Consider the following 57,671-nt stretch of genomic DNA (forward strand, 5'->3'; position numbering starts at 1 on the left):
TGGTTAAAGCAAGACTACGCCGTTCCAGCGGAAGAGTTGTTACTTGAACGCACGCAGTTGATGGGCTTAACGGCACCGGAGATGACCGTGTTATTAGGCGGAATGCGTATGTTAGGCACCAACCATGGTGGCTCCAAGCACGGTGTGTTTACCGACCGTGAAGGGGTGCTGAGCAATGACTTCTTCGTTAACCTCACCGACATGGCATACCAGTGGCAGCCTAAAGAGAATGGTCTTTATGATATTGTTCAGCGCAGCACAGGCAAAGTGAAGTGGACCGCCACCCGCGTTGATCTGGTGTTTGGCTCAAACTCTATCCTGCGCAGTTATGCTGAGTTTTACGCTCAAGACGATAACAAAGAACGCTTTGTCCACGACTTTATCAAAGCCTGGGTTAAAGTAATGGACGCCGATCGCTTCGACTTGTAAGTGACAAAGGCAGTTAAAGTAAAAAGAGGGCCAAGGCCCTCTTTTTTAATTTTCGCTAAGCGCTTCCTCGTCGGGCGCTTCGCTGGCTTTGGCGCTCAGCTCTATATCGCAGCCATCCACACGCTGTAGACCACGCGGAAGCTTATTGCCTCGGCGTCCGCGCTCTCCATAATAGTGTTCAAGGTCTGCGGGCTTAAGCGTTAGTTTGCGCTTGCCTGCATGCAAGGTCACGCTCGCACCCTCGGGAACTACGGTGAGCAACTTCACATACTCTTCGCGCGCCTGTACCTTGGCACTGGGTATAGAGATAATTTTATTCCCTTTCCCTTTGGCGAGCTTAGGCAAGTCTCGTAACGGGAACAGTAACATGCGACCTTCACTGGAAATAGCCATGCAGTAGTCTTTACTAACATCGTTTACAGCAATGGGCTGGAGCAATAACCCGCCTTTAGGCAAGCTTACCAGTGCCTTACCATTTTTGTTCTTACTGACCAAATCGGCAAATTCAGCAACGAAGCCGTAACCGGCATCACTGGCCATCAGTAACAGTTGCTCATTCTCTGCCATCACCGCGTGTTCAAGTGTGGCACCCGCAGCGATATTAAAGCGCCCCGACATCGGTTCACCCTGGCTGCGCGCTGAGGGCAGACTGTGTGCGTCGGTGGCAAAGGCGCGGCCACTGGAGTCGAGGAATACCGCCGGCTGATTGCTCTTGCCTTTGGCGCTGGCTTTAAACTTATCGCCTGCGCGATAGTTTAAGCCCTCAGCATCCACTTCATGGCCTTTGGCCACCCGCGCCCAGCCTTTTTCGGAAAGCACCACAGTGACCGACTCTGAAGGGATTAGGTCTTTTTCGCTCAGTGCTTTGGCTTCTTCACGTTCCACTACAGGCGAGCGGCGATCATCACCGTATAACTCAGCCGCTTCTTGAATTTCTTTTTTCATTAGCGTCGACATACGGCGCTCTGAACCTAAGATCAGCTGCAGTTTGTCACGCTCTTGTTCCAACTCGTCTTGCTCGCCGCGAATTTTCATTTCTTCAAGCTTAGCAAGGTGGCGAAGTTTCAAATCGAGAATCGCTTCAGCTTGTTTTTCACTGAGGCCATAGCGCTCCATCAATACCGGCTTTGGCTCGTCTTCGCTGCGAATAATAGCAATGACTTCATCAATATTTAGGTAGGCAATCATCAAGCCTTCGAGAATATGCAGTCGTGCGAGCACTTTATCTAGGCGGTACTGCAACCGTCGACGTACCGTATCACGACGGAAAGTCAGCCATTCGCTAAGAATACTGCGTAAATCTTTCACTTGGGGTCGGCCATCAAGGCCGATCATATTGAGGTTAACGCGGTAGTTCTTTTCCAAATCCGTGGTGGCAAATAAATGCGCCATCAGCGGCTCGACTTTTACCCGGTTAGAGCGTGGCACCACTACGATGCGGGTTGGGTTCTCATGATCCGACTCGTCGCGTAAATCGGCCACCATCGGCAGTTTCTTTGCCGTCATTTGGTTGGCGATTTGCTCTAACACCTTGGCGCCTGAACACTGATGTGGCAATGCAGTGATCACCACTTCGCCCTGCTCAATATGGTATTTAGCCCGCATTTTCAGTGAGCCACGGCCACTGGTGTAGAGCTTTTCAATGTCCGCCTTGGGAGTAATGATTTCCGCTTCGGTGGGGTAATCGGGTGCCTTAACCAGCTCCAGTAACTCCGCCAATTCGGTCTTGGGTTTGTCCAATAACAGACAACAGGCATTAGCCAATTCGCGCACATTGTGCGGTGGAATATCGGTTGCCATGCCCACAGCAATACCCGTTACGCCATTAAGTAAAATGTGCGGTAAGCGCGCAGGCAGTACCTCAGGCTCCTTCATGGTGCCATCGAAGTTGGGGATCCAATCAGCGGTGCCCTGGCCTAACTCTTTTAGCAGTACCTCAGAGAATTTTGACAGTCGCGCTTCGGTATAACGCATCGCCGCAAAAGACTTAGGATCGTCGGCGGCCCCCCAGTTACCTTGACCATCAACTAACGGGTAACGATATGAAAAAGGCTGTGCCATCAGTACCATAGCCTCATAGCAAGCACTATCACCATGGGGGTGATACTTACCGAGCACATCACCCACAGTACGGGCGGACTTTTTATATTTCGCCGCTGCAGAGAGCCCCAGCTCACTCATTGCGTAAACAATGCGCCGTTGCACGGGCTTCAGGCCATCACCAATGTGAGGTAGGGCCCGGTCCATGATCACATACATGGAATAATTGAGGTAGGCGTCTTCGGTGAAGCGCCCCATGGTAAGTTGCTCTATGCCTTGTTGTGACAAGGTCGTTGTTTGTGTCATTGATACTTACCCAAACTTACTTCTTGTTGTAGTGCACGCGGTAAATCGCGTTAGCGTAATCATCGGAGACCAGCAAGCTGCCATCGGCCATTTGCACCATGGCAACGGGCCGGCCAAAGGTCTCTTCGTTTTCCATAAAACCGGTAATAAATGGCTCGTAGCCAGTCACTTGGCCATCTTCTACCTTAGCCATCATCACTCGGTAGCCCGCTTTTTTACTGCGGTTCCACGAACCATGCTCAGCCACAAAAAGCTGTTTGTCATAGTCACTTGGAAATTGCTCACCTGTGTAAAAATGAATACCTAGTGGCGCCACGTGAGCACCTAAATTTAGCGCTGGCTGAGTGTAATCGGCAGCGTTTTTGCCTTTGCCGAACTCCGGATCCGGGATTGTACCACCGTGGAAGTATGGAAAGCCAAAATGTTGCCCTACTTCATCGATACGGTTAATTTCACACGGCGGAATATCATCACCCATCATGTCACGGCCGTTATCGCTGAACCACAGTTTGCCACTGTCTGGATGGAAATCGAAACCAACTGAATTACGCACCCCCTCTGCGAGGGTGGTAAGCTCTTTGCTCTCTAAATTCAGGGAGAAAATACGGCCAAATTCAGGGTCTTCTGCGCAGACGTTACAAGGCACACCGACAGGCACAATAAGCTCACCGCTGGGAGCGAAGCGAATAAACTTCCAACCGTGGTGGCGCTTATCGGGAAACTTGTCATACACCACTTCTAGTTTGGCTTTATCAAGCTTGTTGTCGATATCATCAAAGCGAATAATGCGCTCTACCTCAGCAACGTACAGTGCTCCGTCTTTATAGGCTATGCCAGAAGGCATGTTAAGACCTTCAGCAATCAGCACCTGTTTGTCGGCACGGCCGTCTTGGTCTTTATCAATTAAGGCGTAAACATTACCCGCTTTACGCGAACCGGCATAGACCACACCATTATCGGAGATGGCTAGTTGCCGCGCGTTATCAACATTTAGCGCGTACGGCTCGATGGTGAAGCCTGCGGGAACCGACAGTCTGTCGGTGATATCTGTTGCCATCGCACTGCTGGCGAAAGTTAACCCAAGTAATGCACTAACAAGTTTGTTATTCATAAATCACCTTATTTCGACCGCTGTTTTTTGCTTGATAGAGTAGTTTGTCCACGGCGCTGAGCAGCGCTTTGGCAGAGTCATAATCATTACTGCGTTGCAGTACCCCAAAACTCGCCGTTACTCGTAACTCATGATTATTGCTTTTTACTGTATCCGAGCACAAACTATTGCGCAAACGCTCTGCGATCTCAACAGCTTGCTCAAGGTCGGTGTCTGGCAACACCACCAAAAACTCTTCCCCCCCTGTGCGCCCGAGCATATCGCTCTGGCGTACCATGTAGCTAAAACGCTTGGTCACACAGATTAATACATCGTCGCCAACGCTATGCCCAAACTCATCGTTAATACGTTTAAAATGATCAATATCGCAGGCGATCACAGAAAAAGGCTGATTGTCTTGCCACAAGCTATCAACTTTATCCATGATATGGCGACGGTTTGCCACCGCCGTAAGGCTATCGGTGACCGCAAGCGCGCGAAAACGCTGTCGCAAACGATATTGTCGCCAAGAAAAAGCAAGCACGGTGATAAGCACTAAACTACCGAGAAAAATGATTCCTTGCTGTAGCCGGTGCTGTCGCTCGGAAGCATCGAGTTCTAGCTCTTGCAGCGACTGCTGCTGCGCCAAAATACGGTTATTAAGTTCTATTTGCTCGGTATCAAACTGCACTTTATGGCGCGCTTTGGCCACGGCTCCAACACTGTCGTAATGTTGTTCACTGGCCTGTATATACTGCTCTAACAAATCCACCGCTCTTGGGTAATCTTGCTGGCGCTTAGCCAACTGCGCTTTTAATTCCAGCAACTCCAAATTGCGATGGATACTGCCTTGCTCTGCTTGTGATTGCCGCTGTTGTTCGATATTGCGCAATATATGCTGAGCCTCTTCAAGGCGGTTTTGTTGCAAGCGAATACGCGCTTGCAAAAATTGATGGGCACGCTCATTAGCTGCATCTTCAACCACCCAAACCCAGTGCTCACTTTTATCTAATGCTTGGTCTGCTTGTTCGGTTTTCCCCATCTGCGCATAAGCAAGCGCCAACCCAAAGTAGGTAAAGTATTTACCTTGTGGGTCGTCGCGTTTAGCCCCAAGCGGCAACATTGCTTGAAAGTATTCCAACGCTGTTTGGGGGTCATTGAGTTCGATGTAAATAGAACCAATATTAAACAGCGACACCATTTGATCGAAGTACAAACCATGCTCGCTAAAATAATTAAGCGCTTTAGTTTGCATAGCCAATGCTTGGTCGTAATCGAACAAGTACTCATGGGTTTTCGCCATACTTGATTCAAGATACGCGATTTGCAGCTCTGAGCCGTGCTCGAGTAACAACCGATAAGCCCGAGAGAAATAGCCTAATGCTTTTATCTCTTGGTCGTTGTAAACGTAAAAAGTGCCGATGGCGCTGTACACTTCAGCTTGAAGAAGAGGGGCTAGGTCTTGGACTTGCTGCTCGGCTTGGCTGTAGAGTTCGGTAGCAGCGTCTAGCTTGCCTTGGCGGTCAAATAGTTGCGCACGGGCAAGCAACAGGAGTACTTGTTGTGACGGCCTAAGTTCATCTGCTGTGGCGGTGAGCTTATCGGTTAAACGCTGTGCGTCACTGTCTCGCCCTACAAGTAAGTAGTTGCTGACCAGCTCAAGTTCAAACGCTGCGCGTTGCAATGCACTGAGCCCGCTATGGTTATCAAGTAGTTGTTCGGTAAAGTTAACAGCTTCTACAGGGTCTTGAACGCTGTATTCATCCAATTGCTTGAGCTGCTGATTCAGCCACGCGTCGGAATACTGCTCTGGCTCGCTTGCCAGCGCCGAGCCGACAAACACAAGCAATAGTATATGCTGGCAAAGCAGTAATACGCGTTTCATAGCTATCCTTAATTTAATATGGTCTCGTTTAAATAGACCACACCACAAGTAAAGGGAAGGTGAACGGCTAACACTCGGGTGTAATGTTAGCCGTGATAGTGATTCTAGTTACACCTCAACTTGCGCTTTATCGCCGTGATTCTCAAGCCATTGGCGGCGATCGCCAGAGCGTTTTTTCGCCAGCAGCATATCCATCACCTCAACGGTGTGCTCCATCTCTTCAAGGGTAAGCTGCACCAAACGGCGAGTATTCGGATCCATGGTTGTTTCACGCAGTTGCAACGGGTTCATTTCCCCCAGGCCTTTGAATCGTTGCACATTGACCTTGCCGCGTTTCTTCTCCGCTTCGATGCGATCCAAAATACCGGTTTTTTCGCCCTCATCTAGGGCATAGAAAACCTCTTTACCCACATCAATGCGATACAGAGGCGGCATGGCAACATAAACATGACCCTGGCGCACCAAGGTGGGGAAGTGTTTAACAAACAAAGCACATAACAAGGTGGCAATATGCAGTCCATCGGAGTCAGCATCGGCGAGAATACAAATTTTGCCGTACCGCAAGCCACTTAAATCGTCGCTGTCGGGGTCTATACCTAATGCAACGGAGATATCATGCACTTCTTGTGATGCTAAAATTTGTCCGGATTCCACTTCCCAAGTATTCAGAATTTTACCCCGCAGCGGCATAATCGCCTGGAAGTCTCTATCCCGGGCTTGTTTGGCTGAGCCGCCCGCTGAGTCCCCTTCCACTAAAAATAATTCAGTGCGCTCACTTTCGTTACTGCTGCAATCGGTTAACTTACCGGGCAAAGCGGGGCCTTGCGTAACCTTTTTACGCACCACTTTTTTGGCGGCGCGCATACGTTTTTGAGCATTACTAATACATAGCTCAGCAAGGAGCTCGGCAATGTCGGTGTGCTCATTTAGCCACAGACTAAAGGAGTCTTTAACCACCCCAGAGACAAACGCTGAGCACGAACGTGACGACAGCTTTTCTTTAGTTTGTCCGGCGAATTGTGGGTCTTGCATTTTTACCGATAATACATAGGAGCACTTTTCCCAGATATCTTCTGGCGTCAGACGTACTCCACGGGGCAACAAGTTGCGGAATTCGCAGAACTCTCGCATTGCCTCGAGCAAGCCTTGACGCAAGCCATTAACATGGGTGCCGCCTTGTGCGGTAGGAATGAGGTTAACGTAGCTTTCTGTGATCGACTCACCGCCCTCTGGCAGCCACAACAAGGCCCAATCCACTCCTTCCGTGGCACCACTAAACTCACCGGTAAATGGCTGTTTAGGCAGTGCTTCAAAGTCTTTGGTTGCGTCTTTAATGTAATCTTGTAGGCCCGCCTCGTAGTACCACTCCTGGGTTTCTTTATTTTGCTTGTTGATAAAGCGGATACGCAGGCCAGGACACAATACCGCCTTGGCTTTGAGAATGTGGTTGAGTTTAGAAAGCGAAAAATTCGCGGAGTCGAAATACTTTGGATCGGGCCAAAAGCGAACGGACGTACCGGTGTTACGCTTACCCACAGTCCCGGTGACTTCTAAGTCTTTCACCTTATCGCCATCGGCGAAGGCAATCTCATACACTTGCCCGTCGCGACGCACAGTCACTTCAACACGTGTTGACAGCGCATTGACCACTGAAATACCCACGCCGTGCAAACCACCAGAGAACTGGTAGCTTTTGTTAGAGAACTTACCACCGGCGTGAAGCTTAGTTAAAATCAGTTCAACCCCTGGGATCCCCTCTTCAGGGTGAATATCCACCGGCATACCACGACCATCATCAATGACCTCTAACGAGTTGTCCTCATGTAAAATGACATCTACCTTACTGGCATGTCCGGCCAGCGCCTCATCAACACTGTTATCGATCACTTCTTGACTGAGGTGGTTAGGGCGCGTGGTGTCGGTGTACATCCCCGGGCGGCGTTGCACCGGCTCGAGACCATTTAATACTTCAATTGCTTCGGCGTTGTAATTCTGCTGGCTCATATTTTTATTCGTTAACGGCCTTAGTGGTTAGAGAGATATTCAGAAATTGCATTATATGGGTAAAGTAGCGCTCAAACCCAATAAAACTGTGGTTGCCACCCGCTTCTACTTGTTGTTTACAACCTTGATAGTAAGCGACAGCCTGCTCATAGGGTAGCACTTCGTCACCCTCTTGTTGTAACAAAAACAGCAGCTCGGGGGAAGTTAATTGCTGTAAATAAAGCCCCTGCAAGGCCTGCATGTGAGTGTGATTCAGCTCATAACTATAATTTTGATAGGGGTTGTACTGCACCCCGCGATACTCATCGAGCAGCTCAAAAGGGCGTACGGCAGGGTTTATCACCACGCTTGGTAAATGATAACGCTGCGATAAATACGTAGCATAAAAACCACCAAGCGAACTGCCGATTAAGGCGGTGTCTTCATCCACCAACGCGCTCAAGTGGGCGATCGCCTGCTCTGGGTCATGGCTGAGGCGTGGCACAATATACTGCCCCTGCCAAGTACGTAAGTGCTCACCAAGCTGCACTGCTTTGTGGGAGCGCTCGGAACTATTGAAGCCATGAATATAAATTAATTTGCGAGCCATTTGACCTCTGTGATGGGCGCTTTATTGGCCTCAAGACGCACGCGACGATACCCTGGGCCGAGATTTTCTTGCTGCCAACTCGCTGCATTTTTTACAAATTGCACCGAGGTGGCGGGGGTGCCGAACACCTCAACACCTTGGTAATCATGGTAGTAATCATGATGTGTATGGCCATGTAACACGGTTGCGCTGCGACTACGCGTCTCGATGCATTGCAATAACGCATCACCATTTTCGAGAATATGCTTATCTAAATAACCGTGAATCGGTAGGGGGTGGTGATGGGTAATAAACACCTGCTGAGGAGCGGCTGAATCAATGGCATCACCAAGCTCAGCCAAATGATTCTCTGCCACCCACCCTGCCGGTGTATCGCCTTTGCTATTAATCAGTAAAACCTGGCCACAAGCATGCTCAATGCGTTTTTCAGGACGAATTTGCCCCTCTGTCATCGCATTGAGTTGGCTAAGCTCGTCATGGTTTCCCGGTACCCAAAATACCGGGCACTGCAACGCGCTATTGGCCACCAGCTCAGCAAACAGTTGATAAGATTCAGGGCTGTGGTCTTGGGTAAGATCGCCACCGAAAACCACAAAATCAAATGCCTCAGCGGCCATGGCCGCCAGCGTTTGTTGCAAATGCTGCGCTGTACGCACACCAAAGTACTGCTCTTGCGGCTGCGCAAATAAATGCGCATCGGTAAAATGCGCGAAGTTTAGCTCAGTACTCGCAGGGCAAAAATAAGGGGGGTCAAACCAAGCCACTGTTACAATCCCAATCTAAAACCGCTTCGCCATGTGACATACAAAAACTCAGCCAGTCATGCAAAAACGCATTAACTTGGTATTTTTCGTCTTTATGATGCATTTTTGGGTTCGGGTAACCATAAGATGGCTTAATGCGCGTGTGGTAGTTTGGATGCACTACCTCTGCGACCTTGGCATCGTGATAAATACGGACATTCATTGGCGGTGTGAATAGGCCCTCCACCGCTCCTTGCACTTGAGTAATACAAATATCAGTGGTGTATTTAGCAGCCTGCTCAATCACAACCTCATATTGCTCGTTGGCGATAGTGAGTAACTGCGATGCGCCCGTTGTGCCAGCGCTGGGCAAAATGCGCATCACGTTGGCATAGTTGCGCTCACACAAAGTGAGGTATTTAGGCAGGGATTGAATGTATCCTGCTTTTCTTTGTACTGTCACTCAGCGCCCCATTGCTGTTGAATTCGCTGCTCATTGAGTGCTAACCATTGTAGACTAATCACTGTTGCGGCGTTATCAATTTCCCCGTTGTTTAGGCGCGCCATTGCCTCATCAACAGCCATTACATGTACTTTAATATCTTCACCTTCATCATCCAGCCCGTGCACCGTGCCGCCGATTCCTGATAAATCAGTTTGTGCTAAATACAAGTACAACCGCTCTGTTGTCCCGCCGGGGCTCGAAAGGTATGACAGCATGAAGTCCAATTGCTGCAATTCCAAACCCGCTTCTTCTTGCGCTTCTTTACGCACTACCGCCGGGTAATCTTCACTGCCATCAGCCATGCCAGCAATACATTCTAATAGCCAAGGGTTGTCTTTGGTTGCCAACGCGCCTATGCGAATTTGCTCAACGAGTAACACCGAACGCGTTGCTGGATCATAAGGCAACACGGCCACAGCATGACCGCGTTCAAATATTTCACGCTCAATGGTTGCACTGGTGCCACCGGCAAATAATGCGTGTTTGAAACGGTACTTATCGATTTTGAAAAAACCTTTAAACACTTCTTCGGTGCTCTCAATGGTCACATCACCTTTATCGAACTGATTGATTTTATTCATTTTATACTCACCACCCCACTTGGCCAAAAAGTTTATAAGTCAACGGTCGCGTTTACCCTTCCGCGAAAATTATATTCTGTTACACTTAAGCGCAGTCAATTTACGTTTTTGCTTTTCGCAAATAGCGAGAAACACGATAACATGCTCCTAATTCGCTGAATATTCTAAGGACTGTACTGATAATGAAAAAGACACTACTGACCACGCTGATTGCATTGAGCTGCAGCTTTAGCACTTACAGTCATGCTGAAGACCTAATGCAGGTGTACGAAATTGCACTTGAGAACGATCCCGTTGTATTAAAAGCTAAAGCCAATGCCCAGGCACAAGAGCATAACACAGACCGCGCACTGAGCGCGCTGTTGCCCCAACTTGGCTTCAGCATGGGCTATCGCAAATCCGAAAGCGATGGCTTCCAAACGGTGGGCGACCTTAATAACTTGGTTCAGGTGGAGTCAGAAAATGACACCTTTTCCCGCGAAATTAGCCTTAGCCAATCTATTTTCGACCTCAGCGCATGGCGCTCACTAGATATTGCCGAAAAACAAGCACTACAGCAAAAGACCGTTTATGATCAAGCGCAACAAGCTTTAATTATTCGTGTTGCTCAAGGCTACTTTGAGGTACTTGCTGCCATTGACACCCTCGAATTTGTGCAAGCAGAAAAGCGTGCCATTGAGCGTCAACTCGAGCAAACCAAGCAGCGTTTTGCCGTCGGCCTCACCGCCTTTACCGACGTACATGAAGCGCAAGCACAATTTGATAACTCAGTGGCCCGTGAAATCGTCGCTAAGAATGACGTTGAAACAGCACGTGAAAAGCTTCGCGAAATTACCGGTAAGTACCATGCCAAGCTTGAGCAGCTTGATACCGAGACCTTCTCTACTGTTAAGCCGACTAAAGCCAACACCGATTTTGTTGCCTTAGCAAAAGAGAATAACCTTGAATTACAAGTAGCTAAAGCATCGGTTGATATTGCCAAGCAGCAAATCGACTTAGCCCAGAGTGGCCACTACCCTACTTTGCAGCTCAATGCCTCCTACGGCGATTCATTAACCGATACCGAGCTTAACTCTATGGGCTCCACTATCGTGCGTGATGGCACACCTCGTGAAGACCAAACAGCTATCGGCGTAAGCTTTAACCTGCCTATTTACTCAGGTGGTGCAACCCTAGCTTCGACGAAACAAGCTCGAGCATTGTACGTGGCCGCCAGTGAAGATCTCGAAGCGACCCTACGTGCCGTGACGCGCTCAACCATTACCTCTTACAATCAAGTGGTTGCCGATATCGCTACCTATAAAGCACTGGAGCAAGCCGTGGTTTCTGCGGAAAGTGCTTTACAGGCCACCGAAGCCGGGTTTGAAGTGGGCACACGGACCATAGTGGATGTCCTCATCAGTACGCAAAACCTGTATAACGCCAAGCGTAACCTTGCCGATGTGCGTTATCGTTACGTGGTCTCTACCCTAGCCCTTAAACAAGCGGCTGGCACATTGACAGCAGACGACTTAAAAGCCATCAACCAAGGCTTAAAAGCACAAAGCTAAGCTCAAGCAAAGTTCAACAAAGCAAAGCCAGTGCCCAGCACTGGCTTTGTTGTATGAATAACGTATACTGTTGGCCATCTACAACGGTGAACAATAACTACAGTGGTCAACAAAGCAACTTTCCAACTTGCCTTCTTAACCCCCAAGTACTGGCCAAGCTGGCTGTCCATCTTCTTACTTTATACCCTTAGCTGGTTACCACAGTCGTGGCAACTTGCGCTTGGTCGTGCCCTCGGTCGTTTAGTACATCGCTTGGTAAAAAAGCGCCGCAAAATTGCCGAGGTCAATATTGCCCTATGCTACCCAGAATTAAGTGACGCCGAGCGCGCTGAGCTGGTCCTTAAAAACATGGAAAACACCGGCATGGCCATTTTTGAAAGTGCCATGGCATGGTGGTGGCCTGCATGGCGAGTAAAACGAGTGATGGGGTCCATCACCGGATTAGAGCATGTAGATCAAGCCAATAAAGACGGTAAAGGTGTGCTGCTATTGGTGCCGCATATGCTCCACCTTGAGATGGCATCTCGAGTTATGGGCCTAGCACGTCGAGGGGTGGCTTTTTATCGCCCCCATAACAATGCCTTAATGGATTACTTTACCGCCAAGGGACGTTTGCGCTCGAACGAGTATTTAGTTGGAAAGCGTGATGTTAAGTCTTTACTTAAAGCGCTAAAAGATAAAAAGTTTTGCTACTACCTGCCGGACCAAGATTATGGCCGCAATCGCAGTGTTTTTGCGCCTTTTTTTGCCGTCAAAGAGGCAGCAACCACCACAGGTACACTATTATTTGCAAATAGTCGCCATTGCCGAACACTGAGCATTATGACTCGCCGAGACGCACAGGGAAAATACCACCTCGCGGTGCAACCTCCGCTAGAGAACTTCCCCAGTGGCGATGATGTGCATGATGTCACGCAAGTCAACCAGCGTATGGAGCAAGCCATTAATAATGCACCTGAGCAATATATGTGGCTACACCGGCGCTTTAAGACGCGCCCTGACGAGCATGCACCGTCTTATTATCGCTAGTCAATAACAACAATGACCAACTATGCTTAACAATAACAACATCATCAGGAGTAGCTATGTGGTTTTGGATTAAACATTTATCACTGGCTTTTATTCTTATTTTGGCCGCCGCCTATTTTTTACTCGGCGATGGCCCTGTATTTCAAGTAAGGGAAGACAGCAACCCAGCCGCCAAAGGGTTGTCACAATTTTACGCTAACATCAAAAACACCGTGCGCAATGCCACTGAACGTGAAAAGTATGTTATCGAGCTGGGCGAGCCTAAAGACGACATCACGCGCATGCTGGAGCAACGTGTCGGTGTGGTGCAACCCACCGATATTCGCTGGCAAGGGCAAGTTAAAAGTCGTCGCTTTGCCGCTGGGGCTACACTGCGCAAGGTGATGTCTGACTTCGCCAAAGAAGAAGGTATCGCCTTTTACTGGTACTTAAATAAAGACTACGTAGTGAAGCACCCTTTTCGCGTAGACGACACTTTTGTATCAACGCTCTACCAAGTGGGCAAAGCGATTGACAGTGATTTTGAATACGAGGTACAGACCTTCTATTGCCACCGCGAGCGCGCGGCCGTGATCACCGAGCGCCCCTCACCTTATATTCGCGAAAACTGTAAAAAGATGTCTCGCGCTTAATGCCCCTCATTTGGGAGCAGCAAAAAGTTGCTCCCAGATTTGGCTGACCGAGGCGATTTCATCTTGCAGCTCTATTTTGGCAACCATTTTCTCTTGATTGCGTAAACTCAGTACATGATATAAGCCCCGATAGTGGCAATAAGCGTGTATAAGCTGCTGCGTCTGACGTTCGCTGATACAGCCACAGTGCGCCGCCGCTTCCAAAATGCGGATATTATCTGAATACTCGAGTAATGCTGGATGGTGGTGCGCATGGGCCAAAACCAAAAATTGAGTGATGAATTCAATATCGGTCATCCCACCAACACCCTGCTTCAAATCAAGCATAAACTCGTTTTCCCGGTTTAAATGCCGCCGCATTTTTTCCCGCATGGCGGTCACGTCGTCGCGAAGCGATGCTATCTGCCGCGCTTGCGCTAATATCTCTATACGGATTTCACTAAATCGTTGGCGTAGCGCGCTGATTCCATAGACCATGCGGGCACGCACCAAGGCCTGATGCTCCCAAGTCCAAGCTTGAGTTTGCTGGTAGTGAAGAAAGCTCTCGATATTGATGGCTAACAAGCCTGATGACCCTTCAGGGCGCAAGCGAGTATCGAGTTCATATAAAATGCCGGAGCTGGTGCGCGTGTTAAACAGGTGCATCAAGCGCTGCGCTAGTTTTAAATAAAACTGCCGTGCGGAAATCGACTTATCACCGTCGGTGCTGCTGTCGCCATCGTGGTTGTGAACAAAAACTAAATCGAGGTCAGAGTCATAACCTAACTCCAATCCGCCCGCCTTACCGTAGGCGATTACGGCAAAGCCTTTATGTTGCTCATCGGTGCCGGGGACTTTGCCAAAGCGCGCCACCATTTGCTGCCAGGCAAGGTTAACTGCCTGCTCTATAATCGCCTCCGCTAACGCGCTGAGGTGGTCGCTGACCTTCATTACTGGCAACGCACCGGTCGCATCCGCCGCAGCGATACGTAATTGCTGGGTTTGCTTAAACTGCCTGAGCGCCTCCATCTGCATTTCTAAGTCATGCTCATCAATACGTAAAAAATACTGGCGGATCTCGTTACTATAGGCATCCAAAGGGAAAGGATTGTAAAGCTCCGCAGGGTCAATAAGCTCATCTAACAGAATCGGATAATGAGCAATATGTTCGCCAATCCAACGACTATGCGCACATAAGCGTACTAATTGCTGGAGAGCCCCTGGGTTTTCAAGTAGTAACTCTAAATAGGCGGTGCGCGACATAATTTTATCGAGCACATTGGTGACCAAGGCCACGACCTCACCACATGCGTGAGCATGCTGCAGCTGTTGCAACACATGGGGCATTAATTTATCCAGTGTGTCTCTGCCACGTTTACCTATAGGCTGTTTGCTTACGCGCTCATGAAAGTGATTCAGGGGTCCCTGCCAGCTCATACGCTGCTGGGCATTGGCAATCACATCACTGAGGGCCTCGGTATCGTTATGCTCCCACGCCAGGGTATAGCTGTCATCCAAGTCATCACCCTGCTCTGGCTCAAAGCCAATGACTTGTTCAAACTCATCGCGTATGCGCCCCATCGCCGCCTCAATAACTGCACGACTGTGTTCTTCGTTAGCTTGATTGAGCAATGTATTTAATCGCAGCCAATCACGTTGTGACTGCGGTAATTGCTGGGTCTGCTCATCATTAAAGGCTTGCAGATATTGTTCTACCTGGCGCAGCAACGCATAGTCTTGCCATAGTTGCTGCTGTTGCTCGTCAGTAAAAACCCCGAGCTCTGTCAGTGCTGCCAACGCTTTAGCTAAGCTTTGAGTTTGTAGTTGCGGCTCTCGACCTCCTCTGATCAGCTGCAGTGCCTGAACAATAAATTCCACTTCTCGAATACCACCAGCGCCCAACTTGATATTGTCTTGTAAGCCTTTACGGCGCACCTCTTGGGCAATCAGTGATTTCATCTTACGCAATGACTCAATCACTGAGAAATCAATATATCGGCGATAAACGAACGGCCTTAGCATCTCGTTAAACTCATGCACATAGTTACATGGCGCGTGAATGAGTCGGCCTTTGAGCATGGCGTAGCGCTCCCACTCTCGGCCTTGCTCTTGATAGTACGCCTCCATAGCCGAAAAGCTCATGACTAAAGGACCACTGTCCCCAAAGGGACGCAGACGCATATCGACGCGGAAAACTCGCCCATCTACGGTATGTTGGTCTAAGGCAGCAATCACTTTTTGCGCCACCTTAGTGTAAAACACCTGCGCTTCAATACTGCGCCGCCCACCTTGGGTGGGGGTGTTAAGGGGGTAAGTAAAGATAAGGTCGATATCGGACGAGTAATTAAGCTCCTTTCCGCCCAGCTTGCCCATACCTAAAATCATCATGGCGATCGGGTGGCCGTGTTCGTCCACAGGCGCGCCATTAACTTTGGCTACCTGAGCGAAGGCCCATCGATTGGCTGCGTCTATCAGCGTATCACTTAAAGCAGACACGTAAGCCATGGAGTCAGCGATGTCGTTGCCGCATACCAAATCGAGATAAGCAACCTTTAGCCAATACTGCTGGCGGTAACAACGCAACATGGTCAATGCCTGAGTTTCTGACACATCACCTAACTGCTGCGGCAAAGGATCCGGCACCGCACGACACTGCTGTTGCTCGGGGTCAACAAGCCACGCTCCCCACTGTTTATGGGTACTGAGTACATCGTAGGCAAAGTCGCTAAGCGCTAGCAGTTGCAACAAATCGTTATCTATTTCTGTGTCGCCATATATCTGTTCATAGCGATCTTTACCAAGTTGCTGTAATTGCGAATTAAAACCAGAAGGTGCAGTCATAGATACCGCTCTCTTTTAAGTTAGGGCCAACCGTACTAGAATGAAAACAAAGTTCCTTTTCGGCTGCCAGTATGACGTATTTTTCTTTGTCAAACGAGTCCTTATATACCTTTGCTATTAGCTTCGTAGCTATTGCTGCGGTGCTGTTTGCACTGCGTATTTACACCCAAGTCAGAGCACGGCAGGCCTTAAAAGAAGAGCTCGCCCAGCGTGATAACTTTGCGCTGGGAATTAGCTATGCCAGTTACCTGCTCTCGTTAGTGCTGATTATCGGCTACCTAGTGGATGACTTTTCACTGACGGTGATGCGCGAAGAGCCGTGGAAAGTACCCCTTTTGCTAATACTGATGCTACTTTTTACAAAAGTTGGTCAAGCTATTCATCGAAAATGGATTCTCAGTCGTTTTAATGAAGAGAAGGCTATTTTAAAGCAGAACGTGTGCGCCGCCTTAGTCGACTCGGGAATGTTATTAGGAAATAGCATTGTGGTTATCGGTTTGGTCAGTTGGTCTCAAACTAACAGCATGTATTCTTTGCTTGTGGTGTTTGTAAACTTCTTATTTTTGCAGGGCTTATTTGCCCTTGATAGCAAAGTGCGCGAAGCTCGCTTTGCTAAGGTAAACCAAGGCGCATCGCTGCAAAGTAACTTTAACTTGGAAAATACCTCAATCGGTATTCGTTACGCAGGCAAATCTGTAGGTATGGCTCTGGCCCTTTATGCAGGTCTAGCCAGCGCCAATTACTACAGCGGCAAGATGGTAGAAAATGTCTTTACATTGGCTGTGCACTGCGGTCTGATGTGGTTATTGGTCAATGCCATGGCTCGCGCCGTGTTGTTGATCGTACTTTATCGTGTCGACACCGGGGTCGAGGTTGATCACCAAGACAATGTTGGCATTGCTGCAGTGGTGTTTTCTGTATACTGTGCCATGGGCTATTTGCTGATTCAGTTTTTCGCCTAGTGGCAACGGAGAGAATGAATGGATAAGGATCTTAGCAACTATTTACTCATCGACAGCGATCCGCTGTTGAGCCGAGCCTTTTGCGCCAACCCCGATGCGCACGCAGTGATAGTTGCTGGAGCGAACACCCGTCATATGGTTAAGCTTATGTTTGACCAACAGGTAAAGGATTATTGTTATTGTGACTTTGATAATGAAATCAGTGTGGCTGAATTATCAAGTTACGTCTCGCGACACCATAGCGTTGCTGGCGTGCTGGTGTTTGCTTGCGCCTATGAAAGTGCCAGCAATTCCTTTAAATGGGTCATTGATTCGTTACATGAAAACCGGTTATTAATTAATAAGCAAGGCGCTGACTACCACCTTACACCACTGACTACGCCCTATCACCAGAATCACCTCAGTTGTAATCAGGATCCTGATATACTTGCGCATTTAGGCGACTAGTTTAGACTGTCGCAAAATCCTGATGATGGACAGCGTAATGAGAATTCCGCATATTTTCGAGCCAACCATAGGCGCTTTAGGTACAGACTTTAATTTAAGTGATGATGCAGCTGGGCACGTAGGCCGTGTGTTGCGCATGCAAGTTGGCGATCAACTGCGGCTGTTTAACGGCCACGGTGGTGAGTATCACTGTGAAATCGTTGATAGCAGCAAAAAATACGTGACCGTTCGCTGTATAGAGTTTATCGATAGTGAATGTGAATCCCCCCTTGCTATCCATCTTGGGCAAGTGATCTCCCGTGGCGATAAGATGGACTTTACCATTCAAAAGTCGGTGGAGCTCGGGGTGAGCGAAATTACTCCGCTATTTAGCGAGCGCTGTGGGGTTAAGCTCAATGGCGAGCGCTTAGCAAAGAAGCATCAACAATGGCAGAAAATCGCTATCGCCGCAGCCGAGCAATGTGGTCGTAATCGAATTACCACCATTCACCCGCCAATCGCTCTTGAGCAATGGCTAACCCAGCCGAGCGACGCCACTAAGCTTACGTTACATCCTCGCGCTCAGCACAGCATTAAAACTATGCCGGCGCCAAGTGCGGGTGTGCGCTTTTTAGTTGGCCCTGAAGGCGGCTTTAGCGATGCAGAGATCCACAGCAGTCATGAGCATGGCTTTATGGATATTCGCATAGGTCCACGCGTCTTGCGCACAGAAACGGCGGCTTTAACGGTCTTAAGTGCGTTACAGATGCAGTTTGGCGATTTAGCGAATTGAATTTACTGCGCGCCAACCCCATAAAATAATTAGATTGATTAAACGAGTAGAGCAATGGCAATTAAACTGGGCATTATCAGCGACCCAATTTCTGGGTTTAATATTAAAAAAGACACCGGCTTTGCAATGATGCTGGAAGCCGAAAAGCGCGGCTATGAATTGTATTATATGGAAATGGACGATCTGTTTCTGCGCCAAGGTGAAGCTTTTGCTCACGCTGCTCGCGCCCATGTGTTTGATAATGCCGAGAAGTGGTATGACTTAGCGCCGCAACAGAATATTGCCTTGGGCGATCTCGATATTATTTTAATGCGCAAAGACCCACCTTTTGATACCGAATACATTTACGCCACCTATATCTTAGAGCGCGCAGAACTGGCCGGCGCCTTAGTCGTTAATAAACCGCAAAGCTTGCGTGATGCCAACGAAAAGCTTTATACCGCATGGTTTAGCGAATTTACCCCAGACACCTTAGTGACCCGCTCGGCGAAGCAGATCCGCGCCTTTTTAGCTGAACATGGTGACATCATTATGAAGCCACTTGATGGCATGGGCGGCGCCTCTATATTTCGAGTCAAAGAAGACGACGCCAATATCGGTGTGATCATCGAGACCCTGACTGAGCATGGCCAGCGTTATGCTATGATCCAAAACTATATTCCCGCCATTAAAGACGGCGACAAACGAGTACTAGTCGTTGATGGCGAAGTGGTTCCCTACTGCTTAGCGCGTATTCCTCAAAAAGGCGAAACGCGAGGCAATCTTGCCGCTGGTGGTCGCGGTGAGGTGCGCCCTCTGACCGATGATGAGCGCCATATCGCTGAGACACTGGCGCCAACGCTAAAGGCCAAGGGACTATTATTTGTGGGTCTGGATATTATTGGTGACAAACTCACTGAAGTGAACGTTACCGCGCCAACATGCGTTAAAGAAATAGAGGCTGAGAGCAACTTTTCTGTCACCGCATTGTTTTTTGACGCGCTTGAGCGCAATTTAACAACCTCTTAATCGTGGAGATGTCTATGCAGTCATTAACCAACCACTTTTTGGTCGCCATGCCCTCGTTACAAGAGCCATTTTTCAAACACGCTGTGGCCTATATTTGCGAGCATAACGACGAAGGCGCCATGGGTTTGGTGATTAACCAACCTATTGATGTCACGGTGGGTGAGTTATTGGACAAAATAGACATCGACAACGATAAAAACCAACAAGCCGCTGGACGCCAGGTGTTTGCTGGCGGACCGGTGAAAACGGACCGAGGCTTTGTGCTGCACACGCCTAAGCCGGGCTACGCATCATCGCAAAGTTTAAGCTCCGAGATAATGATCACCACCTCCAAAGACGTGCTTGCGAGTCTCACCACCGAGGATGCACCGGAGCAATTTATCATCACCTTAGGTTATGCCGGTTGGTCTGAGGGTCAGTTAGAGCAAGAGCTGTTGGAAAACTCGTGGTTAATTATGGAAGCCGACCCCGAGGTTATTTTCAATACCCCCATCAACGAGCGCTGGCATAAAGCCTTAGAACTTATGGGTATTGATGCTAATAAGCTCAGTTTGGAGGCGGGTCACGCATGAGTGAGTCCTCAAGCTCTAAAATGGGCCAGCGCAGTGTAATGGGCTTTGATTTTGGTACCAAGAGTATTGGCGCCGCCATCGGCCAGGAGTTAACAGGTACTGCTAATGGCCTGCGGGCTATCAAGGCTCGTGATGGTATTCCTAATTGGGATGATGTTCGCACGCTGGTCGATGAATGGCAGCCAGACTTGTTAGTGGTAGGTTTACCACTGAATATGGATGGCAGCGAGCAAGAGCTTACGCGCCGGGCACGTAAGTTTGCCAATCGCCTGCATAATCAAACGGGGTTGCCAGTACAAACTCAAGATGAACGACTAACCACGGCCGCCGCCAAGGAGCAGCTATTCGCCGAGGGCGGCTACCGAAACCTAAGTAAAGGCAATATTGATAATGCCTCTGCGGTGCTTATTCTGGAGAGCTTTTTTGCCGCTCAAGGGGGCTATTAAGCACGGCCATCTGCGCTAAATCAGGTATAAACCCCGCTTGCTCGTAAGCTGATCGAATTCGGCCCTGCTCGCGTAGTTTGGCCAGCCCTTTTTGGAGTGCTTTAAAGGCCTGCTGACCTTGGGGGTGATTACGAGACACTACAAAGTGGCGACTGTCTTTTATTTGCACAACAAAGTGCGGATGCGCCTTCAGTGATATGTTATCCAGTTGGTAATGGTTATTATACTGAGGCATCAGTGGCATCAACATAAAGTCGACCCACTGCATCGACACCATGCGCGCTTGCGATAACCATTCATCTTCTTTAATGATTCGTTTTAACGGCAGTGCCTGCAAGGTGCGCCAATCACTGCGCCAGCGCGGCGTAGATACAGCGGTGAGTGCGGTCATATCGGCCAGCGATGTTATACTCTGCACCCGCGTGTTATCTGGGTGACTATAAATACCCGCATAATACTCACCTTGACGGATCACCGCATCGCTGACAAAAACCGCCTCACTGAGTATCAGCGCATCAGCACGCCAATAGGTATCAAAGCTAATTAATAATTTACCTTGTTCCAGCAACCGCGTATTACGAAAATTAATCTTGCCGACACGGTAGTTAAAAGTGTACTCGAAGCCGCCTAGACGCAGCGCTTGCTGCGCCACTATCATATCGACCACATCCCGACGCACACGCTTACCGCTAAAGTCGCTAACGGCTAAGGGCGAGCGCCCAGCCAGAAAAGCTACATAATCGGTATAAACATCATCACGCAAATAGATGTCAATGCTTTGCTCTCTGCCCTGAGCAGGCAGTAGCACGGTGAGTATCAGCGCGTAAAAAAACGCCCTGATACTTTTTACGCTTGAGCGTTTAGCTATCGCTATCGTCGCCAAGGCCGTCCACCGTTACCCCTTGTAGGAAGCCTGCACCTTGTTGTTCGTTGTTACGAAGTTTAATCATCAAACGAAGATCGTTCGGTGAGTCAGCGTGGTGCAGTGCATCGGCGTAGTTGATAAGATTTTGCTTGTACAGATCAAACAGCGCTTGGTCGAAGGTTTGCATGCCCATTTCTTTGGACTTAGCCATCACCTCTTTGATGGAGCCGATTTCGCCTTTTTTGATCAGCTCGGCAATCATCGGTGAGTTTAGTAACACCTCAATCGCTGCCACACGACCATTACCATCTGTGGTAGGGATCAGTTGCTGAGCAATAATAGCGCGCAAGTTAAGGGCTAAATCATATTTGAGCTTGTCGTGCTTTTCCTTGGGCACCAAATGCATAATACGGTCAATGGCTTGGTTGGCATTGTTGGCGTGCAAGGTAGCAACACACAGGTGGCCAGTTTCAGCGAAGCTTAACGCATATTCCATGGTTTCTTGCGAGCGGATCTCACCAATGAGAATCACATCCGGCGCCTGACGCAGCGAGCTCTTCAGTGCAGCCTCAAAACTCTCGGTATCAAGTCCAACCTCACGTTGGGTAATGATACTTTTGTTATGCTCGTGTACGAATTCAATTGGGTCCTCAATGGTAAGGATATGGCCTTTTTGGTTGCGGTTACGATAACCCAATAGCGCCGCCAATGAGGTCGACTTACCGGTGCCGGTACCACCGACGAACAGCACTAGACCACGTTTTTTCATGATCACATCGGTAAGCACTGAAGGCAGACCGAGTTCATTAACGTCGGGTATGGTGGTAACGATACGACGAATAACCATCCCCGCCTGATCACGTTGCCAAAATGCCGAGATACGGAAACGTCCTTCATCGGTGGCAATGGCAAAGTTACATTCTTTAGAGTTGTGAAACTCATTGATTTGTTTATCGGACATTGCCGACTCTACCAAGGTCAATGCCTCATCATCACTGAGCACATAGTCATCAAGGGGGGTGAGCTCGCCATTCACTTTGGCACTCACCGGCAAATGCGTAGAAACAAATAAATCCGATGCCTGCAAGGCGATCATCTTCTGCAAATAATGCGCTAAAGGTTGTATCATGGTGTTAATCCTACTACTGACCCGACATGCCGAATTGGGTCTTATCATGGGCTTTCGCCTGCGCTGCCTGTGTGCTGATAAGGCCACGGTTTAGCAAGTTTTGTAAGCACTGGTCCATGGTCTGCATACCATGCGCAGCGCCAGTTTGAATCGACGAGTACATCTGCGCGATTTTATCTTCACGAATAAGGTTTCGTATCGCTGGGATACCTATCATAATCTCGTGTGCCGCAATTCGCCCGCCCGACACTTTCTTCAACAGTGTTTGCGAGATAACCGCGCGCAGTGATTCTGAAAGCATCGAACGCACCATGTCTTTTTCTTCACCGGGGAAGACGTCGATGATACGGTCAATGGTCTTTGGTGCTGAGGTGGTGTGCAAGGTGCCAAACACTAAGTGACCTGTTTCTGCTGCGGTCATCGCTAGGCGAATGGTTTCTAAGTCCCGCAGCTCACCGACCAAGATAACGTCGGGGTCTTCACGCAACGCACTGCGCAAGGCATTGTTGAAGCTGTGCGTATCACGGTGAACTTCCCGCTGGTTAATCAAGCTTAGCTTGTTTTGGTGTACGAATTCTATCGGGTCCTCAATGGTGAGGATATGGTCGTGGCGTGATTTATTGATGTAATCAATCATCGCCGCCAAGGTGGTTGATTTACCCGAACCTGTTGGCCCAGTCACCAATACCAGACCACGTGGGTTTTCCGAGATGGTTTTAAATATCTCCGGCGCGCCCAAATCATCCAAGGTCAGCACCTCATTGGGGATGGTACGAAACACCGCTGCTGGGCCTCGGTTAGAATTAAAGGCGTTAACACGAAAACGCGCTAAGTCAGGAACCTCGAACGAGAAATCCACTTCTAGGTTTTCTTCGTATTCTTTGCGCTGTTTATCGTTCATAATGTCGTAGACAAGGCCGCTGACTTCCTTGGCCTCAAGCACGGGAATGTTAATACGGCGCACGTCGCCGTCGACACGAATCATCGGCGATACACCGGCTGAAAGGTGTAAATCCGAGGCCTTGTGTTGCACACTAAAGGCCAATAATTCAGTAATATCCATAACAGGACTCCACAACTAACTGATAACTTTATGGTTACAATAGCAGAACGACTCGATGCCGCCTACGCCCGAATCGCTACGGCGGCAAAAAAATGCAATCGCGATGAAAAAGACATCACTTTAATCGCCGTTTCTAAGAAAAAACCCTTAGAAGATATTTTAGCGGCTTTTGATCATGGTCACCGAGAATTTGCTGAATCCTATGTCCAAGAGGGTGTTGAGAAGGTGCAGGCACTTAACGACCATAAGACAATAGTATGGCATTTTATAGGCCCCATTCAGAGTAATAAAACCAAAGCGATTGCCGAGCACTTCCACTGGGTGCAAAGCGTTGATAGGGAAAAAATTGCTCGGCGTTTAAATGAGCAGCGCCCCACGAATATGAAACCGCTCAATATTCTCATTCAAGTGAATATCGATAACGACGACAATAAGTCTGGCTGTTCAGTAGCACAATTGCCGCAGTTGGCTGAACTCGTTGACAATAGTCGACAGCTGCACCTGCGCGGATTAATGGCAATCCCGGCAAAAACCGACAGTTTCGATGCGCAACTGCAATCTTTCGAGAAATTAAAGGCTTGCTTTGATAAACTACAGACCCAATATCCACAGCTAGATACCTTGTCCATGGGCATGAGTGCTGATGTGGATGCGGCCATCGCCGCCGGTTCAACCATGGTCCGAGTGGGCACTGCTATATTTGGAGAGCGCAGCTAGGACGTTGAATCGTATATTCTAATAACACAACAAGTTGAGGTTTATATGTCACAAAAAACCATCGCGTTTATTGGTACTGGAAACATGAGCTACGCCATTATTGGCGGCATGGTGAAAAACGGTTTTGCGAAAGAACGCATTATTGCTACCAACCGTAATCAGGAAAAACTCGCGAAGGTCGCCGCTGACTTTGGTGTACAAACCACCTCGGATAACGTTGAAGCGATTGAAAAGGCCGATGTCATCGTGTTGTCGGTTAAGCCACAAATGATGGCGGATTTAGCGCAAAGTTTTATTGATGCTGGTGTTGATTTTAGCGACAAAGTGTTTATTTCCGTGGCGGCGGGCATTACTGTTGCGCGCTTACAAGAAATGCTCGGCCAACCAGTGAAAATGGTGCGCTGCATGCCAAACACGCCTTCATTATTGGGCCGTGGTGTATCAGGCCTGTATGCCGAAGGTATCAACGAGCAAGAACGGGACTTCATTCAAAGTGTATTTGAATGCACCGGTATCGCTGTGTGGGTTGATGAAGAAGCGCAAATTAACAACATTATTGCCGTCACTGGCTCTTCACCCGCATACTTCTTCTTGTTTATGGAAGCCATTGAAGAAAAAGCCAAAGCACTGGGCTTTGATGAGCAACAAGCTCGTGCACTAGTACAACAAACAGCTTTGGGTGCAGCGGAGATGGCCTTGTCGCAGGACGATATTAGCATTTCGCAACTGCGCGCTAACGTCACCTCTAAAGGCGGTACCACCCACGCTGCCGTTGAGCACCTAAAAGACCAAGGCCTAGTACAGACTGTTGCCGGAGCCATGGATGCCTGTATTGCCCGTGCCCAAGAGATGGAAAAAGAAATTTAACTTGCGAAGAGACTAAGCTCATGAATGCCATGCAATTTCTTGTTGGGATCGTATTCGATCTATTTTTAATGGTGGTGCTGTTGCGCTTTTGGCTGCAGGCTGTGCGAGCGGATTTCTATAATCCGCTGAGCCAATTTGTGGTGAAGGCCACCAGTTTTGCAGTGAACCCATTACGTAAAATCATCCCCGGTTTTGGCGGTTTGGATATCGCTTCACTGGTGCTGGCATTCATTGTTGCCTTTGCCAAGGTCAGTGTGCTTCTGATGATGTTTCACGGCGGCTGGAGTGCCCCTACGGTGCTTATCTCCGGCGCTCTAACAGTCGTTAAAGAAGGTCTTAACTTACTGTTCTGGGTACTCATTATTCGCGCCATTTTGAGCTGGGTCAGCCAAGGTTACAATCCTATAGAAGCGATTTTCCATCAACTTACTGAACCCATGCTAAGACCGATACGCAAGGTGATCCCACCCCTTGGTGGCTTGGATCTTTCTATCCTTGTCTTGATTATCGCCTTACAGTTCTTACAAATTTTGTTTATGGACTTTATCGGCTAATCTGAACTCGCAGCAAGCCCCGGCTTTGCTGATCTCTGGTACACTTAAGGGTAAAGGGTGCGTTGGTCGAGCTAAGGCCAACGCCTAACCACAGGAGTCATATTATGAAAACCCTGTTCACTGCATTGCTGTTATGCATACTCAGCATCTCCCCCAGCTATGGCGAGCAAGCCGAAGTTCAAGGGGGCCAATTTAAAAACTTGGGTCACTGGCAAGTACACTATATTGCCTTTCCCTCAACATCCGTTCCCGCAGAAGTTGCGCGTAACTATGACTTAGAACGGGCTGGCGATAGAGCCCTGATCAATATTTCGGTATTACAAAATAACCAAGCCCAAGCCGTCGACATTCAAGGCAGCGCCAAAAATCTCATCGGTCAAACAGAACAGTTAACCTTTAAAGAAATTAAAGAAGGCGAGAGCATCTATTACATAGCCCAAATGCGCTTTGATAACGAAGAAGTTTATCGCTTTGAAATAACCTTAACGCAAGGAAACACAGTTGAAGTGCTGCGTTTCCATCAAAAGTTGTACGAACACTAAGAGAGAATACATGACCACTTGGGTGCTAGCCACAGGTAACAAAGGCAAAGTTGCTGAGCTCAGTGCGCTGTTAAGCGAGCTAAATATTGAAATAAGACCACAAAGTGAGTTCCAGGTAAGCGATGTTGCAGAAACTGGCACTACTTTCGTTGAAAACGCCATTATTAAGGCTCGCCATGCCAGCGCCGAAACGGGTCTCCCTGCAATCGCCGATGACTCCGGATTGATTGTTGATGCCCTTGATGGTGCTCCCGGTGTGTATAGCGCTCGCTATGCTGGGGCGAGTGCCAACGATGACGACAACATAGATAAATTACTCGCGGCCATGCAAGGTAAAAAACAACGCAGTGCCCGCTTTTGCTGTGTGTTAGTGCTGGTACGCCACCAACACGACCCATTGCCATTAATCTGCCAGGCCACTTGGGAAGGAGAAATCACCTCAGCGCGCAGCGGTGCCCAAGGTTTTGGCTATGACCCGGTATTCAAAGTAAATGGTTTGGAAAAAACCAGCGCCGAGCTAAGCAAGGAAGAAAAAAATCGTCTGAGCCATCGTGGACAAGCATTACGCCACTTACTCAGCGCGTTAAAAGGCTAAACAGTGCAACACCTTCCACCTTTGAGCTTATATATTCACATCCCATGGTGTGTCCAAAAATGCCCATATTGCGACTTTAATAGCCATGCGCAAAAAGGCCAACAAATCCCTGAGCAAGAATATGTCCAGCATCTGCTTGGCGACCTGCGCAATGACGCGCCGCTCGCCTGCGGACGCCCTATTCACAGTATTTTTATTGGCGGTGGTACGCCAAGCTTGCTCTCCGGTCAGGCCATGCAACAATTGCTTGACGGTGTAAGAGCGCTCATTCCCTTGCAGGAAAATGCCGAAGTGACCTTGGAGGCAAACCCAGGCACAGTTGAGGCGGGGCGTTTCAGTGAGTATGTTCAAGCCGGCGTCAATCGCATCTCTATCGGGGTGCAATCAATGCAACAAGATAAGCTGAAAGCCTTGGGCCGTATTCATAGCCAAGAAGAAGCCATCAATGCGGCAAAACAAGCCCATGATGTTGGCCTTCGCAGCTTTAACCTCGATTTGATGCACGGCCTCCCCGGCCAGTCTATTGATGATGCATTGGCAGACTTAACACAAATCATCGCGCTGCAACCCCCGCATATTTCTTGGTATCAGCTTACTATTGAGCCTAACACGCAATTTTACTCCAAGCCCCCGACCCTGCCAGAGGATGACACCTTATGGCAAATCCAAGAAAGGGGGCAAGCACTGTTGGCCGAAGCGGGCTACCAGCAGTATGAAATTTCCGGCTACGCAAAGCCGGGACATCAGTGCCAACACAACTTAAATTATTGGCGATTCGGCGATTATTTAGGCACAGGCTGTGGCGCTCATGGCAAAATAACCAAGCCCGATGGGCAGATTATGCGTACTGAGAAGGTGAAGCACCCGCGCGGCTATATGGATTTAACCAAGCCATATTTGTATCGCGACTGGTCAGTCAGCGAACAAGAGCGGCCATTTGAGTTTATGATGAATCGCCTGCGGTTAATGGAACCTTGCCCTATCACTGAATTTTCCCAGCTGACCGGCTTGGCGTTATCGCATATTGAGCCGCAGCTACAACGAGCGCAGCAGTTAGGGTTAATGGCATTAGATAATACCCAACTAACAGTCACAGCTCAGGGTCATCGTTACCTTAATGAGTTACTTGCGCTCTTTGTTGACGATTAAACTTCGGCTTATAAAGTAGCCACAAACACAGAAGGATAAGCACAATGAAGTGGGTGTTTTTGCTAGTAACACTGTTGGCTGGTACGGCGCACAGCGCGACTAATGAGCCGATCATTAAAGACTTTGGGCTCTTTTATCCGGTGCCCGAGAGTGACCCTATTGGCCAGGACGTGCACTTTAAAATTGCCTTTGACGTGGCCTCTGGGGCACCGGTTGGTGAGCAAAATAACCACATCAACTCATTAGCCCGGTTTATAAATATGCATGTGGCCCATGGCGTGAATCCAAAAAATATCGCATTGGCACTGGTGGTTCATGGCGATGCGACCCAAGATGTACTCAAAAGCAGTGAATATAAAGCGCGATTTGCCGCTGATAATGCCAACGCTTCGTTAATTCGCCAACTGCTCGCAAATAATACCCAAGTGTATGTGTGCGGCCAATCGGCAAAGCACAACAACATCAATGCTAAGCAGTTGTTGCCTGGGGTCCGCATGGCCCTTTCTGCCATGACCGCCCATGCACAATTACAACAACAAGGGTATACACTGAATCCATTTTAGCGATATAGCAGCCAATAGCGCAGTCCTGCATTTAGCCTAACGACTGTGATACTTGGCGCTATGTGCAATATTAAAACAACAAGTGAAATAGGTATCTAACTATGCGTAAGCTCACTCTAATCGCGGCCACTGTCAGTGCCGCACTACTGGCTGGCTGCCAAGGCACCCCAGCAAATAACAGCACTGCTAACAGTGCGCCAGTACAGCAGCAAGTGGTGCAATCGGAAGTAGCAAAGGCCAATGCATTTTTCGAAGAAGTCTTTAACCGAAATGTGATGCGCAGCCCTGTGTACCAAACCTACATGGGCATTAAAAAAGACTATGACAAATGGGACGATGAAAGCGAAGCACGCGCTAAAGAGGATTTAGCGTTAGCGAAAAAAGATCTCGCCACGCTGGCGACCATAGATCGCGCTAAGCTCGATGCAAATACCCAGATCAGCTATGACCTAATGCAACAAAACCTAGAGCAAAGCATCGCTGATTACCAATGGCGCTACCATAACTACCCGGTTAACCAAATGTTTGGCACCCACTCTATGGTGGCAGCATTCCTTATCAACCAACACCAAATCAGTAGTGTTGAGGATGCCAAAGCCTATATTGCTCGTTTAAATGGGGTGCCTAAGCTATTTACACAGCTACAAACCAATTTACAAACTCGCGCAGACAAAGGCATCATTGCCCCGAAATTTGTATTCCCACACGTCATTGAAGCCAGCCAAAACATCATTAAAGGTGCTCCCTTCGGTGGTGATAAAGACTCTACCTTATTGGCCGACTTTAAACGCAAAGTCGACAAGCTAGATATCGACAATGGCGATAAGAGCGCCTTAGTTGCCGAAGCCACCGAAGCGCTACAAGTCTCAGTCAAGCCAGCATATAACGGCTTAATCAGCTACCTACAGCAACTTGAAAAACGCGCCGATAACCGTGACGGTGCTTGGAAGTTTCCTGATGGTAAAGCCTTTTATAACACCATGCTGGAGCGCACCACCACCACCGATTTAAGTGCGGAACAAATCCACGCCATCGGCCTTGCGGAAGTACAGCGTATTCATGATGAAATGCGCGCCATCAAAGAAAAAGTGGGCTTCGAGGGCGATTTAAAAGCGTTCATGGAGTTTATGAAAACCGATGAGCAGTTCTATTACCCTGATACCGAAGCCGGTCGCGAAGCATACCTAAATGAAGCTATCCGTGTGATTGATGACATGAAGGGACGCCTCGATGAGCTGTTCTTAGTAAAACCTGAAGCCGGACTAAAAGTAAAACGTGTTGAAGCATTCCGCGAAAAGTCAGCGGGTAAAGCCTTCTATCAACAGCCGGCTCCCGATGGCTCACGCCCAGGTGTCTACTACGCTAACTTGTATGACATGGAAGCCATGCCCACCTATCAATTGGAAGCCTTGGCTTATCACGAGGGGATCCCAGGCCACCACATGCAAATCGCCATTGCCCAAGAGCTCGAAGGCGTGCCTAACTTCCGTAAATACGGGCGTTTTACCGCTTACACCGAAGGCTGGGGACTGTACTCAGAGCTGTTGCCAAAAGAAATGGGGCTGTATCAAGACCCTTACTCTGACTTTGGCCGTTTAGCGATGGAACTTTGGCGCGCATGCCGCTTGGTTGTAGATACCGGTATCCATGCTAAACGTTGGACGCGTCAACAGGGTATCGACTACTACGTCAATAACACCCCTAACGCGACATCGGACGCAGTGAAAATGGTTGAGCGTCATATCGTTATGCCATCACAAGCCACCGCTTATAAGATTGGTATGCTGAAAATCGTTGAGCTGCGCGAGCAAGCCAAAAAGGCGCTAGGTGATAAATTCGATATTCGTGAGTACCACAATATCGTGCTTAAAAATGGTCCAGTACCACTGAACCTACTTGAAGAAATGGTTGCCGAATGGGTCGCTAGTAAGCAGGCATAAGGCCAGCAAAACAGTAGCCGTAACAAGCAAAATGTTTGTTACGGCTTTTTTATGTTCGCACTAAAATCCGCAGCCTGGGAGCTAATCCACCAAGTAATACTCAATGGTGCTCACCACCTTTTTGCATTTATACCCTCTTATCATGCAACTACTATATTGTAGTAAATTCTTTTATATGTATTATTAAACAACAAGCGAAAAGTGGGCTCAAAGCAGTTGAAAAAGAGGTGTTAGAGCCTTCAACTAATGTCAATTTAGCGAGTGAATTTGCTGAGGAAGTTGATGCTAAGCCCTCAACCGTAGTAAGAGTTGGACACTGTGCAACACTCTTCACAATAGGTTCGCACAATGGCTCCAGTAAACGAGGAAGAGGCTCTCGAGGAAATACACTTAAGAGTAATGGTTGAACCATAATGATAGCCCAAGGAATTATTGCAGTATTTTTTCTAATATATTACTTAAAAGTAAAATGGAAGAGAAAAAACCTGCGCTGTAATTCACCTATAAAAACGCTTGCTCTCTATGCTATACACTGCTCAGCAGCCTTAGCAACAGGCGTAATTCTACTTTTAGATATCTACTTCAGCCTATCGCTCCTATCAGGTTTACTTATCCTAATAGTTGTATTCTTTTTAGAATTAATATGGCTGCTGATTAACTTTCGCCCAAAAAAGTGTCCATGATTACGTTTGCAATCTTGCTACCCTTTACAGCTTTTGAATATGAGCTAGCAGGAAAAACTTCGGCGGCCTCGATATTATGCTCACAGCTAAACATACGAGCAAAGGGCAACAACTGAATCTTACCTGTCTAGCTTTGAAATCTAGCTCTTTCAGAAAATAATATTTATCTGTTTTTACATTAAGCGTTCTCGTGGAGAACGCTTATATTTTTCCATAAAAGCTATCCTTACTTGGTCGCTTAGCCCTAACGACTGAAACCAATTCATAGGCCGCTAATCCACCAAGTAATACTCAATGGTACTCACCACTCTGACCTTTTTTAAATGCGGCGAGTTGGAATCGCGGCTGCTAATGCTAAATTGACCTTGGCGCGCCGACTTAATTTTGCCGAGCGTTGATTGCGAATCATGGGCAAATTTAGTCGCCACTTCACGGGCATTATGAGTTGCCTGCTCAATCATCTGCGGTTTTAAGTCATTCAAGCTCGTGAATAGATACTCAATACGATTGCTGTAGCTATCGCCACTGACAGCAATTCCTTGTTTCGCCAGTTCGCTAATCTGACTGCTCGCATGACGAACCTTCTCGGGGTCTTGGCTGTACACCGACATATTCGCGGTAACCAAGTACCTTAACCCCACTTGCTCTGGGCCATATTGCTGGGCTTTCTTGTCTACCACCGCAACCTGACCGAGGGATATCTCTTCATCACTGAAACCGTGCAGTTTTAGAAAAGCCACCACAGCCGCTTGCTTTTTCTCCACCGCTGCCATCACATCATCGAGTTTATCCCCCGCCTCGGTAAAGGCAATGGGCCAAATGGCGGTATCTGCAGGCACTTGCTGCTCAGCCAAACCTTTAACCGTAACTGTTCTGTCCATAGCTTTAAATTGCACTATGGCGTTGTGTAGCAAAAAGCCAATTGAGGCCAGCCCCAAAGCTAACAAAAATGCCGGTAATATATTGATGTGCGTTATACTTTTGTGCATTGGTGCTTTCCTTTTGCAGCAAGTGTGAGAGTATATTTCAGTGATCAGTGTACCAAAAAGAGTGAGCTATGAGCGTAAAACGCATTAGTCAGTTCTTCAACCCCCAATCGATTGCCGTTATTGGCGCCTCTAATAACCCCTCGCGCCCTGGTTACATCGTGATGCGTAACTTGCTACAAGGGGGCTTCAATGGCCCCATTATGCCAGTCACACCGAAATATGAAGCGGTACATGGGGTACTGGCCTATGCCGATATTGCCAGTCTGCCACAAACACCCAGTCTCGCGGTGATTTGCACCAATAAGCAGACCATTACGGGCTTAATTAGTGAATTAGCCGCTCGCCAATGCCGCAATGTTATTGTTATCGCTGCCGGGCTTAGCAGCGAGCAAAAGCACACACTCTCACAGCATTGTAAGACGCTGGGAATGAATTTACTGGGGCCCAACTGCTTGGGGTTGATGATCCCCCATTTAGGCGTTAACGCCAGCTTTTCACACACGGTCACCCGTGCGGGGAAGCTCGCTTTTATCTCCCAATCGGCAGCGGTGTGCTCAACCATTTTAGACTGGGCCGAACATAAAGATATTGGCTTTTCTTATTTTGTTTCTGTCGGGGATTGCCTCGATATCGATTTTGGCGAGCTGCTTGATTTTCTCGGTCGCGACGCGCGCACTAAAGCGGTATTACTTTACATTGATAACCTCAAAGACATTCGTGGCTTTATTTCTGCGGCCCGTGCTGCCGCTTTTAGTAAACCGGTGATTGTTATCAAAACCGGACGTACCGAGGCCGGCGCCCAAGCTGCTTTCGCTCACACCGGCGGCAACACTAGTTCAGATGCGGTATACGATGCCCTTATTCAGCGTGCCGGTATGCTCAGAGTTGCTGATTTACGCGAGCTATTTGCCGCCACGCAAACTCTGGCGCTGCACCCTAAACTGCTCAAAGTCGAACCGCTGTGTATCCTTACCAATGGCGGCGGCCCGGCGGTGATGGCTGTGGACAGCCTGCTGCAGAGCTCCGGTAAACTCTGTGAGCTCAGTGACGAGACCTTGGCGGCGCTCAATGCGGTGATCCCACAATCAGAAGCAGCCGCTAACCCGGTGGATATTTTCGGCGACTCCGATCCGGGACGCTATCAACAAGCCTTGAAAATATTGCTCGAAGCCAAAGAAGTGGAGAACTTATTAATTATTCACACTCCTTCTGCACTGGCGCCGAGTACTGAGTATGCGAAAATCATTGTCGATACCGTAGCCCAAGTCGATAGCCGTCGTCGTCCTTTTGTGATGACCAATTTTATGGGTGAAAATGCCGCCTATGAAGCGCGCAAGATATGCGCCCAAGGGGGCATTCCCACCTACCGCACACCAGAAGGCGCAGTGGGCGCATATATGCACCTAATTAACTATCGCCGTAACCAAAAGCACTTAACACAAACCCCTGAGTCCATCGTCGATGAGTTAGCAATTAATGCCCAGGACACCCAAAGTGTTATTGATGCTCATTTAAGTCGCGGTGAAACCTACCTCAGTACCCACCAAGCGGCGCCTTTGTTGGCCTATTATGGTATTGAGACAGTGACTACCCATATCGCCACCACTCCCAGCGAAGCTGCTGAGGTGGCCAGCGAATGTGGCTTTCCGGTAGTGTTAAAGCTGATTAGCCCCGACATAGCTAGCAAATCTGAGGTCGGAGGCGTGCTGCTCAACCTCAATGATGCACATGAGGTTGAGCAAGCCGCATTTGCTATTCTGCTGCGTATCAAGCAAACCTACCCACAGGCAAATATTCATGGCTTTTCCATCCAACCTATGGTGCCGCGCGCCGGTACTCATGAGCTGCGCATTGCCATTAAAACCGATCCCCAATTTGGGCCAGTGATCCTGCTGGGTGAGGCTGGGAGCGCCCTTGATTTTTCACAAGCGGCAGTCGCTCTGCCGCCGTTAAACATGAATTTGGCCAAGTACCTGATTGCCAGCGCCCAAGATAAGGGCGTACTCAAGGAGCGGACGCTACCAGAAAAAGTGGATAAATATCGACTCTGCGCACTGCTCACTCGGGTATCACAGCTGATAATCGATCAACCGGATATTCATCACTTGGAGCTAAACCCACTGCTTGCCACACAAGGCCAGTTTTTGGTGCTCGATGCTTGTATTGAAACCTGTCACTACCAACGCCTGGCACATCGTAAGCGCTTGGCCATTCGCCCCTACCCTAAAGAATGGGAGCGCTCGGTGACACTCAAAGATGGCTCTCAAGCCTTACTGCGCCCTATCCGCCCCGAAGATGAGCAAGCACACCGTGAGTTTGATGAATCTTTGTCGAAAGAGGATCGTTATCGCCGTTTTTTTGGCGAAATGCCCCATTTTAGTCATGAACAATTAGCGAAAATGACCCAGATAGACTACGACAGGGAAATGGCCTTTATTGTCACCCGTAAACACCATGCTAAAGACTGCACCTTAGGTGTATCACGGGTACTTATGGACCCAGATAATGCCATTGCGGAGTTTGCCATTGTCATTGGCTCACAGTATCAAGGTTTGGGCCTAGGCCGGCTGCTCCTGCAAGCGGCCATTGATTACTGTAAAGAGCAAGGGGTTGCCAGCGTTCAAGGGACCACCTTGTGGGAGAACACCGGGATGATTGAGCTGGCTCGCAAGCTCGGATTTACTGTGCGTCGCGATTTTGAAGAAGGCACGATAGAGATGATCTTGCCGCTGAATAATGAATGAGAAACGATGATAAGAATAAGAAACACTTTAGCACAAGTATTTGAATCACGAGGCCGGGTACGTCGTTACGGCTACGCCTTTGACGCTATTTTAGTGGCCCTGATCCTCGCTAATGTCATTGCTATTGTCATTGAGTCGGTGCCCAGTGTTGCTAAACAGCACATTGGCTTTTTCGCTTATTTTGAGCTTATATCGGTGAGCATTTTTACCCTTGAGTATTTAGCTCGGCTTTGGACCAGTGTTGATTTGGAGCGCTTTGAGAACAGCACTTTGAGTGATACGCAACGGCGCCTGCGCTACCTTTGCTCGCCCATGGCCATTATCGATTTATTGGCTATTCTGCCCTCTCTACTAGTGTTCTTTGTGTCCTTCGACTTGCGCTTTTTGCGGGTTTTACGACTGCTGCGTATCTTCAAACTCACACGCTACTCGCGGGCCATGCAGCTGCTGCTGCAAACCATTCGAGAAGAAAGTGGCTCTTTGTTTGCGGCCTTCTCTATTATGGCGGTGATTTTAATCGTCGCCGCCAGTGGCATTTACTTACTAGAGCATGATGTCCAACCCGATAAGTTTGGCTCTATTCCCAAGGCTATGTGGTGGGCATTGATCACCCTGACGACCGTAGGGTATGGCGATGTCGTGCCGATCACCGGGTTAGGCAAGGTATTCGGTGGCATCATTACCATTTTAAGTATGGGGATGGTGGCCATTCCCACCGGTTTATTGGCATCTAGCTTTTCCGACCAACTGCGCCAACGTCGTGATAGATACAGCGAAACAGCTTACCAACTGATGGAAGACGGAGTAATTTGTCTTGATGATCGTGAACATCTCGACGAATTAAGAGTAGAGCTGGGTCTTAGCAAGCAAGAGTGCGCGCAAATAGAGCAACAAGTGCGAGAAAAGCATCCTTTAAAGCGCTTTTGCCCACATTGTGGGCATCATCTAAATTAGTACGCTTACTTAAGCAAACTAGCAATGCTGTCGCCCAAGGCTGGGCGCTGCATATGAAACCCTTGTATCGCAGCACAGCCGATGTCGCGCATCAGCCGTGCTTGGCGCTCAGTTTCCACACCAACGGCAATCACGGTAAGCTCCAGAGCGTTAACCACCTTGAGAAAACGAGTGACTTTAGCTTGCACCGACATATCCATACAAATTTCAGCAACTAACTGCGGACCCAACTTCACTGCGCTGAGCGTATCACCACACAGTTCAGGGACACAAAAGTCATCACCACGATTGACCTGCAGAGCTATTTTTACACCCTCTTGTTGAAGCATTTGCAATGCTTGTTTGGCTTGCTCGTCTAACTGCTGCCAATCATTGACATGTATTTCCAACATCAGCTGCGCGAGGGGAAAGTTAAAACTGCGCAGCAGGTGAGTGATATCGCCGGTACACCCAGGCTGGCTAAACTCGCGCCCGGACAGGTTCATGTTTATAGTCAGATCGTGACGTTGGCGCAACCAAAGCTGGCTCTCCAGTATCGTTCGCTCCAGGGTTTGTAAAAATAACTTAGACCATAGTTCGGGCTTGCGCACATGAACTAAAAATTCGTCAGGAGCAAGCAATTGCTGCTGCTTTTGCCAGCGTAATAACACCTCAAAGCCGATAACTTGCTGACTCTGCGCTGCAAAAATAGCTTGATACTGATTGACGAACTCACATTGCTCGTAAGCAGATGCCACTGCTTTTTCGGTGTCTATGCGCCGTTGCACATAAGCGTTCATTTCCGGCTTAAAGAACTGACAATGGCTCCCGGTTAGACGCTTTGCCTGATACATCGCCAAATCAGCACACTTTAATAACTCGTCACTGCGTTGCGCGTCTTGTGGAAAAAGCGCGATCCCAAGGCTAACCTCAACCAGCGGTTCCATGACCCGCTGTTTGAACGGCTGAGTTAATACATCGCGTACTTTTTTACACACAGTGACGATATGTTCGACATCGTCCATATTCTCCAACAGCAAGGCAAATTCATCGCCACTCACACGCCCTAGACTGTCTTGCGAACGTACCGTACGCTGTAGCCTATAAGCGAGGCTAAGTAACAGCTGATCACCACTTTCGAAGCCACGCGCACTATTGATTTTATTAAGATTGGCAATATTAATCAGCACTAATGCACACTGGTTTTGTTGCCGCGCTGATTGCTCCAGCGCATGTTCCACTCGGTCCATAAAAAGAGCCCGATTAGGCAAGCCCGTTAAACTATCGTAATGGGCATGCTCACGCTTACTGGCGAGAGCGTTTTTAGGCGCGCTGATATCGGTAAGGATAATGATATAGCTGGTGAGGTGGTGCTCAGCATCTGCCACCGCACTCATTTTCAATAGTACCGGTACCTGCTCACCGCTTTTAATAATGACAACTTCCTCACTCTGATAATGCTCACCCACATTGAGGTCATTCAAGATACGTAAGTAGTTAATACGGGTATTTTTACTCAACCCAAGAGTGAGGTGTCGACTTGAGCGTGTACTTGGCGAATAGTTAAAATGCTCCCGTAACGCTTGGTTAGTGGCTCGGATACGCAATTTATGATCAAGAATAATCACCCAATCACTGGTTTGCTCAAACGCCGCACCAAATAGCCGCGCATTTTCTTCAAATACCAACTCTCGGGTCATATTGGTATAGGTACCCGCAACTTGCATAGGCAAATCGTCTTGCCACGCCATGACTTTGCCAAAGTCCTTATACCAGCGCCATAAACCGTTGCTGTGACGCAGGCGATACACACAGTTGAAGTAACCCTTATCTGTGGACAAGAACTCTAACCACTCAATACGGAACTTTTGCCGCTCATCAGGATGAATAAGCGCTAAATAGTCATCTAAGTGGCAGCTATCGTAGTCATAACCAAGCTCTTCGCGCAGGCGCGGTTGGTATATTTGGCTACCCTCTTGTCGCCAATCCCATACCCCAGAGTGACTGCCGTCTAAAGCTAGTTTTAGCCGAGCTTCTGATTCTTTGCTCTCATTGTGAGCGGCTATAATCATGCGCTGAATCTGATTGCGGCGGTACAGCCACAAGCCCACCAGGGTAGCCCCCAGCAGTACATATAAAGTCAGGTAAAAAGGTGAGCTCCAAGGTGGGTAATCAACCTTGATTTGCAGCTGTGCGGGATCAGTAAATTCGCCTGTGAATGGGTCCTGTGCCCACACCTTGAGAGTATGTAAACCTGGGTTAAGCTTTGAAAATACCACCCGGTTATTATCTTTGGTATGTGCTTTGGGACTGTCGCCAAGCTGATATTGAAAAATAATACGGTCTTGATAGTTATATATCATTGCCGCAAAAGACACCTCTAAGCCGATATCATCATGATCTAGATGCACTTGCTCTAACGGGCTAAGTTGTTTATCTAACTCCCGATAGGCGAGCTGCGCGGAAGTAATATTAACGCGCTTAAGTAACGCCCGCTGCGGCTGGTTCTGCTGTGGGTAAAAAAGTGTTGCGCCTTTAACGGAACCATACACCACTCGACCATCATCAAAACGGCTAAAAGAGCCGCCATTAAACTCATTCGTGGCCAACCCTTCTTCGGTGGTATATTGCTGAAAGTGCTCAGTCAATGGATTAAAACGCCAAATACCTTTGTGGCTACTCATCCAAATCATGCCATGCTCATCCAGCACCAAATCATACATTAAGGTCCCCAGTCCTAGTTTCTGTAAATCGATGCGTTTAATCAGCTCGAATGTGCGCGCATCCAGCGCCACTAGTCCAAAGTTAGAAAACGATAGCCACAAAACATTTTGATGATCGACAACATAGCTGTTGAGATTCACCGCCAAGTTTTCATGGGACTGAGGCACTTCGTAGAGCAGCTGTAACTTTTGCTGCTCACTATCAAGGCGTAACAACTGCCCACCACTGTAAAATAAGGGTTGGTTCGGCTTATCAGGCAGTGGTTTGTTGAAACCCAGAGCAAGGAAGGGGTCAAACTCATCAAGGTCACCGTGCAGCGGCGTGAGCACTTTCGTATTTAAGTCGAAATAGAAGAATCCTTGGTCTTGGTTCACTCCATATACGCGGTTATCTGGGGTTTTGTATAGGCCATGTAACCAGCCTTGCAAATACTGTTGCTGCTCACTGTTGGTGGCAATAACACGATGTAGCTCAGTACTATCAATATCGAAATAGAATAAGCCTCGTGTAGTATTTAACAGTAACTGATCAGCAAAAGGAATAAGCCTGTAAATACTAAAGGCATTATCAAGCTGATCGCTCAAATAGTTTTTGTACAAAATTTGGCTGCTATTGTGCTGTGTATCGACAATAGTAAGGCCATTGTGAGTACCCAAATAAAGGGTATTATCAACCACAGTGGATGCCCAAATATTATGGTGCGACAGGCCCTCGCCACGTAAATTTTGTGCTGTTAGATTATCAAATTGAAAATGCTTTTTCGGTAAAAAGAAGGCGCCATCGCTTTTGGTTCCCACCCACAAATCCCCTTGCGGCGTTTCTTGCATGGCGATAATGCTGGCGTCTGACAAACTGTACTCGCTGTCGATAAGTTGGCGACGTTTACGCAAAGCTCGGGTGGAGATATTAAATTCAAATAAGCCTTTATCAGTGGCCAACAGCACGGTATCTTCACCTAACACCTGCATTTGCCATATGTTCAAGTCAGCTATCAACATTTCGCTAGCAGGTGAATGTGCATCAGCGGCGAGCGAACCATCAGCGTTAATATCAAGCTGATACAGACCTTTCACCGTGCCAACCAACAAATGTTCAGCGTCTATGACCGCGAAAGACTTCACATTATTACGGTGAATACCACTGATGCCTGCGGGAAGGTGTGCCAAAGAACGGACTTTCTTAGTCTGCAAATCATAGATATAGGCACCCGAGCTAGTACCGACATAGACCTGCTCGCCGAATTTAAACATCTGCCTTACTAAAGAGCGCTCATCTTTACTCTCCAGCGTGAACAATGAGGTAACTTCGCCGGTCTCTATATTCAGGCTCGCCACATCCTCACCACGACCAAGCCAAAGCTCATTGGGGCCAATAGCCAGCATAGTAAATACCGCTTTAGCGAACGTAACGTCGTCGCTCTGTGGCGGCCCCAGTATTTGCTCAGTACGCCCGGTATCAGGGTCAAAGCGATGTAAGCCAGCGAGTAATGAGGCTATCCAAATATGACCTTGTTGGTCTTGATAGAGGGCGTCGATCATCGCCTCATCAAGCTCGCCATTATCTCCGGCCACAGCAATGACCTGATAACCATCGTAGCGATTCAGACCGCTTTCGGTGCCCAACCACAAATAGCCGTATTTATCGATCAACATATTGCTGACATAGCTTTGCGACAGCCCTTCATTCGGCGACAGTCGTTGTACTTTGGCACTCACTGCACACGCTAAGAAGCAGCAACACACTAGCAAAGCTCTAAGCATGGTTTCCTCGATTCAGGCAATATGCCAGGATATCGCGTCCTTGGCGCTGATAGGCATTAAATCGCTGTTGTAATTCGTCGGGCAAATTGGGCTCGGGCTGAAACCCTAAGCTGAGGTAAAAAGCGGCTAAATGGGCGTAAATAAAACTAAAAACGGGCTGCTTTTGGTGTTGGCACACAGTACTGATTAACTCCCGAGCAACCCCTTGTTGCCGCCACTGTGGGGCAATAAACACGCCGACTAGTAGCAAGTTCTCCGACAAGTGCAGCAACCGTGCTGCACCAATGATGCCACTATCGGCCCTGGCTACCCAGACCTGGTCTGCCTTAGAGGCACGACCTCGAGCCCCATAAGCCTGATAAAACTTGTTAACTAATGGGGTGGCGATGTCAGCAAGGCGCTGCACATCAACGTCGCTCATCGCGATGCACTCATCAATGCCAAATAATGTTCAAACTGTTGCTTGAGATAATTTTGCTCAGAGACAGGACGAATATTAATCGCCTCATAAACTTTGTCGCGGGCATTTTTACCACGCACTATTTGGTAAGCCCAAAATGAGGCCTCGTAGTCTAGCTGAATACGGTACTTTTCTTCGCGAGGCAGTAGGCACAAATTGAAACTCATCGCAGTTACACTCAGGTTGGTGTTCATATCCTGACTATACTATACCAAATCCGACCTAGGGCAAAAGTAGATAGTTTGTTGCTTAGTTGCGACAAGTGCTAGAAAAACCTAACTAACTTCCCTAGAATGGTGGCGAAATTTAACGCGTATTTTACATGGGTAACGGAGTAAGCCCAATTGCGAAACAAGGAAGTGCCACGCATAAACTATGGTATAGCATGCTTAACTCAACCTTGTTACAACGCACCATCCTCTATGTTACTTCGCTATGGCTGCTGAGTGCGTCTGTTGGCGCCTATGCATCGTCTAACATGACCTTTAACAAGCCTGTTGATACACCACAAGCTCGCTATGTTATTGAACTTATGGATTTAGCCTATGATCAGCTTGGATATCAGCTTGAGTTGATAGAGTTTGACCAGCCACAAGCATTACGCGCTGCCGACGAAGGAACTTTAGACGGGCAATTAGGGCGCATTGCTGCAATTGAATCTCGTTACGCTAATTTGGTTCGCGTTGATTTTCCATTGTTTAAGTTTGAGTTGATCATGCTTACGCGCTGCGCCGAGTGCCAACTGAACGATCTTAATAGCGTGGTGCTGCGTAGCGGTTACCCGGTAGCCGAACAATACCTCGACAGCCAAAATTACCAAGGCCGGCGGCTCAGCCTAAAAAGCGTGTCGGCGCAATTAAACCTCTTAGCTCAACGACAAGTTGATGGCATTGCCATCTTAGACTTTCACCTCAAACAGGCTTTCGACAGCCATAATAACCCCAGCTATCATCGCCAGCATCTTAATGATTACTACAGCTACCACTATGTGCATAAACGCCATGAGGCGTTGATCCCTGAGTTACTTGAGGTGTTAAACACCCTTAAACAGAATGGCGTTGTTGACTACCTAAAACAAAAGCATGGCTTATAAATCAAGCTCTCCCTGCCCCGCATCAGGTGTGTTGATGTCACCCTGTTGTTGCTTGCGCTGCATTGCTCGCTTATAGCGCTGATGACAAAGTAGGTTAACGTGACGTTTTTGCTCATCACTGAGTTGGTTCCACATAAAACGCTCATCACGAGAACGAAAGCAGCCTAGGCAATAACCACGGTTATTGACCTGGCATACCCCTTTGCAGGGGCTATCAATAGAAAAGATTTCCAGCTGCTGCATGTACGCTCTACCCAGTGTGATTAGGCGAAGGTTCAATGCTGCTTGCAGCGCATAACGCTGAGCGCATTGACTACCCTAGCCTTTATTACCCTTGGTGTGTTTTAAAAACCAACCCTAGGTATAACGTTAATGCCAAAGACTCTGAATTACCAGCCTAGGTATCCATTTCTTCCTTGCGCAGTACTGGGCGCGCATACAAGGCCGTAACGAGATCGCGTAGCTCTTCGGGAATCGCACGCATACGCTCATCAAACTCTTTGACATCGACGGACTCGGAATCAACAACCGCATCACCGTGCTTAGCGGCAATGTAATTGCCTGGGTGCAAATAAAAAGATTCAACAATCTGCTTATCGATGGTTTTTGCAAGGTCTTCTGGGGTATCACAGCCGGTTTGCACCGGTTGACCAAAAGCGAGGTGGACATGGCCTTTATTGGTCGTAAAGCCCTCTACTATACTGCTGATATCCTCACCGGCAGATTTTATATACTCGCCGTGGTGCTTCTTATGATAGAGCTCCTTCGCTTTGGATATTGCACACGGTTCATACTGATAAGAAATGGACACCGGCACAATTTTTAGCTCACGTACATACTCAGCAAACTCTTTCTTTTGCTTGCGCCCATTCAATTGCAACATTTTTAATAACGCCGGATCGGTTTGATCAAAACCGTCTTTGGTACGCCCTTCGCGCTGGGCTATCCAAATACTGTGGCCATCCTGCAACGAGTCATAAATATAGGCTGAGAGCTGTGATAACGCTTTAAGCATTTCTTTGGGTGCTTTTGCCGAGCGTTTTACAATAAAACTTTTGTTTAAGCGCATCAGCTCAGTGATGTATGGGATCTGTAGCAGATTATCACCAATGGCAATGCGCACGGTATTCATATCATGTTGGTGCAAGCCAAAATTCACCAACGCGGGATCAAGCACGATATCACGGTGATTGGAGATAAACAGATATGCTTGGTTTTTATCGAGCTTGTCTAGCCCTGAATAGGTGACCTCTGAGGTGGTGTTGTGGATGATGCGCTCAAGATAATGCACAACTTCAAGCTGGACTTGGCGCACTGAGTTTACTTGGCCCCACTTACGTTTCAGGCTCGCACGCACCAGCGGGCGAGATAGAAAGCGCATACCGGCAAGCCAACCGGGCAAATTATGCTTCGCTATCAAATCAACAAAGTCATTATCTGCTACCAACCGGGCAACAGCATCTGCTACTTCGTCGTCATTATAGGGTCTTATATCTGCATACTTATCCACGATTACACCTTATTACCACAGGCAAAAAAAACGGCGCTTATTGTATCGCGCCATTTACGTATTCGCTAAGTTTATCAACTCTTACCAGTAAGGGATACAACCCTTTATGCATTATCATGGTGCTGCGCAGGTGCTTGCCATGCGCGCAACTTAAGCCATACCAAGCGTAATAACAACAGCAGTAAAATCACGGCTAAGCTTTGCGATAACCACGGTGCCATAAGCTCGTGCTGATGCCCAACTAAAGGGCTCACTGCAAAGTCGAACCGTGCCACCAGCCAATCCGTTAAATATCCAAATGCTAAGGCTACACCAATGACAGCACTGAGATAGGCAACAATCGCGCGCTTGCCTAACTCCTTACCAACAACACCGAGCGTGGCAATGTTAGTCGCAGGTCCTGCTAGCATAAATACCAATACCGCGCCTGGCGATACTCCAGCAATGAGCAGTCCAGCGGCAACTGGCGTAGATGCCGTGGCACAAATGTACATTGGAATACTGATAAGCACCATCACCGTCATCGCCAATAATCCGCTGCCCCACTGGCTTAAGTAAGAAGCGGGCACATAAGTTTGCACTAACGCCGCGAAAAACAGACCAATCATTAACCACATGGCGGTATCATTTAACAGTTTCGTGGTACTAAAGTGCACCGCTTGCTTAAACTTAGCCATGAAACTGGGCTCTTTTGTAGCTTTAGAGCGGCTACTGCAGCATGAGGCCGGCGCTGTATTATCAGGCTGTTGTGCCTGCGTGGGAGCTTGGGATGCTGGCGCTTGTTGCTTATTGGTGCAACATGAAGTGCTCGGCTGTGGCGTTTTTTCGGCGCAGCAACTCGGCGACGATGTCTGTGTTGGGATTGCCTCAGGCTTAGGCTCTTTACCTACTAGCACACCTGCGGTAATGGCACTGGTAATTGCGGCGATAGGACGAATAATAGCCATAAAAGGGCCCAGTAAGACATAGGATACAGACACTGAGTCGACACCAGTTTCAGGCGTGGAGACTAAAAAGGACGTAGTCGCACTTTTCGAAGCGCCTGCCCGTCTGAGCCCAACGGCTGCAGGGATCACGCCACAAGAACATAATGGCATGGGAGCGCCAATAAAAGCCGCTTTCACAGTTGTCCAAAAGCCTTCTTTACCAAGGTGGCGTTGCAAAAAGTTAGCAGGAAGATATACATTGATGAGCCCAGCTAAAAACAGCCCCAGCATCAGCCAAGGTGCAGATAGCACAAACAATTGCCAAAAATTAGTTAGTAAGTCCATCAACGTCCTCCAATGCGGTCAAAATTGAACAATGCTCTGCCGGTAACTCTGTGCCACAACACTGCTCAGCCAATTGTGAAAGAGAGGCATAAAAGCGTTGCAACTCAGCGATACGCTCTGCCACAAGTGCCTTTTTTCGCAGCGTAAGTTGCTTCACTTCATGGCAGCTATGCTGCTGTTTCTCAAAGTTAATCTTCAATAACTCAGAGATTTCTTGCAAACTAAAGCCGACGTCTTTAGCACGACGAATAAAGTTTAATTGCGCTAAATGGGCGTGCGTATAATCCCGGTATCCTGCTGCAGTGCGATTAGGCGGCTTTAATAGCCCTTGCTGTTCGTAGTAACGAAGCGTATCGGGACTCATGTCCACCTTTTTTGCTAACTCTGAAATTCGCATTAGTTTTTCTCGCAGTTATTTAACTGTCACTGATTGTAGACCTTAGTGTTAACTCCAAGGTCAATATTTTTTTGCGTCCGCTAAGTCACCATGAAAGACTAGTGCTAAACCACCGTATTTTAACGCCTACTTTGTCCAACTGGCGAAACGAGAGAAGAGAGTTATGAACATAGTACTACTTGATGCAAAAACTTTAGGTGACAATAGCTTAGCCCCACTGGAGCAACTCGGAGACTTCCATTCTTACGAGCTAACTGAGCCGCAGTCCGTTGTTACTCGTTGCCAAGATGCCGAGGTTATTATTAGCAACAAAGTAGTGATAAATGCTGAGCATATGCAATCGCTACCCAAGCTTAAATTGATTTGCGTTGCTGCCACCGGCACCAACAATATCGACTTACAAGCCGCTGCCAAGCAAGGCATCACAGTATGTAATGTTGCTGGCTACTCTACCGCCTCAGTGGTGCAACACACCTTCGCCCTACTCAACGCCTTATTAGGTAACATTCATCGCTACATTAATGACTGCCATCACGGTGCGTGGCAACAAAGTGATATGTTTTGTCGCTTGGATTATGCCATTGAGGAGCTTGCCGATAAAACCCTTGCTATCATCGGCTATGGCGAGTTAGGTCAGGCGGTGGCGCGCGTTGCAGAAGCCTTCGCTATGAAGGTCATTGTTGCGGAGCGTAAAGGACAGCCAGTACGAGAAGGACGGGTTAGCTTTGAACAAGCACTGCAAAACGCTGATGTGGTCTCTATTCATAGCCCTTTAACGCCACAGACTCAGCAACTATTTAACGCCGACGCATTCACTTTCATGAAACCAAGTGCAGTGCTCATCAATACAGCTCGTGGCCCTATTATTGATGAACAAGCGCTCGTTGCGGCCCTAGAGCAAGGTGATATAGCCGGTGCGGCGTTAGATGTGCTTACACGTGAACCTGCCACCGCAGATAATCCATTAATTGCATATCAAGGCCATAACTTATTGTTAACGCCACACATTGCTTGGGCCTCTCGCCAAGCCCGCGACCGCCTCATTGAACAATTGGCAAAGAATATTATTGGGTTTGCCAATGGTGAAATCCGCAATCAGGTTAGTTAGATTCACTAAACTATGGGTTTCTAGGCCGAATAGACACCTTAATGATTTCATAACCTAATGATAATAAAGACAAATAAATATTGGCATTAAATTTGTTATCTTACCTAGGTGTTAACAATACTTAATAACGGATATAACAATGAAAAAAACACTTATTGCCGCTTTAGTCGCCCTTCCTTTACTGGGAGGCTGTGTTGTTTCAGTGAATGATGGCGATGCTGATGCTCGTTGGGCTGGCAGTGATTGGCAGCAGCAACAAAAAGACAACCGCACATATATTGCTGACTTGCAGCTAGGTACGGGGTTTGCGCAAGTGAAAAATTCTTTGGGAACGCCAGATTTCAGTGAATCTTTCCGCCATCAACAAGACAACTATCAAGTGTTATTTTACGCCACGCAAAGTAAAAAGTCTGATGGCAAAATCTCAAAGGACGAATGCACCCCTTTGGTTTTTGCTGATGGCGCCTTAGTCAGTGTAGGTGACAGCGCCTACCAAGCGCTTATCAATAAGCTATAAACGTTCAGCCACCCATAGGGGTGGCTTTTCTTATGCGAAAAATACAATGGTGTTGCGCCCTTGTTGCTTCGCTTTATAAAGACCCTTGTCAGCGCGCTCTATAAGCTGTGATTCCGATTGCGCATCACCAAAACCAGGATAGGTGGATACCCCCATACTGATAGTGACATGGTCAGCAACAGGCGAGTCTATATGCGCCACGTTAAGCTCTTCTATAACGCGTTTTAGCTTTTGTGCCAACGCCATGGCTGTCCCCTCTTCACTCCCTGGCAGCACAGCAGCAAATTCTTCACCGCCATAGCGAGCGACGAAGTCACTACCACGTTGACAATTGGCCACCAAGGTTGAAGCCACTTTCTTCAAACACTCATCACCGCGTTGGTGGCCATAGTGATCGTTGTAACGTTTAAAAAAGTCAATATCAATGAGCACCACAGACAACGGCAGCCCAGCGCGGACACTACGCCGCCACTCCCGCGAGAGCTGTTCATCAAAATAGCGGCGATTGGGGATTTCGGTTAAGCCATCGATACTGGCCAGCATCTCTAACAGGTCGTTCTTTTGCTTGATAGTCAGCTGGTTTTTAACGCGCGCGCGCACTATGGCACTACCAAAGGGTTTGGTTATGTAGTCCATGGCTCCGAGCTCAAGGCCTTTAGCTTCATCAACGAGAGAATCATTGGCGGAAATGATAATGACAGGAATAGGCTGGGTGCGCTCATCATGCTTAAGCTTACGCAGCGCTTCGTAACCATCCATACCGGGCATGACTATGTCCAGCAAGATCAGATCAACACTGTTAGTCGCTAACCACTCAAACATGGCCTCAGCACTTTCGACACCAAACACTTTGTGCTTGGGGCTCAGCGTTTTCTCCAAAACCACCCGATTTAACTCGTCATCATCGACAACAAGAATGCGCGCTGGCCTCATTTAATTGTCCCATCTGTCTAAACCGCTCACAAAATCAATGATAAAGTATGATTTTAATCACGTATAATCCGCAATTTAACGTATTTACCCAGTTTAGACATAAATACCTAACAATTCACTGAATATATGGCAGAAATTAGCCACATACACAGTGAATTAGCTTGTATGCTTAGAGGTTTTCTTCAGCAAATGAAGCAAGGCGACTGCGCACCACACCGTTTAGATTTACGGTGGCACTGCCCTCAAAATGCTTAAAGCGCTCAACGATATAGGTCAAACCCGATGTCACTGGGGTCAGATAGTTACTGTCTATTTGCGCCAGATTCCCCGAACAAATCAATTTAGTGCCCGCCCCGCAGCGCGTGATGATCGTTTTCAACTGTGAGGCTGTTAAATTCTGGCTCTCATCAAGCAATACCACGGCATTTTGGATACTACGCCCACGCATGAAGTTCACCGATTTAAACTGAATATTGGCTTTTTCCATAATATAGTTGCGACTGGAAATCGGGTTCTCATCGCCTTTGTGCAACACCTCCAAAGAATCAGTGATCGCTGCCAGCCAAGGCGCCATTTTTTCTTCCTCTGTGCCTGGCAAAAAACCTATAGACTCCGCTATTTCAGGGGTGTTGCGGGTCACAATTAGTTTGTCGTATATACCTTTTTCGATGATCATTTCAAGGGCGGCCGCTAAGGCTAAAATCGTTTTGCCGCACCCTGCCGGGCCTGTGAGTAACACCAGTTCGATATCTGGGTCGAGCAAGGCATCCATGGCCATGCCTTGGTAAATATTTTTTGGTTTAACGCCCCAGGCGCTGCGCGCCAATAGCCGTTCGACTCCTAGGTCTTTTAGGGTTATATGTGCTTCATCATAGCCAACTACACGAGCCGCGAAATGGCCACTGTCATCAAGCAAATATTCATTGGCAAAGACATCAGGTACTAACTCTCTGGCAACGTGATGAAGCGCATCGCGCCCTTGCTGCTCGGTTTCACACTCTCCGACATGCTGCCAGAAATCCCCCTCTATTTTTTTATACCCTGAGGTCAGTAGCGTAATGTCATCAATCAGTTGGTCTGTACGGTAATCTTCAACATAATGCAGACCCGCACCTTTGGCTTTAAGACGCATATTGATATCTTTGGTCACTAGCACCACTTTGGCGTCGCTGTACTGCTTTTGCAGATACACTGCGCAGTTAATGATGCGGTGATCGTTTTCATCACCAGGCAGCCCAGAGATGCTATCTGCAAATAAGTGATCATTAACAATAATGAGCTTACCCCGAGGCGCTTCTGGTGCACGTTTATTACTGGGTAATAGCACCCCCTGCAACATTTGCTCTGGGGTGGCATCGCGCAATACTTCATCGAGTGCACGAATAGCCACTCGTGCATCGCGACTCACATCACGTTTGCGATCTTTTATGTGGTCGAGCTCTTCGAGGACAGTCATTGGCACAATTACATCGTGTTCTTGGAAAGAGAGGAAGGCAAGGGGTTCGTGGAGTAATACGTTGGTGTCGAGCACATACATTTTACTACTGGTAGCGTGGCGGTCTTGGTCCATAGCGCGTTCCTATTTGTCTTTTATTGTATGTATGCCGCCGCAGCTCAATAAACAGCCTGAATCAGTAACGGCATACTTCAAGTTTAGTCTATGGATTACAAAAGACGCTTTTATGACAGTAAAAAAGACGGCGAAAATCACACTTTTTTGTTTGCAAAAACGCCCTTCTTTTGCTGCTGTATATAAAACACACAAGCGTAGAAACTTTTCTGCGTTTTGTGGTGATAATCAATCAAGAGCACGCTAATATAGCCGCCTTTTTTGCTTGGGCCAACGCGCTCAAGCCTAGGTAAATCAAAGTCGAGTCGAGCAAGTAATGAATTTTTCCTTAGGTCAACGTTGGATCAGTGATACCGAGTCCGATTTAGGATTAGGTACCGTAGTTGCATTGGAAGGACGCCAAGTCAGCATTCTTTTTCCTGCAAGCGGGGAAAACCGGGTCTATGCACAAAGTGAAGCCCCCGTTACCCGTGTAAAGTTCAATCCTGGCGATACTATTCGCAGTGCTGATGAATGGGAACTTGAGGTCAGCGAAGTAACACAAAGCGATGGCTTATATACCTACGTAGGCAAACGTCTTGATAATGACGAACCGGTGGAACTCAAAGAAACTTTTCTCGATCATTTTATTAAGTTTAATAAGCCTCAAGACAGGCTTTTTGCTGGTCAAGTAGACCGTTTCGATCGTTACACGCTGCGCTACAACACGTGGCAACATCGCTACCAGCGCGCGCAGTCACCACTAAAAGGGTTAATTGGGCAACGCGCTAGCCTTATTGAGCACCAATTGCATATTGCCCGTGAGGTGGGACAACGTTTTGCCCCGCGCGTGTTACTCAGCGATGAAGTGGGTTTAGGTAAAACCATTGAAGCCGGTATGATTTTGCACCAACAGTTGCTTACCGGCCGCGCTGCGCGCGTGCTCATAGTCGTGCCGGAGAATTTACAACATCAATGGCTAGTAGAAATGCTGCGCCGCTTTAATTTGCAGTTTGCCATTTTTGATGAAGAGCGCTGCGCCGAGGCCTATGCCGACAGCCCCAATGTGTTTGAGACCGAACAGTTGGTGCTCACTAGCTTAGAATTCCTAACCAAGAAAAAGCGCTGGTTTGAACAAGCAACCTTGGCAGATTGGGACCTTATGGTGGTTGATGAAGCCCATCATCTAAGCTGGTCGGTGGATAAACCCAGCACCGAGTATCAGCGCATTGAAGAGCTCAGTCGCGATATTGCCGGTCTTATTTTGCTTACCGCCACCCCAGATCAGCTTGGCCACCAAAGTCACTTTGCCCGTTTGAAACTGCTCGACCCTGACAGGTTCTATGACTACGACGCCTTTGTTGCCCAAGAGTCACATTATCAAGACATTGCTGACGCAGCCAATAGCGTACTCCAAGAACAAGCTCTGAGCACTGAACAACAGCAAGTACTTACCAACCTGCTAGGTAGCGAAGCGCAAGCACTACTTGCCGGTATTGCTAAGGGCGATGAGCAAGCGAAAGCCAGCATGCTAGAGCAGCTTCTGGACCGTCATGGCACAGGGCGCATTTTATTCCGTAACAGCCGCAGTGGCATAAGCGGCTACCCCGAGCGTATATTGCACACCTACCCAATGGCAATGCCGTCGCAATACCAAACCGCGATGAACGTAATGGGCAGTTTAGGCAGCTCAGGGCCGGCTGAGCTCAACGCCATGCGCGCGCTGTTCCCAGAGAAAATGTTCCAAGAATTCGAAGGCCAAGACAGCAGCTGGACACAGTTCGACCCTCGGGTACAGTGGCTTATCGACACCCTTAACGCCAATAAGCCGCAAAAGATGTTGGTGATTTGTGCTAAAGCCGAAACCGCGTTAAGCCTTGAGCAAGCACTGCGTGAACGCGAGGGGATCAAGGCCGCACTGTTCCATGAAGGCATGAGCATTATTGAACGTGACCGCGCCGCCGCATTCTTTGCCGACATTGAAGACAGTGCTCAGGTCCTTATTTGTTCTGAGATTGGCTCTGAGGGGCGCAACTTCCAGTTCGCTCACCACCTCGTGCTGTTCGACTTGCCGCTCAACCCAGACCTTCTAGAGCAGCGCATTGGCCGCTTAGATCGTATCGGCCAAAGCGAAGACATTAAAATTCACGTGCCTTATTTTCAACACACTGCGCAAGACACCCTGCTGCAGTGGTATCACCATGGCCTGAATGCCTTTGAACACACCGCCAGCACTGGGCATATTCTCAATCAAGAGTTTGGCGATGAACTCATCGAGCTGCTGGCTGATGGCAGCTACCAAGATGAACCGCTGCAAGCACTGGTACAGCGCGTTCATACGCGTTACCTAGCGCTCAAAGCGCAAATGGAATCAGGACGTGACCGGTTATTAGAGCTGCACTCCAGCGGCCAAGGTCAGTCTGAGCACCTAGTGCAGGATATCAATGCCTTAGATCACAGTTTTGAGCTGCCCAGCTACATGATCAATGTGTTTGATATTTGGGGTGTAAACCAAGAAGACAAAGGCGAAAATAGCATTATCCTCAAACCCACGGAGCACATGCTCGGTGCCACCTTCCCCTGCTTAAAAGAAGAAGGCATCAGTGTCACTTTTGATAGAGACACGGCGCTTGCGCAAGAAGATTTGCACTTTATCAGTTGGGATCACCCCATGGTCGAAGGGGCGATGGAGATGATCTGTGATGACGATTTTGGCACCGCTTCGGTGGCGCTGTTTAAAAACAAAAAACTGCCAGCCGGCACCTTCTTTGTTGAATTGGTTTACATCGCCGAAGCCATGGCTCCGAAATCGTTACAGTTAGGCCGCTATTTACCGCCGACGCCCATACGACTCTTACTGGATAAAGGCGGTAACGACCTCAGCGCCAATGTTGCCTTTGAGACCTTTAATCAGCAATTAAATGCCGTTGGCAGACAAACGGCATCGAAGCTTGTGAACGCATTGCAAAGTGCCATTCACCCGCTGATTGAGCAAGGCAATGAGCAGGCGCAGGTGCACATGGAGCAACTACGTGAACAGGCCAAACAGAGTATGCATCAGGCACTGGATACAGAGCTGACTCGCCTGCAAAACCTGAAAGAAATCAATCCGAATATTCGTGACGAGGAGCTCAGTTATTATCGTGATAACAAGCAGCAAATGGATGATTACATCGACAAAGCCAAGGTTAAACTCGATGCCATTCGCTTAATCGTTGTCAGCCACTAAGCATTTCTTTAAAATGGCCGGCCTTATCTAACGGGGCTGGCCATGCTGTTACACTACAATCCACCGCGCACTCCTTATCTGCGCATTCTTTACCAAGATGATGACTTATTAGTACTGGATAAACCCAGTGGCTTACTCAGCGTTCCCGGAAAAGACCCCAAGCATGCAGATTGTGTGATCCGTCGCGCTAACCTTGTTTTTCCTAGCGCCAAAATTGTGCACCGCCTGGATATGGCCACCTCCGGGGTTATTTGTCTGGCATTAAATAAAGCCGCACACCGCCACCTAAGTATGCAATTCCAAGAGCGGCAAACGGCCAAGCGTTACCTTGCTCGGGTTGAGGGTCACCTAAAAGAGCAAAGTGGTAGCGTCGATTTGCCCCTTATTTGCGACTGGCCAAACCGGCCAAAGCAAATGGTCGATCATGACCGAGGGAAACCCTCACTCACGCATTATCAGGTGCTTGATTATGAGCAGGACGCCACCCGCGTTGAGCTCACCCCGATCACCGGGCGCAGTCACCAGTTACGCGTACATATGCTTAGCCTAGGACATGTGATCCTCGGCGATAGACTTTACGCCCACGAACGTGCCAAAGCGCGAGCAGATAGGCTACAACTACACGCCACTTGGCTACAGCTACGCCATCCTAGTAACAAAGAGGTGATGGAGTTCACCGCTTCGTGTCCGTTCTAAACTTTTTATGGCACTGGCCGATAGCTATGTAGATATAAAATAATAGAGAGTGTTTAACGTCTGTGCTGCGATTGATACTGATATTAATAGGGTTGCTCGTGCAATGGCCAACCAATGCCAGCCCGGCCCTCGATAGGCATTACTTAGCTAGCCTCGATGAGACACAAACGCTACTCGCCAAAGGGGAAGAGTTTAATGTGGTGTTTCGCCCACATATGGCTTCAGAGCATCGCGGTGTCGTGCTTATGATCCCGAGCATCGATGATCCCTATGGTAATCAACGTGGTTTTATATTTTTACGGGCACTGCTCAGTGAGCGTGGCTACAGCAGCTACCTCTTAATTAACCGCCCAGCAACACGTGACGATGAGCAACAGAGCGAAGCTGCTCAGCAAGACGCTAACGAAGAACAGCAACAAGGCCAAGCGCAGCAATCTCAGGAGCCGCCTCCACAACCCGCTGACGAAACCGAGCAGCCGCAACCCAGTTATGTCCCTGGCTATCAACAAGCCATCTCCTCTGAGCTGTTGGATAAAGAACAACAGCGCTTAAGCGCACAACTAGTTAGTCTACTAGAGCGGGCACAAGAGCAAGGCAAAGCGGTTAGTGTGTTCGCTGCTGGGCGCAGCGCCGGCTTACTCAGTGAGTACTTTGTCGATAATCTACAGGTGGATATTAACGCGTTTATTGCTGTGGGCGCCTACTTGCCGATCCCTACGCGTCACCATCATATTAGTGCCAATTTATCAGTGATGCCCCCTGCGGTGCTCGACGTGTACACCCCTTTTGATCATAGCTGGGCCACGCAGCAACGGCCACAGCGACGACTCTGGGCAGAGAAAAACAGAAAGCTTGATTACCGCCAACGTACATTGTTCGCTGAGCTTAGTGAGCAGCAGCAAATACACCGCCTCGCAACGGAAATCGACGGTTTTCTGCGGCGCTTATTCTAAGCCTTTAGGTACTCATACGCCGCTTGGATATCCTGGCTTTTCTTTTGCGCTAACTTCATCATATGCTCAGGAAGGCCCTGGGATACCAACTTATCTGGGTGGTGCTGCGCCATCAACTTGCGGTAGGCCTTTTTTACAGTGCGCGCATCCGCTCCCTCTTCCAAACCAAGAATATCCAACGCCTGACGACGATTCATACCGGCATCGCTGGTACTTGATGTGCGCCCTTGATGATGTTGTCGTTGCTGCTGTTGAAAGCGTTGTTGCTGTTGGCGAAAAGCAAATTCGGCTTGGTAGCGTTTGAGGATAAAGTTAAAATGGGTTTTACTGACACCCAGCCCTTTGGCGACCTGCTCCAACAGCGCTTTTTCTTGCTCAGCTAAGTGGCCATCACTGAAGGCCATCTGAATTTGGATTTCCAAAAATAACTGCAACATATCGAAGCGCCCGGCAAAATGCTCGCGGAACTCTCGCAGCGTCGCATTCATGGAGAAATCAGCCTCTTTACCCGCGCGAAATGCATGCTGAGCTTCGCGCTTGTCCTCACCACTTAAGCCCATTTCATCCATAAACTGTGTGGCTGCACGAATATGCATCTCGTTGACGCGACCGTTGGACTTCGCAATGTGCCCCATGACAGCAAAGCAACTAGAGAAAAATAAGGCTTGGCGCTGAGATACATCTTCGTGGTTAAAAAAGCCACGAAAACCGCCAGCACGGTCAAAGTCCTGCTTTAAGCTTCTATCGAACATGTGCCCAACGAACAGCCCCAATAAGGCGCCAAGAAACTTACCAAACATAAAGCCAAAGCAGGCACCAAGAAGCTTGCCCCACATCACCAAAATACCTCTGAAAACCAATGTGCACCACATAGTGACGAAAAATCATCGAACTAACAAGCGAAAGCATGGCCCAGTAGCGCACCTAGTTGTATACCCTAGCGCTTTTATCGCTAACAATTTTTAACCCTTATCCGCTGACATCGCTTTGTCAGCGGATGTAATTACGGAAAAATTGCTTTATTATGTCATGCTTATTTCCAGTGCACTTGGCAAGCAACATTAAGTTTAAGGGAAGTCGATGAATAAATTGTGGGGCATGGTTATTCTCGCCCTGTATGGTGCCAGCGCAGGCGCTGTTTTTGCGCGTACAGCAGAGCTTGCGGCCAATACCGCTTCGGCGCAAGAGCACACAGATACCGATAAAAAACAGTTATCACAAAATATTAAGGTAGCGCACTGCTTAGCTGCTTCACGCCCTGCGCCTTGGCAAGCCCCTAACTTACCCTTGGGTCTAGTAGAAATTGTTTCCGACGATGTTGAATTAATAGGCCAAGATAGTGCTCAGTTTGACGGCAACGTCAACATCAATACGCGCACCATGAGCTTACAAGCGCAGTCGGCACTGATTGACAAACAACAAGGCTTATTAAATGCGACTGGACCGCTCACTTACCGAGACGGTGTTTCTAAAATCACCAGTCGCGGCTTAAATGCAAGCTTAAACGACTCTAATATCAGCCTTCTTGGTGCCGATTATCAGCTCACTCAACAGCAAGGCCGTGGTGGCGCTGAACAACTTCAAGTTAATGAGGACGCCTTAGAGCTGAGTAATGCCAGCTTCACGACCTGCCCGGTCGATAGCGAAACCTGGGCAATCAGCGCCGATAAAATCATTCTTTCGCAAAAAGAAGGTTGGGGCGAGACCTACGGTGCCACGCTGAAAATTTATGATACTCCGGTGTTGTATCTGCCCTATTTTACCTTTCCTATCGATGATAAACGCAAAACAGGGTTTTTAGCACCACAGATTTCCAGCTCAAACCGATTTGGCGTGGAGACTATCACTCCTTACTACATCAACTTGGCTCCCAATTACGACCTCACATTGACGCCGCGCTATATGTCCAAAAAAGGCATTCAGCTGCAGTCTGAGTTTCGCTATTTAACCCCGAGCAGCCAAGGCTTGCTGGGGCTCGAATACTTAGATTCAGATAAAAGTGAGCGCGAGCTTGGAAACCGTTATTTATTCCACTGGCAGCAGCAGAGCTATTTTAGTGATGTCTGGCGTGCAGGAGTTGATATTACTAATGTGAGTGACGATAACTACCTCACTGACCTGAATTCTAATTACGCCAATAAGACCGACACCCACTTAGCCCGTACGGGGGTTCTTACCCATTTGGGTGAGCGTTGGCGCACCGATATACAATTGCAAGATTATGAAGTTCTGGGCGACCATCTTGAGTCCTACACAACCTTGCCTCGCATCGGTTTTACTCAGACAAATGCTTATAAATTGGGTTGGTTTGACGCCACAGTAAGCGGCGAGTTGAGCCATTTCCGTAACAGCACACGAACTATTGATGAAGCCACACGAGTGCACATAGAACCGCAACTGCGTTTTAGTGAAGAGCGTTATGCTTGGTCATTTCTCTCCGAGTTCAGTGTGCTGCACACTTATTATGACCAGCAAGGTAATCTTGAAGGGACGCAGTATGAGCAAACGGTAAACAGAACTCTACCGAAAGTTCGCCTATACAGCCAACTTAACTTCGAGCGCGACACCAGCTTACTCGTCGAAGATGGTATTCAAACTCTGGAACCACAAATTCAATATTTGTACACCCCCAACAAAGACCAAAATAACATTGGCCTATTTGATACCACCAAGCTCCAAGACGACTTTTATGGCCTGTTCCGCGATCGTCGCTTTTCCGGTGTAGACCGCATCGCTGCGGCTAACCAAATTACCCTCGGGGCGACAACGCGTATCTTTGATAAACAAAATGAGGAATTATTTAACCTCAGTGTCGGGCAAATATTCTATCTCTCTGATTCTGCTAAACCCACAGAGCAAGACTTTGCCGGCGAAAACAATTACAACGCGCTATTCGCCGGTGAGGCCATGTGGCATTGGCACCGTCGTTGGTACCTCTCTGGCGGCATTCAGTACGACACCGATGGCAAGCAAATAATCCAATCCCATGTAACCCTAGATTATAAGGGCGACGATAATGAGTTGGTGCAGTTGAACCATCGCTATGCAAACGATGTCTCAGGGAATACAATTGAGCAAATAGGTATGTTTACCAGTGTCCCAATTGACGATAACTGGCAATTCGTGGCCAGCTACCACCGTGATATTGAAACCGGTCGTAGCATCGAAGTGTTCAGTGGTTTACAGTATGAGTCATGTTGTTGGGCAGTGCAGATCACTGGCCGCAGACAAATAGAAACGGACTTAAACCAAAGCATAAACCAAGAGCAAGCCATCTTCGACTCGGGGATCGGCATCAAATTTGTCCTTAAAGGACTTGGAGGCAAGAGCAGTTATGATGCACAAAAGTTACTTAGAGAAGGCATTTTTGGCTACCGTCGCCCCTATTTCCTTACCAATTAAAGCAATAAAAAGTATGAAATTCAGACGTTTTTTAGCAACAACTTTATTTGCCCTAGGGTTATCTCAGGGTGTACAAGCGCAAGAACAACTTATTGACCAAGTCGTAGGTATCGTTAACGAAGGGGTGATCCTTGAAAGTGAAGTGGATGCCATTGTTAACCGAGTAAAAGCACAAGCCAAAGAAAGTGGTCAAGATCTTCCCACTGACAGTGCCTTACGTGTGCAAGCTATTGAGCGACTCGTCAATCAAACCTTACTGATGCAAATGGCTGACCGTATGGGGTTAGAAATCTCCGATGGCCAGCTTGATCAAACTCTTGCAACCA

General features: G+C 48.2%; 51 protein-coding genes (2 of these 51 cut by a window edge). 28 read left to right on the forward strand and 23 right to left on the reverse strand.

Annotated features, from left to right (window positions below; all coding sequences use genetic code 11):
- On the forward strand, positions 1 to 429 hold the end of the coding sequence (gene katG / locus EXT46_RS16070) for a catalase/peroxidase HPI (RefSeq protein WP_130148497.1). The gene continues 1,734 nt to the left of window position 1, outside the view; 429 of the gene's 2,163 nt are visible here — the last part of the coding sequence; the start codon falls outside the window, past its left edge; the stop codon is at positions 427 to 429.
- A gap of 45 nt (positions 430 to 474) precedes the next feature.
- Here the strand turns inward: katG and parC are convergent, their stop codons facing one another.
- From parC to EXT46_RS16110, 8 genes are all read right to left on the reverse strand, one after another.
- Complete coding sequence (gene parC, locus EXT46_RS16075; protein ID WP_130148499.1) at positions 475 to 2,775, reverse strand: DNA topoisomerase IV subunit A; 2,301 nt, start codon at positions 2,773 to 2,775, stop codon at positions 475 to 477.
- A 16-nt stretch (positions 2,776 to 2,791) separates the two neighbouring features.
- Complete coding sequence (locus tag EXT46_RS16080; RefSeq protein WP_130148501.1) at positions 2,792 to 3,886, reverse strand: PQQ-dependent sugar dehydrogenase; 1,095 nt, start codon at positions 3,884 to 3,886, stop codon at positions 2,792 to 2,794.
- Positions 3,879 to 5,750: a GGDEF domain-containing protein gene (locus EXT46_RS16085; RefSeq protein ID WP_130148503.1), complete on the reverse strand. Its 1,872-nt coding sequence runs from the start codon at positions 5,748 to 5,750 to the stop codon at positions 3,879 to 3,881. The genes EXT46_RS16080 and EXT46_RS16085 overlap by 8 nt, the downstream gene beginning before the upstream one ends.
- 108 nt (positions 5,751 to 5,858) lie before the next feature.
- Positions 5,859 to 7,754, reverse strand: a complete 1,896-nt coding sequence (gene parE / locus EXT46_RS16090) for a DNA topoisomerase IV subunit B (RefSeq protein WP_053910599.1) — start codon at positions 7,752 to 7,754, stop codon at positions 5,859 to 5,861.
- Positions 7,755 to 7,758: 4 nt separating this feature from the next.
- Complete coding sequence (locus EXT46_RS16095) at positions 7,759 to 8,343, reverse strand: YqiA/YcfP family alpha/beta fold hydrolase (RefSeq protein ID WP_130148505.1); 585 nt, start codon at positions 8,341 to 8,343, stop codon at positions 7,759 to 7,761.
- On the reverse strand, positions 8,328 to 9,107 hold the full coding sequence (locus EXT46_RS16100) for a metallophosphoesterase (protein ID WP_130148507.1): 780 nt from the start codon (positions 9,105 to 9,107) through the stop codon (positions 8,328 to 8,330). The genes EXT46_RS16095 and EXT46_RS16100 overlap by 16 nt, the downstream gene beginning before the upstream one ends.
- Positions 9,094 to 9,468 (reverse strand): DUF1249 domain-containing protein, encoded by a 375-nt coding sequence (locus EXT46_RS16105; protein WP_081604455.1) that lies wholly within the window; start codon positions 9,466 to 9,468, stop codon positions 9,094 to 9,096. Before EXT46_RS16105 ends, EXT46_RS16100 begins: the two co-directional genes overlap by 14 nt.
- A gap of 77 nt (positions 9,469 to 9,545) precedes the next feature.
- Positions 9,546 to 10,172, reverse strand: a complete 627-nt coding sequence (locus EXT46_RS16110) for an NUDIX domain-containing protein (protein ID WP_022946304.1) — start codon at positions 10,170 to 10,172, stop codon at positions 9,546 to 9,548.
- A 182-nt stretch (positions 10,173 to 10,354) separates the two neighbouring features.
- Here EXT46_RS16110 and tolC point away from each other — a divergent pair, with 182 nt between their 5' ends.
- The 3 genes from tolC (at position 10,355) to EXT46_RS16125 (ending at position 13,383) form a co-directional block, all read left to right on the forward strand.
- Positions 10,355 to 11,722, forward strand: a complete 1,368-nt coding sequence (gene tolC / locus EXT46_RS16115; protein ID WP_053910601.1) for an outer membrane channel protein TolC — start codon at positions 10,355 to 10,357, stop codon at positions 11,720 to 11,722.
- A 102-nt stretch (positions 11,723 to 11,824) separates the two neighbouring features.
- Positions 11,825 to 12,751: an LpxL/LpxP family Kdo(2)-lipid IV(A) lauroyl/palmitoleoyl acyltransferase gene (gene lpxL, locus EXT46_RS16120; protein WP_130148509.1), complete on the forward strand. Its 927-nt coding sequence runs from the start codon at positions 11,825 to 11,827 to the stop codon at positions 12,749 to 12,751.
- Between the two features lie 56 nt (positions 12,752 to 12,807).
- Positions 12,808 to 13,383: a TcpQ domain-containing protein gene (locus tag EXT46_RS16125; protein WP_022946307.1), complete on the forward strand. Its 576-nt coding sequence runs from the start codon at positions 12,808 to 12,810 to the stop codon at positions 13,381 to 13,383.
- 6 nt (positions 13,384 to 13,389) lie between these two features.
- Here EXT46_RS16125 and glnE read toward each other — a convergent pair whose 3' ends face one another.
- Entirely contained in the window at positions 13,390 to 16,203 is a 2,814-nt protein-coding gene (gene glnE, locus EXT46_RS16130; RefSeq protein ID WP_130148511.1) for a bifunctional [glutamate--ammonia ligase]-adenylyl-L-tyrosine phosphorylase/[glutamate--ammonia-ligase] adenylyltransferase, read from the reverse strand.
- Positions 16,204 to 16,274: 71 nt separating this feature from the next.
- On the opposite strand from glnE, the gene EXT46_RS16135 reads away from it, so the two are divergent.
- From EXT46_RS16135 to ruvX, 6 genes are read left to right on the forward strand one after another with little or no spacing between them, the layout of a single operon-like run.
- Positions 16,275 to 17,165, forward strand: a complete 891-nt coding sequence (locus EXT46_RS16135) for a hypothetical protein (RefSeq protein WP_022946309.1) — start codon at positions 16,275 to 16,277, stop codon at positions 17,163 to 17,165.
- 18 nt (positions 17,166 to 17,183) lie between these two features.
- A complete protein-coding gene (locus EXT46_RS16140) occupies positions 17,184 to 17,612 on the forward strand; it encodes a hypothetical protein (protein WP_130148513.1) in 429 nt (142 codons plus the stop codon).
- A gap of 37 nt (positions 17,613 to 17,649) precedes the next feature.
- Positions 17,650 to 18,384, forward strand: a complete 735-nt coding sequence (rsmE, locus tag EXT46_RS16145) for a 16S rRNA (uracil(1498)-N(3))-methyltransferase (RefSeq protein WP_130148515.1) — start codon at positions 17,650 to 17,652, stop codon at positions 18,382 to 18,384.
- A 54-nt stretch (positions 18,385 to 18,438) separates the two neighbouring features.
- Entirely contained in the window at positions 18,439 to 19,392 is a 954-nt protein-coding gene (gshB, locus tag EXT46_RS16150; RefSeq protein WP_130148517.1) for a glutathione synthase, read from the forward strand.
- Between the two features lie 14 nt (positions 19,393 to 19,406).
- The gene (locus tag EXT46_RS16155; RefSeq protein ID WP_022946313.1) at positions 19,407 to 19,964 is read left to right on the forward strand and encodes a YqgE/AlgH family protein; all 558 of its coding nucleotides are present in this window, start codon (positions 19,407 to 19,409) and stop codon (positions 19,962 to 19,964) included.
- On the forward strand, positions 19,961 to 20,410 hold the full coding sequence (gene ruvX / locus EXT46_RS16160) for a Holliday junction resolvase RuvX (RefSeq protein ID WP_022946314.1): 450 nt from the start codon (positions 19,961 to 19,963) through the stop codon (positions 20,408 to 20,410). Before EXT46_RS16155 ends, ruvX begins: the two co-directional genes overlap by 4 nt.
- Here ruvX and EXT46_RS16165 read toward each other — a convergent pair.
- The 3 genes from EXT46_RS16165 to EXT46_RS16175 are packed head-to-tail and all read right to left on the reverse strand — an operon-like array spanning position 20,370 to position 23,467.
- The gene (locus EXT46_RS16165) at positions 20,370 to 21,293 is read right to left on the reverse strand and encodes a hypothetical protein (protein ID WP_240701154.1); all 924 of its coding nucleotides are present in this window, start codon (positions 21,291 to 21,293) and stop codon (positions 20,370 to 20,372) included. The genes ruvX and EXT46_RS16165 overlap by 41 nt on opposite strands.
- Positions 21,271 to 22,404, reverse strand: coding sequence for a PilT/PilU family type 4a pilus ATPase (locus tag EXT46_RS16170; protein WP_022946316.1), 1,134 nt, complete (start codon positions 22,402 to 22,404; stop codon positions 21,271 to 21,273). The genes EXT46_RS16165 and EXT46_RS16170 overlap by 23 nt, the downstream gene beginning before the upstream one ends.
- Positions 22,405 to 22,417: 13 nt before the next feature.
- Positions 22,418 to 23,467 (reverse strand): type IV pilus twitching motility protein PilT, encoded by a 1,050-nt coding sequence (locus EXT46_RS16175; RefSeq protein ID WP_022946317.1) that lies wholly within the window; start codon positions 23,465 to 23,467, stop codon positions 22,418 to 22,420.
- A 30-nt stretch (positions 23,468 to 23,497) separates the two neighbouring features.
- On the opposite strand from EXT46_RS16175, the gene EXT46_RS16180 reads away from it, so the two are divergent.
- From EXT46_RS16180 to EXT46_RS16215, 8 genes are all read left to right on the forward strand, one after another.
- On the forward strand, positions 23,498 to 24,184 hold the full coding sequence (locus tag EXT46_RS16180) for a YggS family pyridoxal phosphate-dependent enzyme (RefSeq protein ID WP_045979572.1): 687 nt from the start codon (positions 23,498 to 23,500) through the stop codon (positions 24,182 to 24,184).
- Positions 24,185 to 24,229: 45 nt separating this feature from the next.
- Positions 24,230 to 25,051, forward strand: coding sequence for a pyrroline-5-carboxylate reductase (gene proC, locus EXT46_RS16185; RefSeq protein WP_130148519.1), 822 nt, complete (start codon positions 24,230 to 24,232; stop codon positions 25,049 to 25,051).
- 20 nt (positions 25,052 to 25,071) lie between these two features.
- Positions 25,072 to 25,605 carry a YggT family protein gene (locus EXT46_RS16190; RefSeq protein ID WP_022946320.1) on the forward strand — a complete coding sequence of 178 codons (534 nt, stop codon included), beginning with the start codon at positions 25,072 to 25,074 and terminating at the stop codon, positions 25,603 to 25,605.
- 104 nt (positions 25,606 to 25,709) lie between these two features.
- Positions 25,710 to 26,147, forward strand: a complete 438-nt coding sequence (locus tag EXT46_RS16195; protein ID WP_053910609.1) for a DUF4426 domain-containing protein — start codon at positions 25,710 to 25,712, stop codon at positions 26,145 to 26,147.
- Positions 26,148 to 26,157: 10 nt separating this feature from the next.
- Positions 26,158 to 26,742: an XTP/dITP diphosphatase gene (locus EXT46_RS16200; protein WP_130148521.1), complete on the forward strand. Its 585-nt coding sequence runs from the start codon at positions 26,158 to 26,160 to the stop codon at positions 26,740 to 26,742.
- A 3-nt stretch (positions 26,743 to 26,745) separates the two neighbouring features.
- Positions 26,746 to 27,891: a radical SAM family heme chaperone HemW gene (gene hemW, locus EXT46_RS16205; RefSeq protein ID WP_130148523.1), complete on the forward strand. Its 1,146-nt coding sequence runs from the start codon at positions 26,746 to 26,748 to the stop codon at positions 27,889 to 27,891.
- 44 nt (positions 27,892 to 27,935) lie between these two features.
- Entirely contained in the window at positions 27,936 to 28,454 is a 519-nt protein-coding gene (locus EXT46_RS16210; protein ID WP_053910612.1) for a DsrE family protein, read from the forward strand.
- Between the two features lie 101 nt (positions 28,455 to 28,555).
- The gene (locus EXT46_RS16215; protein ID WP_130148525.1) at positions 28,556 to 30,394 is read left to right on the forward strand and encodes a DUF885 domain-containing protein; all 1,839 of its coding nucleotides are present in this window, start codon (positions 28,556 to 28,558) and stop codon (positions 30,392 to 30,394) included.
- 955 nt (positions 30,395 to 31,349) lie between these two features.
- Here EXT46_RS16215 and EXT46_RS16220 read toward each other — a convergent pair.
- The gene (locus EXT46_RS16220) at positions 31,350 to 32,066 is read right to left on the reverse strand and encodes an SIMPL domain-containing protein (protein WP_130148527.1); all 717 of its coding nucleotides are present in this window, start codon (positions 32,064 to 32,066) and stop codon (positions 31,350 to 31,352) included.
- Between the two features lie 68 nt (positions 32,067 to 32,134).
- Between EXT46_RS16220 and EXT46_RS16225 the strand changes: the two genes are divergently transcribed.
- Entirely contained in the window at positions 32,135 to 34,810 is a 2,676-nt protein-coding gene (locus EXT46_RS16225; RefSeq protein WP_130148529.1) for a bifunctional acetate--CoA ligase family protein/GNAT family N-acetyltransferase, read from the forward strand.
- A gap of 6 nt (positions 34,811 to 34,816) precedes the next feature.
- Positions 34,817 to 35,764, forward strand: a complete 948-nt coding sequence (locus EXT46_RS16230; RefSeq protein WP_130148531.1) for an ion transporter — start codon at positions 34,817 to 34,819, stop codon at positions 35,762 to 35,764.
- Between the two features lie 5 nt (positions 35,765 to 35,769).
- Here EXT46_RS16230 and EXT46_RS16235 read toward each other — a convergent pair whose 3' ends face one another.
- The 3 genes from EXT46_RS16235 to EXT46_RS16245 are packed head-to-tail and all read right to left on the reverse strand — an operon-like array spanning position 35,770 to position 40,854.
- Complete coding sequence (locus EXT46_RS16235) at positions 35,770 to 40,227, reverse strand: EAL domain-containing protein (RefSeq protein ID WP_130148533.1); 4,458 nt, start codon at positions 40,225 to 40,227, stop codon at positions 35,770 to 35,772.
- Positions 40,220 to 40,648: a GNAT family N-acetyltransferase gene (locus EXT46_RS16240; RefSeq protein WP_130148535.1), complete on the reverse strand. Its 429-nt coding sequence runs from the start codon at positions 40,646 to 40,648 to the stop codon at positions 40,220 to 40,222. Before EXT46_RS16240 ends, EXT46_RS16235 begins: the two co-directional genes overlap by 8 nt.
- Positions 40,645 to 40,854, reverse strand: a complete 210-nt coding sequence (locus EXT46_RS16245) for a DUF3283 family protein (RefSeq protein ID WP_026111308.1) — start codon at positions 40,852 to 40,854, stop codon at positions 40,645 to 40,647. Before EXT46_RS16245 ends, EXT46_RS16240 begins: the two co-directional genes overlap by 4 nt.
- A 218-nt stretch (positions 40,855 to 41,072) precedes the next feature.
- Between EXT46_RS16245 and EXT46_RS16250 the strand changes: the two genes are divergently transcribed.
- The gene (locus EXT46_RS16250) at positions 41,073 to 41,780 is read left to right on the forward strand and encodes a transporter substrate-binding domain-containing protein (RefSeq protein ID WP_165381146.1); all 708 of its coding nucleotides are present in this window, start codon (positions 41,073 to 41,075) and stop codon (positions 41,778 to 41,780) included.
- Here EXT46_RS16250 and EXT46_RS16255 read toward each other — a convergent pair.
- The 4 genes from EXT46_RS16255 to zntR form a co-directional block, all read right to left on the reverse strand.
- Positions 41,775 to 42,023, reverse strand: coding sequence for a DUF1289 domain-containing protein (locus tag EXT46_RS16255; protein WP_053910619.1), 249 nt, complete (start codon positions 42,021 to 42,023; stop codon positions 41,775 to 41,777). The two genes, EXT46_RS16250 and EXT46_RS16255, sit on opposite strands and share 6 nt — an antisense overlap.
- A 154-nt stretch (positions 42,024 to 42,177) precedes the next feature.
- On the reverse strand, positions 42,178 to 43,290 hold the full coding sequence (locus EXT46_RS16260; protein WP_130148539.1) for a 1-acyl-sn-glycerol-3-phosphate acyltransferase: 1,113 nt from the start codon (positions 43,288 to 43,290) through the stop codon (positions 42,178 to 42,180).
- A gap of 104 nt (positions 43,291 to 43,394) precedes the next feature.
- Positions 43,395 to 44,561 (reverse strand): SO_0444 family Cu/Zn efflux transporter, encoded by a 1,167-nt coding sequence (locus EXT46_RS16265; RefSeq protein ID WP_205988252.1) that lies wholly within the window; start codon positions 44,559 to 44,561, stop codon positions 43,395 to 43,397.
- Positions 44,545 to 44,958 (reverse strand): Zn(2+)-responsive transcriptional regulator, encoded by a 414-nt coding sequence (gene zntR, locus EXT46_RS16270; protein WP_130148543.1) that lies wholly within the window; start codon positions 44,956 to 44,958, stop codon positions 44,545 to 44,547. Before zntR ends, EXT46_RS16265 begins: the two co-directional genes overlap by 17 nt.
- A gap of 163 nt (positions 44,959 to 45,121) precedes the next feature.
- On the opposite strand from zntR, the gene EXT46_RS16275 reads away from it, so the two are divergent.
- A complete protein-coding gene (locus tag EXT46_RS16275) occupies positions 45,122 to 46,066 on the forward strand; it encodes a D-2-hydroxyacid dehydrogenase (RefSeq protein ID WP_130148545.1) in 945 nt (314 codons plus the stop codon).
- Positions 46,067 to 46,205: 139 nt separating this feature from the next.
- A complete protein-coding gene (locus EXT46_RS16280; protein ID WP_022946339.1) occupies positions 46,206 to 46,583 on the forward strand; it encodes a DUF3192 domain-containing protein in 378 nt (125 codons plus the stop codon).
- A gap of 30 nt (positions 46,584 to 46,613) precedes the next feature.
- Here the strand turns inward: EXT46_RS16280 and EXT46_RS16285 are convergent, their stop codons facing one another.
- Positions 46,614 to 47,516 (reverse strand): diguanylate cyclase, encoded by a 903-nt coding sequence (locus EXT46_RS16285; protein WP_130148547.1) that lies wholly within the window; start codon positions 47,514 to 47,516, stop codon positions 46,614 to 46,616.
- Between the two features lie 169 nt (positions 47,517 to 47,685).
- Positions 47,686 to 49,086: a PhoH family protein gene (locus EXT46_RS16290; RefSeq protein WP_022946341.1), complete on the reverse strand. Its 1,401-nt coding sequence runs from the start codon at positions 49,084 to 49,086 to the stop codon at positions 47,686 to 47,688.
- A gap of 316 nt (positions 49,087 to 49,402) precedes the next feature.
- Here EXT46_RS16290 and rapA point away from each other — a divergent pair, with 316 nt between their 5' ends.
- The 3 genes from rapA (at position 49,403) to EXT46_RS16305 (ending at position 53,943) form a co-directional block, all read left to right on the forward strand.
- Positions 49,403 to 52,294: an RNA polymerase-associated protein RapA gene (gene rapA, locus EXT46_RS16295; protein WP_130148549.1), complete on the forward strand. Its 2,892-nt coding sequence runs from the start codon at positions 49,403 to 49,405 to the stop codon at positions 52,292 to 52,294.
- Positions 52,295 to 52,336: 42 nt separating this feature from the next.
- Complete coding sequence (rluA, locus tag EXT46_RS16300) at positions 52,337 to 52,990, forward strand: bifunctional tRNA pseudouridine(32) synthase/23S rRNA pseudouridine(746) synthase RluA (RefSeq protein WP_130148551.1); 654 nt, start codon at positions 52,337 to 52,339, stop codon at positions 52,988 to 52,990.
- 98 nt (positions 52,991 to 53,088) lie between these two features.
- Positions 53,089 to 53,943 (forward strand): DUF3530 family protein, encoded by an 855-nt coding sequence (locus EXT46_RS16305; RefSeq protein ID WP_165381148.1) that lies wholly within the window; start codon positions 53,089 to 53,091, stop codon positions 53,941 to 53,943.
- Here EXT46_RS16305 and djlA read toward each other — a convergent pair.
- Positions 53,940 to 54,779 carry a co-chaperone DjlA gene (gene djlA, locus EXT46_RS16310; RefSeq protein ID WP_053911385.1) on the reverse strand — a complete coding sequence of 280 codons (840 nt, stop codon included), beginning with the start codon at positions 54,777 to 54,779 and terminating at the stop codon, positions 53,940 to 53,942. The genes EXT46_RS16305 and djlA overlap by 4 nt on opposite strands.
- A gap of 244 nt (positions 54,780 to 55,023) precedes the next feature.
- Here djlA and lptD point away from each other — a divergent pair, with 244 nt between their 5' ends.
- Together lptD and surA are read left to right on the forward strand one after the other, a co-directional pair.
- Positions 55,024 to 57,345 (forward strand): LPS assembly protein LptD, encoded by a 2,322-nt coding sequence (gene lptD, locus EXT46_RS16315; RefSeq protein ID WP_240701155.1) that lies wholly within the window; start codon positions 55,024 to 55,026, stop codon positions 57,343 to 57,345.
- Positions 57,346 to 57,358: 13 nt separating this feature from the next.
- A protein-coding gene (surA, locus tag EXT46_RS16320) for a peptidylprolyl isomerase SurA (protein WP_022946348.1) crosses the window boundary here: on the forward strand, positions 57,359 to 57,671 show its 5' end (the start). Its footprint extends 980 nt past the window's final position; 313 of the gene's 1,293 nt are visible here — the first part of the coding sequence; it begins with the start codon at positions 57,359 to 57,361; its stop codon lies beyond the right edge, outside the window.

Source organism: Pseudoalteromonas sp. CO325X (assembly GCF_004208955.1).
GTDB lineage: Bacteria > Pseudomonadota > Gammaproteobacteria > Enterobacterales > Alteromonadaceae > Pseudoalteromonas > Pseudoalteromonas ruthenica.

What these genes read in the sequence shown, in the direction of transcription:
- parC (WP_130148499.1), bottom strand. Translation starts at nt 2,775, where the DNA reads ATGACACAAACAACGACCTTGTCACAACAAGGCATAGAGCAACTTACC.
- EXT46_RS16080 (WP_130148501.1), bottom strand. Translation starts at nt 3,886, where the DNA reads ATGAATAACAAACTTGTTAGTGCATTACTTGGGTTAACTTTCGCCAGC.
- EXT46_RS16085 (WP_130148503.1), bottom strand. Translation starts at nt 5,750, where the DNA reads ATGAAACGCGTATTACTGCTTTGCCAGCATATACTATTGCTTGTGTTT.
- parE (WP_053910599.1), bottom strand. Translation starts at nt 7,754, where the DNA reads ATGAGCCAGCAGAATTACAACGCCGAAGCAATTGAAGTATTAAATGGT.
- EXT46_RS16095 (WP_130148505.1), bottom strand. Translation starts at nt 8,343, where the DNA reads ATGGCTCGCAAATTAATTTATATTCATGGCTTCAATAGTTCCGAGCGC.
- EXT46_RS16105 (WP_081604455.1), bottom strand. Translation starts at nt 9,468, where the DNA reads ATGCGCATTTTGCCCAGCGCTGGCACAACGGGCGCATCGCAGTTACTC.
- EXT46_RS16110 (WP_022946304.1), bottom strand. Translation starts at nt 10,172, where the DNA reads ATGAATAAAATCAATCAGTTCGATAAAGGTGATGTGACCATTGAGAGC.
- tolC (WP_053910601.1), top strand. Translation starts at nt 10,355, where the DNA reads ATGAAAAAGACACTACTGACCACGCTGATTGCATTGAGCTGCAGCTTT.
- EXT46_RS16125 (WP_022946307.1), top strand. Translation starts at nt 12,808, where the DNA reads ATGTGGTTTTGGATTAAACATTTATCACTGGCTTTTATTCTTATTTTG.
- glnE (WP_130148511.1), bottom strand. Translation starts at nt 16,203, where the DNA reads ATGACTGCACCTTCTGGTTTTAATTCGCAATTACAGCAACTTGGTAAA.
- EXT46_RS16135 (WP_022946309.1), top strand. Translation starts at nt 16,275, where the DNA reads ATGACGTATTTTTCTTTGTCAAACGAGTCCTTATATACCTTTGCTATT.
- EXT46_RS16140 (WP_130148513.1), top strand. Translation starts at nt 17,184, where the DNA reads ATGGATAAGGATCTTAGCAACTATTTACTCATCGACAGCGATCCGCTG.
- rsmE (WP_130148515.1), top strand. Translation starts at nt 17,650, where the DNA reads ATGAGAATTCCGCATATTTTCGAGCCAACCATAGGCGCTTTAGGTACA.
- gshB (WP_130148517.1), top strand. Translation starts at nt 18,439, where the DNA reads ATGGCAATTAAACTGGGCATTATCAGCGACCCAATTTCTGGGTTTAAT.
- EXT46_RS16155 (WP_022946313.1), top strand. Translation starts at nt 19,407, where the DNA reads ATGCAGTCATTAACCAACCACTTTTTGGTCGCCATGCCCTCGTTACAA.
- ruvX (WP_022946314.1), top strand. Translation starts at nt 19,961, where the DNA reads ATGAGTGAGTCCTCAAGCTCTAAAATGGGCCAGCGCAGTGTAATGGGC.
- EXT46_RS16170 (WP_022946316.1), bottom strand. Translation starts at nt 22,404, where the DNA reads ATGATACAACCTTTAGCGCATTATTTGCAGAAGATGATCGCCTTGCAG.
- EXT46_RS16175 (WP_022946317.1), bottom strand. Translation starts at nt 23,467, where the DNA reads ATGGATATTACTGAATTATTGGCCTTTAGTGTGCAACACAAGGCCTCG.
- EXT46_RS16180 (WP_045979572.1), top strand. Translation starts at nt 23,498, where the DNA reads ATGGTTACAATAGCAGAACGACTCGATGCCGCCTACGCCCGAATCGCT.
- proC (WP_130148519.1), top strand. Translation starts at nt 24,230, where the DNA reads ATGTCACAAAAAACCATCGCGTTTATTGGTACTGGAAACATGAGCTAC.
- EXT46_RS16190 (WP_022946320.1), top strand. Translation starts at nt 25,072, where the DNA reads ATGAATGCCATGCAATTTCTTGTTGGGATCGTATTCGATCTATTTTTA.
- EXT46_RS16195 (WP_053910609.1), top strand. Translation starts at nt 25,710, where the DNA reads ATGAAAACCCTGTTCACTGCATTGCTGTTATGCATACTCAGCATCTCC.
- EXT46_RS16200 (WP_130148521.1), top strand. Translation starts at nt 26,158, where the DNA reads ATGACCACTTGGGTGCTAGCCACAGGTAACAAAGGCAAAGTTGCTGAG.
- EXT46_RS16210 (WP_053910612.1), top strand. Translation starts at nt 27,936, where the DNA reads ATGAAGTGGGTGTTTTTGCTAGTAACACTGTTGGCTGGTACGGCGCAC.
- EXT46_RS16215 (WP_130148525.1), top strand. Translation starts at nt 28,556, where the DNA reads ATGCGTAAGCTCACTCTAATCGCGGCCACTGTCAGTGCCGCACTACTG.
- EXT46_RS16220 (WP_130148527.1), bottom strand. Translation starts at nt 32,066, where the DNA reads ATGCACAAAAGTATAACGCACATCAATATATTACCGGCATTTTTGTTA.
- EXT46_RS16225 (WP_130148529.1), top strand. Translation starts at nt 32,135, where the DNA reads ATGAGCGTAAAACGCATTAGTCAGTTCTTCAACCCCCAATCGATTGCC.
- EXT46_RS16230 (WP_130148531.1), top strand. Translation starts at nt 34,817, where the DNA reads ATGATAAGAATAAGAAACACTTTAGCACAAGTATTTGAATCACGAGGC.
- EXT46_RS16235 (WP_130148533.1), bottom strand. Translation starts at nt 40,227, where the DNA reads ATGCTTAGAGCTTTGCTAGTGTGTTGCTGCTTCTTAGCGTGTGCAGTG.
- EXT46_RS16240 (WP_130148535.1), bottom strand. Translation starts at nt 40,648, where the DNA reads ATGAGCGACGTTGATGTGCAGCGCCTTGCTGACATCGCCACCCCATTA.
- EXT46_RS16245 (WP_026111308.1), bottom strand. Translation starts at nt 40,854, where the DNA reads ATGAGTTTCAATTTGTGCCTACTGCCTCGCGAAGAAAAGTACCGTATT.
- EXT46_RS16250 (WP_165381146.1), top strand. Translation starts at nt 41,073, where the DNA reads ATGCTTAACTCAACCTTGTTACAACGCACCATCCTCTATGTTACTTCG.
- EXT46_RS16255 (WP_053910619.1), bottom strand. Translation starts at nt 42,023, where the DNA reads ATGCAGCAGCTGGAAATCTTTTCTATTGATAGCCCCTGCAAAGGGGTA.
- EXT46_RS16265 (WP_205988252.1), bottom strand. Translation starts at nt 44,561, where the DNA reads ATGGACTTACTAACTAATTTTTGGCAATTGTTTGTGCTATCTGCACCT.
- zntR (WP_130148543.1), bottom strand. Translation starts at nt 44,958, where the DNA reads ATGCGAATTTCAGAGTTAGCAAAAAAGGTGGACATGAGTCCCGATACG.
- EXT46_RS16275 (WP_130148545.1), top strand. Translation starts at nt 45,122, where the DNA reads ATGAACATAGTACTACTTGATGCAAAAACTTTAGGTGACAATAGCTTA.
- EXT46_RS16280 (WP_022946339.1), top strand. Translation starts at nt 46,206, where the DNA reads ATGAAAAAAACACTTATTGCCGCTTTAGTCGCCCTTCCTTTACTGGGA.
- EXT46_RS16285 (WP_130148547.1), bottom strand. Translation starts at nt 47,516, where the DNA reads ATGAGGCCAGCGCGCATTCTTGTTGTCGATGATGACGAGTTAAATCGG.
- EXT46_RS16290 (WP_022946341.1), bottom strand. Translation starts at nt 49,086, where the DNA reads ATGGACCAAGACCGCCACGCTACCAGTAGTAAAATGTATGTGCTCGAC.
- rapA (WP_130148549.1), top strand. Translation starts at nt 49,403, where the DNA reads ATGAATTTTTCCTTAGGTCAACGTTGGATCAGTGATACCGAGTCCGAT.
- rluA (WP_130148551.1), top strand. Translation starts at nt 52,337, where the DNA reads ATGCTGTTACACTACAATCCACCGCGCACTCCTTATCTGCGCATTCTT.
- djlA (WP_053911385.1), bottom strand. Translation starts at nt 54,779, where the DNA reads ATGTGGGGCAAGCTTCTTGGTGCCTGCTTTGGCTTTATGTTTGGTAAG.
- lptD (WP_240701155.1), top strand. Translation starts at nt 55,024, where the DNA reads ATGAATAAATTGTGGGGCATGGTTATTCTCGCCCTGTATGGTGCCAGC.